Annotated in this window: 48 protein-coding genes (2 of these 48 running past the window's edge); 20 read left to right on the forward strand and 28 right to left on the reverse strand. The window is 58.3% G+C overall.

What is annotated here, in order from left to right:
- From secA to leuO, 22 genes are all read right to left on the reverse strand, one after another.
- Window positions 1–678: the beginning of a preprotein translocase subunit SecA gene (gene secA / locus LGM20_RS21335; protein ID WP_023291985.1), read on the reverse strand. 2,028 nt of this gene lie to the left of the window's left edge; 678 of the gene's 2,706 nt are visible here — the first part of the coding sequence; it begins with the start codon at window positions 676–678; its stop codon lies beyond the left edge, outside the window.
- Between the two features lie 62 nt (window positions 679–740).
- On the reverse strand, window positions 741–1,238 hold the full coding sequence (secM, locus tag LGM20_RS21340; RefSeq protein ID WP_197970852.1) for a secA translation cis-regulator SecM: 498 nt from the start codon (window positions 1,236–1,238) through the stop codon (window positions 741–743).
- A gap of 323 nt (window positions 1,239–1,561) precedes the next feature.
- On the reverse strand, window positions 1,562–2,479 hold the full coding sequence (gene lpxC, locus LGM20_RS21345; RefSeq protein WP_002888632.1) for a UDP-3-O-acyl-N-acetylglucosamine deacetylase: 918 nt from the start codon (window positions 2,477–2,479) through the stop codon (window positions 1,562–1,564).
- 100 nt (window positions 2,480–2,579) lie between these two features.
- Window positions 2,580–3,731: a cell division protein FtsZ gene (gene ftsZ / locus LGM20_RS21350; protein ID WP_002888628.1), complete on the reverse strand. Its 1,152-nt coding sequence runs from the start codon at window positions 3,729–3,731 to the stop codon at window positions 2,580–2,582.
- A gap of 62 nt (window positions 3,732–3,793) precedes the next feature.
- Window positions 3,794–5,056: a cell division protein FtsA gene (gene ftsA, locus LGM20_RS21355; RefSeq protein WP_004204343.1), complete on the reverse strand. Its 1,263-nt coding sequence runs from the start codon at window positions 5,054–5,056 to the stop codon at window positions 3,794–3,796.
- Window positions 5,053–5,883, reverse strand: coding sequence for a cell division protein FtsQ (gene ftsQ, locus LGM20_RS21360; protein ID WP_004204342.1), 831 nt, complete (start codon window positions 5,881–5,883; stop codon window positions 5,053–5,055). The genes ftsA and ftsQ overlap by 4 nt, the downstream gene beginning before the upstream one ends.
- 1 nt (window position 5,884) lies before the next feature.
- Window positions 5,885–6,805 carry a D-alanine--D-alanine ligase gene (locus tag LGM20_RS21365; RefSeq protein ID WP_023291983.1) on the reverse strand — a complete coding sequence of 307 codons (921 nt, stop codon included), beginning with the start codon at window positions 6,803–6,805 and terminating at the stop codon, window positions 5,885–5,887.
- The gene (murC, locus tag LGM20_RS21370; protein ID WP_023291982.1) at window positions 6,798–8,273 is read right to left on the reverse strand and encodes a UDP-N-acetylmuramate--L-alanine ligase; all 1,476 of its coding nucleotides are present in this window, start codon (window positions 8,271–8,273) and stop codon (window positions 6,798–6,800) included. The genes LGM20_RS21365 and murC overlap by 8 nt, the downstream gene beginning before the upstream one ends.
- Before the next feature lie 47 nt (window positions 8,274–8,320).
- A complete protein-coding gene (murG, locus tag LGM20_RS21375; RefSeq protein WP_032429099.1) occupies window positions 8,321–9,391 on the reverse strand; it encodes an undecaprenyldiphospho-muramoylpentapeptide beta-N-acetylglucosaminyltransferase in 1,071 nt (356 codons plus the stop codon).
- Window positions 9,388–10,662, reverse strand: a complete 1,275-nt coding sequence (ftsW, locus tag LGM20_RS21380; protein WP_004204337.1) for a cell division protein FtsW — start codon at window positions 10,660–10,662, stop codon at window positions 9,388–9,390. The genes murG and ftsW overlap by 4 nt, the downstream gene beginning before the upstream one ends.
- Entirely contained in the window at window positions 10,662–11,978 is a 1,317-nt protein-coding gene (murD, locus tag LGM20_RS21385) for a UDP-N-acetylmuramoyl-L-alanine--D-glutamate ligase (RefSeq protein WP_023291980.1), read from the reverse strand. Before murD ends, ftsW begins: the two co-directional genes overlap by 1 nt.
- A gap of 2 nt (window positions 11,979–11,980) precedes the next feature.
- Entirely contained in the window at window positions 11,981–13,063 is a 1,083-nt protein-coding gene (gene mraY, locus LGM20_RS21390; protein WP_004204335.1) for a phospho-N-acetylmuramoyl-pentapeptide-transferase, read from the reverse strand.
- Window positions 13,057–14,415: a UDP-N-acetylmuramoyl-tripeptide--D-alanyl-D-alanine ligase gene (gene murF, locus LGM20_RS21395; protein ID WP_044521021.1), complete on the reverse strand. Its 1,359-nt coding sequence runs from the start codon at window positions 14,413–14,415 to the stop codon at window positions 13,057–13,059. The genes mraY and murF overlap by 7 nt, the downstream gene beginning before the upstream one ends.
- The gene (gene murE, locus LGM20_RS21400) at window positions 14,412–15,899 is read right to left on the reverse strand and encodes a UDP-N-acetylmuramoyl-L-alanyl-D-glutamate--2,6-diaminopimelate ligase (RefSeq protein WP_044521020.1); all 1,488 of its coding nucleotides are present in this window, start codon (window positions 15,897–15,899) and stop codon (window positions 14,412–14,414) included. Before murE ends, murF begins: the two co-directional genes overlap by 4 nt.
- A complete protein-coding gene (locus LGM20_RS21405; RefSeq protein WP_023291977.1) occupies window positions 15,886–17,652 on the reverse strand; it encodes a peptidoglycan glycosyltransferase FtsI in 1,767 nt (588 codons plus the stop codon). The genes murE and LGM20_RS21405 overlap by 14 nt, the downstream gene beginning before the upstream one ends.
- A gap of 15 nt (window positions 17,653–17,667) precedes the next feature.
- Window positions 17,668–18,033: a cell division protein FtsL gene (gene ftsL, locus LGM20_RS21410; protein ID WP_002888550.1), complete on the reverse strand. Its 366-nt coding sequence runs from the start codon at window positions 18,031–18,033 to the stop codon at window positions 17,668–17,670.
- On the reverse strand, window positions 18,030–18,971 hold the full coding sequence (gene rsmH / locus LGM20_RS21415) for a 16S rRNA (cytosine(1402)-N(4))-methyltransferase RsmH (RefSeq protein WP_004204328.1): 942 nt from the start codon (window positions 18,969–18,971) through the stop codon (window positions 18,030–18,032). Before rsmH ends, ftsL begins: the two co-directional genes overlap by 4 nt.
- A 2-nt stretch (window positions 18,972–18,973) precedes the next feature.
- Window positions 18,974–19,432, reverse strand: coding sequence for a division/cell wall cluster transcriptional repressor MraZ (gene mraZ, locus LGM20_RS21420; RefSeq protein ID WP_004204327.1), 459 nt, complete (start codon window positions 19,430–19,432; stop codon window positions 18,974–18,976).
- A gap of 640 nt (window positions 19,433–20,072) precedes the next feature.
- Window positions 20,073–21,077 carry a catabolite repressor/activator gene (gene cra / locus LGM20_RS21425; RefSeq protein WP_004145952.1) on the reverse strand — a complete coding sequence of 335 codons (1,005 nt, stop codon included), beginning with the start codon at window positions 21,075–21,077 and terminating at the stop codon, window positions 20,073–20,075.
- Between the two features lie 180 nt (window positions 21,078–21,257).
- Window positions 21,258–21,749: an acetolactate synthase small subunit gene (gene ilvN, locus LGM20_RS21430; protein ID WP_002888536.1), complete on the reverse strand. Its 492-nt coding sequence runs from the start codon at window positions 21,747–21,749 to the stop codon at window positions 21,258–21,260.
- A 2-nt stretch (window positions 21,750–21,751) separates the two neighbouring features.
- Entirely contained in the window at window positions 21,752–23,476 is a 1,725-nt protein-coding gene (ilvI, locus tag LGM20_RS21435) for an acetolactate synthase 3 large subunit (RefSeq protein WP_002888534.1), read from the reverse strand.
- 394 nt (window positions 23,477–23,870) lie between these two features.
- Entirely contained in the window at window positions 23,871–24,839 is a 969-nt protein-coding gene (gene leuO / locus LGM20_RS21440) for a transcriptional regulator LeuO (RefSeq protein ID WP_072140386.1), read from the reverse strand.
- Between the two features lie 614 nt (window positions 24,840–25,453).
- Between leuO and leuL the strand changes: the two genes are divergently transcribed.
- The 9 genes from leuL (at window position 25,454) to aroD (ending at window position 35,634) form a co-directional block, all read left to right on the forward strand.
- A complete protein-coding gene (gene leuL / locus LGM20_RS21445; protein ID WP_072013397.1) occupies window positions 25,454–25,540 on the forward strand; it encodes a leu operon leader peptide in 87 nt (28 codons plus the stop codon).
- Between the two features lie 95 nt (window positions 25,541–25,635).
- A complete protein-coding gene (leuA, locus tag LGM20_RS21450) occupies window positions 25,636–27,207 on the forward strand; it encodes a 2-isopropylmalate synthase (RefSeq protein ID WP_023291975.1) in 1,572 nt (523 codons plus the stop codon).
- The gene (gene leuB, locus LGM20_RS21455) at window positions 27,207–28,298 is read left to right on the forward strand and encodes a 3-isopropylmalate dehydrogenase (protein ID WP_023291974.1); all 1,092 of its coding nucleotides are present in this window, start codon (window positions 27,207–27,209) and stop codon (window positions 28,296–28,298) included. The genes leuA and leuB overlap by 1 nt, the downstream gene beginning before the upstream one ends.
- Before the next feature lie 2 nt (window positions 28,299–28,300).
- Window positions 28,301–29,701: a 3-isopropylmalate dehydratase large subunit gene (leuC, locus tag LGM20_RS21460; protein WP_023291973.1), complete on the forward strand. Its 1,401-nt coding sequence runs from the start codon at window positions 28,301–28,303 to the stop codon at window positions 29,699–29,701.
- Between the two features lie 10 nt (window positions 29,702–29,711).
- A complete protein-coding gene (leuD, locus tag LGM20_RS21465) occupies window positions 29,712–30,317 on the forward strand; it encodes a 3-isopropylmalate dehydratase small subunit (protein WP_044521017.1) in 606 nt (201 codons plus the stop codon).
- A 397-nt stretch (window positions 30,318–30,714) separates the two neighbouring features.
- Complete coding sequence (locus tag LGM20_RS21470; protein ID WP_044521016.1) at window positions 30,715–32,748, forward strand: oxidoreductase; 2,034 nt, start codon at window positions 30,715–30,717, stop codon at window positions 32,746–32,748.
- A gap of 11 nt (window positions 32,749–32,759) precedes the next feature.
- Window positions 32,760–33,623: a shikimate dehydrogenase gene (locus tag LGM20_RS21475; RefSeq protein ID WP_017901194.1), complete on the forward strand. Its 864-nt coding sequence runs from the start codon at window positions 32,760–32,762 to the stop codon at window positions 33,621–33,623.
- A gap of 10 nt (window positions 33,624–33,633) precedes the next feature.
- Window positions 33,634–34,848, forward strand: coding sequence for an MFS transporter (locus tag LGM20_RS21480; RefSeq protein WP_044521015.1), 1,215 nt, complete (start codon window positions 33,634–33,636; stop codon window positions 34,846–34,848).
- 30 nt (window positions 34,849–34,878) lie between these two features.
- Window positions 34,879–35,634 carry a type I 3-dehydroquinate dehydratase gene (gene aroD / locus LGM20_RS21485; protein WP_023291968.1) on the forward strand — a complete coding sequence of 252 codons (756 nt, stop codon included), beginning with the start codon at window positions 34,879–34,881 and terminating at the stop codon, window positions 35,632–35,634.
- Window positions 35,635–35,671: 37 nt separating this feature from the next.
- On the opposite strand, the gene LGM20_RS21490 is transcribed toward aroD, so the two are convergent.
- On the reverse strand, window positions 35,672–36,568 hold the full coding sequence (locus LGM20_RS21490) for a LysR family transcriptional regulator (protein ID WP_004204315.1): 897 nt from the start codon (window positions 36,566–36,568) through the stop codon (window positions 35,672–35,674).
- 231 nt (window positions 36,569–36,799) lie between these two features.
- Here LGM20_RS21490 and LGM20_RS21495 point away from each other — a divergent pair, with 231 nt between their 5' ends.
- Window positions 36,800–38,110 carry an MFS transporter gene (locus LGM20_RS21495; RefSeq protein ID WP_023291967.1) on the forward strand — a complete coding sequence of 437 codons (1,311 nt, stop codon included), beginning with the start codon at window positions 36,800–36,802 and terminating at the stop codon, window positions 38,108–38,110.
- A 44-nt stretch (window positions 38,111–38,154) separates the two neighbouring features.
- Here the strand turns inward: LGM20_RS21495 and LGM20_RS21500 are convergent, their stop codons facing one another.
- Window positions 38,155–39,339: a sugar efflux transporter gene (locus tag LGM20_RS21500; RefSeq protein ID WP_023291966.1), complete on the reverse strand. Its 1,185-nt coding sequence runs from the start codon at window positions 39,337–39,339 to the stop codon at window positions 38,155–38,157.
- A gap of 277 nt (window positions 39,340–39,616) precedes the next feature.
- On the reverse strand, window positions 39,617–39,769 hold the full coding sequence (gene sgrT, locus LGM20_RS21505) for a glucose uptake inhibitor SgrT (protein WP_004204309.1): 153 nt from the start codon (window positions 39,767–39,769) through the stop codon (window positions 39,617–39,619).
- An 87-nt stretch (window positions 39,770–39,856) separates the two neighbouring features.
- Here sgrT and sgrR point away from each other — a divergent pair, with 87 nt between their 5' ends.
- From sgrR to thiQ, 4 genes are all read left to right on the forward strand, one after another.
- Complete coding sequence (sgrR, locus tag LGM20_RS21510; protein WP_044521013.1) at window positions 39,857–41,512, forward strand: HTH-type transcriptional regulator SgrR; 1,656 nt, start codon at window positions 39,857–39,859, stop codon at window positions 41,510–41,512.
- 289 nt (window positions 41,513–41,801) lie between these two features.
- On the forward strand, window positions 41,802–42,785 hold the full coding sequence (gene thiB / locus LGM20_RS21515) for a thiamine ABC transporter substrate binding subunit (protein ID WP_023291964.1): 984 nt from the start codon (window positions 41,802–41,804) through the stop codon (window positions 42,783–42,785).
- The gene (gene thiP / locus LGM20_RS21520) at window positions 42,761–44,371 is read left to right on the forward strand and encodes a thiamine/thiamine pyrophosphate ABC transporter permease ThiP (protein ID WP_044521011.1); all 1,611 of its coding nucleotides are present in this window, start codon (window positions 42,761–42,763) and stop codon (window positions 44,369–44,371) included. Before thiB ends, thiP begins: the two co-directional genes overlap by 25 nt.
- Window positions 44,355–45,056, forward strand: a complete 702-nt coding sequence (gene thiQ, locus LGM20_RS21525) for a thiamine ABC transporter ATP-binding protein ThiQ (protein WP_023291962.1) — start codon at window positions 44,355–44,357, stop codon at window positions 45,054–45,056. The genes thiP and thiQ overlap by 17 nt, the downstream gene beginning before the upstream one ends.
- Here thiQ and LGM20_RS21530 read toward each other — a convergent pair.
- Window positions 45,043–45,810 (reverse strand): DedA family protein, encoded by a 768-nt coding sequence (locus LGM20_RS21530; RefSeq protein WP_044521009.1) that lies wholly within the window; start codon window positions 45,808–45,810, stop codon window positions 45,043–45,045. The genes thiQ and LGM20_RS21530 overlap by 14 nt on opposite strands.
- 128 nt (window positions 45,811–45,938) lie before the next feature.
- Entirely contained in the window at window positions 45,939–46,784 is an 846-nt protein-coding gene (gene araC, locus LGM20_RS21535) for an arabinose operon transcriptional regulator AraC (RefSeq protein WP_004204301.1), read from the reverse strand.
- Window positions 46,785–47,120: 336 nt separating this feature from the next.
- Between araC and araB the strand changes: the two genes are divergently transcribed.
- From araB to rluA, 6 genes are all read left to right on the forward strand, one after another.
- Window positions 47,121–48,830: a ribulokinase gene (gene araB / locus LGM20_RS21540; RefSeq protein WP_023291960.1), complete on the forward strand. Its 1,710-nt coding sequence runs from the start codon at window positions 47,121–47,123 to the stop codon at window positions 48,828–48,830.
- Between the two features lie 10 nt (window positions 48,831–48,840).
- A complete protein-coding gene (gene araA, locus LGM20_RS21545; RefSeq protein ID WP_023291959.1) occupies window positions 48,841–50,343 on the forward strand; it encodes an L-arabinose isomerase in 1,503 nt (500 codons plus the stop codon).
- A 137-nt stretch (window positions 50,344–50,480) separates the two neighbouring features.
- Window positions 50,481–51,176: an L-ribulose-5-phosphate 4-epimerase gene (gene araD / locus LGM20_RS21550; RefSeq protein ID WP_017901201.1), complete on the forward strand. Its 696-nt coding sequence runs from the start codon at window positions 50,481–50,483 to the stop codon at window positions 51,174–51,176.
- Window positions 51,177–51,352: 176 nt separating this feature from the next.
- Complete coding sequence (gene polB, locus LGM20_RS21555) at window positions 51,353–53,710, forward strand: DNA polymerase II (protein WP_023291958.1); 2,358 nt, start codon at window positions 51,353–51,355, stop codon at window positions 53,708–53,710.
- 187 nt (window positions 53,711–53,897) lie between these two features.
- Window positions 53,898–56,804: an RNA polymerase-associated protein RapA gene (rapA, locus tag LGM20_RS21560; protein WP_032453828.1), complete on the forward strand. Its 2,907-nt coding sequence runs from the start codon at window positions 53,898–53,900 to the stop codon at window positions 56,802–56,804.
- Between the two features lie 11 nt (window positions 56,805–56,815).
- Window positions 56,816–57,475 carry a bifunctional tRNA pseudouridine(32) synthase/23S rRNA pseudouridine(746) synthase RluA gene (rluA, locus tag LGM20_RS21565; RefSeq protein WP_023291957.1) on the forward strand — a complete coding sequence of 220 codons (660 nt, stop codon included), beginning with the start codon at window positions 56,816–56,818 and terminating at the stop codon, window positions 57,473–57,475.
- A gap of 42 nt (window positions 57,476–57,517) precedes the next feature.
- Here the strand turns inward: rluA and citX are convergent, their stop codons facing one another.
- A protein-coding gene (gene citX, locus LGM20_RS21570; RefSeq protein WP_004204286.1) for a citrate lyase holo-[acyl-carrier protein] synthase crosses the window boundary here: on the reverse strand, window positions 57,518–57,671 show its 3' portion. It continues 386 nt past the right edge of the window; the window shows 154 of its 540 coding nt (coding positions 387–540); its start codon lies beyond the right edge, outside the window; it ends in the stop codon at window positions 57,518–57,520.

A 57,671-nucleotide genomic window follows, 5' to 3' on the forward strand; every position in this document is an offset into this window, starting at 1 on the left:
GGAAATGATCAGCGGGGTACGCGCCTCATCGATCAGGATGGAGTCCACCTCATCCACCAGCGCATAGTGCAGTTTACGCTGAACGCGCTCTTCCGGGCTGAAGGCCATGTTGTCGCGCAGGTAATCGAAGCCGTATTCGTTGTTGGTGCCATAGGTAATATCGGCAGCGTAGGCTTCACGCTTCGCCGGCGCCGGCAGGCCGGACATGTTGATGCCAACGGTCATGCCGAGGAATTCGAACAGCGGGCGGTTATTTTCGGCGTCACGCTGGGCCAGATAATCGTTGACGGTCACCACGTGAACGCCTTTGCCGGTCAGCGCGTTGAGGTAGGCCGGCAGGGTCGCGGTCAGGGTTTTACCTTCACCGGTACGCATCTCGGCGATGCAGCGATCGTTAAGCACCATACCGCCCAGCAGCTGGACGTCGAAGTGACGCATGCCGAACACGCGCTTACTGGCTTCGCGAACGACGGCGAAAGCTTCAGGGATCAGGTTTTCCAGCACTTCGCCTTTTTCCAGGCGCGCGCGGAATTCAGCGGTTTTCGCTTTCAGCTCGTCATCAGAGAGTTTTTCCATCGCCGGTTCCATACCGTTGATGATATTGACGACTTTGCGCATACGACGCAGCGTACGGTCGTTACGGCTGCCGAAAACCTTGGTTAACATTTTAATAAGCATAATAAAATCTCAAACGCCCCGCGGTGCGGAGTCACAAAAAATAGGATAGTCCGTGGTTATTTTCAGCTGAGACGTTGAGGCCCTGCGCGGATCCCCGCTACCTGGCTTATCCAGGCGCCGACGCGGAAGGCAGAATATGAGGAAGGGATATACGCCGCCTGGCGGAACACCACCGGCGGCGTGCTGTCCTGCGTCAGCAGCGCGCTGAGCGTGTCGAGCAGCGCCAGATGCTGCGCCTGCAGCGGGGACGCCTCTTCCGCCACCGGCAAGGCCTGCGGCGCCATGGCGAAAGAGAGATGACGAATAACGGTGCGAATGGCGTGCTGATGCCAGTAGTCGACGGTAAAGTTTGGCCGGCGATTCGTCTCCAGCAGCGCCAGCTGGGAGAAATTAACTTTGCTCGGATTATGGTTGCTGGCGGTCGCCTTCGCTGGCGTCGCGGTCTCATGGCCGTTGCTTAGCGCAGGCAGGCCGAGGCTGGCCGCGACCATCCCCAACAGGAGATGCGGCCAAAAATACCGTCTGCCAAACTGTCGCCAGCGCGTCAGCAATCCACTCACGTTCATTACCTTTCTTTGGTATACCCGTTGTCGTTCAGGCTGTCTCTTTATTAACGTTTTTCGCAGGACAACCTGATGTCCACGGGGTAAAGCAACCCGGAGAAATAATTTTGCGCTCAAATACTAACATTAATAGCGCGCTGAGGCAGCATGAATGAAGGCTGTTGCCCGGGGAAAACGCTTAATAAAGCAGCGAACGCGCGCTAATTATTACCCAGAAATCGCAGCGAAAAATAACGGGAAGAGGCTATAAAAGAAAAACGACTGGTTCCCTGGTCGGAGAGAGTACCAGGTTACCAGTCGAATTTACTGAATGGTCAGGCTTACGCCAAAACCATCGACGGTGCGCGGAACGCCATTGGCAGTTTTGCGTCGTCTTCGAAGGTCACATACTCCCAGGCTTCCTGTTTTGCCAGAACAGCCTGCAGCAGTTTGTTATTCAACGCGTGACCCGATTTGTACGCCGTGAATGCGCCGATAATGTTGTGACCACACATAAACAGGTCACCGATCGCATCCAGCATTTTGTGGCGAACAAATTCGTCTTCAAAGCGCAGACCGTCTTCGTTCAGTACGCGATAATCGTCAACAACGATGGCACAATCGAAGCTGCCGCCCAGGCACAGGCCGCGGGACTGCAGATATTCGATATCGCGCATGAAACCGAAGGTACGCGCACGACTAATCTGACGCATGAACGCATCGGCCGAGAAGTTCAGCGTATAGCGCTGGGTGCTGGCATCAATCGCCGGATGGTTAAAATCGATGGTGAAGTCCAGCGAAAAACCATTGTACGGTTTGAATTCAGCCCATTTGTCGCCATCTTCGACGCGAACCGTCTCTTTGATACGTACAAATTTCTTGGCGCAGTTCAGTTCATCGATGCCGGCGTCCAGCAACAAATAAACGAACGGAGCCGCACTGCCGTCCATAATCGGGATTTCCGGTGCATCGACTTCAACAATAATGTTGTCGATACCCAGGCCAGCCAATGCGGCGTTCAGGTGTTCAACCGTAGAAATCCGCACGTCATGCTCATTAACCAGGCAAGTACAGAGCATGGTATCACGCACAGATTTGGCATCAGCCGGAAAATCTACCGGTGGATTCAAGTCGGTGCGACGATAGATGACCCCGGTATTTGCCGGCGCAGGGCGTAACGTCAGTGTGACTTTCTTGCCGGTATGCAAACCGACACCAGTCGCCTGAACGATACGTTTAAGAGTCCTTTGTTTGATCATCGTATAATCTCGCCAATTTACCTATCCAACCGAAGTGTACACCACTATCGGGAGGCCAGTTTAGCACAAAGAGCGCAGATGCCCAACTTCCAGTCGATTCTTAATCGGCTTGCTTACGCAGGAAGGCTGGGATATCCAGATAATCCGGCTCTTTCGCGGTTTGCGGCGTATTGTCGTTCACCACTTTTGCCGCCGGCTTCTGCTCTTGCGTCAGCGGGGACATACCGTGCTGCTGGTAGCGATCCATCACCGGCTGCTGAACCTGTTTGTTGGTCACCAGGGTAATTTCCGGACGCTTATCCATGCCGATACCGGTCGCCACTACGGTGACGCGCAGTTCGTCGTTCATATCCGGGTCAAGAGAGGTACCGATAACCACGGTGGCGTTATCCGAAGCAAATGCGCGGATGGTGTTACCCACGGTTTCGAACTCATCCAGACGCAGGTCGAAGCCCGCGGTGATGTTAACCAGCACGCCGCGCGCGCCGGACAGGTCGATATCTTCCAGCAGCGGAGAAGAGATAGCCATTTCAGCCGCTTCTTCCGCACGGTCTTCACCGCTCGCCACGCCGGAGCCCATCATCGCGTAGCCCATTTCTGACATCACGGTACGGACGTCCGCGAAGTCGACGTTCATCAGGCCCGGACGGGTGATCAGTTCGGCGATACCCTGCACCGCGCCTTTGAGGACGTCGTTTGCCGCGCCGAACGCGTCAAGCAGAGAAATGCCGCGGCCAAGTACTTTCAGCAGCTTGTCGTTCGGGATGGTGATCAGTGAGTCAACGTGCTTGGACAGCTCGGTGATCCCCTGCTCAGCAAACGCCATGCGCTTCTTGCCTTCAAAATTAAACGGCTTAGTGACCACCGCCACGGTGAGGATCCCCAGATCCTTAGCCACTTCGGCAACAACAGGCGCCGCGCCGGTACCGGTACCGCCGCCCATGCCTGCCGCGATGAACACCATGTCTGCGCCATCAAGGGCCGCGCGCAGCGCTTCACGGTCTTCGTCCGCCGCATTACGGCCGACTTCCGGGTTCGCGCCAGCGCCCAGACCTTTGGTAATACCGCTACCGATCTGGATAGTCTGGCCAACAGCCGTTTTGCGCAGCGCCTGCGCATCGGTGTTCACCGCGAAGAATTCAACACCCTCAATGCGCTCGCGCACCATGTGTTCAACGGCATTACCGCCGCCGCCACCGACGCCGATGACTTTAATCACCGCGTCGTTGGTCAGTTCCATAGGTTCAAACATAGTTTCTCTCCGTTTTGTGCCTGTCGCCTGAGAACGCTAATTGTCTGCGTTCTCTTAAAAAATTAAAACTCTTTTCGCAGCCAGCTGTTGAGTCGCTTAATCCACGAGCCCACCGACGCCGTCACGCGTTTTTCGACTTCCGCTTCACCACTCAGATGTGACTCTTTTCCGTAGTGCAGCAGCCCCACCGCCGTCGAATAATACGGCTCCTGGGCATAGTCCGTTAAACCGGTGATGTTCAGCGGCGCGCCAATGCGCACCTGAGTATGGAACACGCGCTGCGCACAGGCCGCCAGACCTTCAATTTGCGCCGCGCCGCCGGTTAACACAATCCCCGCCGCCAGATGGTGTTTAACCCCCTGCTGGCGGAGCTGTTCCTGCAGCTGCAGGATCTCTTCATTGACCAGATTAAGCAGTTCGGTATAGCGCGGTTCAATCACCTCAGCCAGCGTCTGACGCTGCAGGCTACGCGGCGGCCGTCCGCCTACGCTCGGTACTTCGACGTTTTCGTCTTTACCGACGATGGAACCCAACGCGCAACCGTGACGAACCTTAATGGCTTCGGCGTCGCTCGGCGGCGTACCGAAGGCATAGGCGATATCGCTGGTCACCACGTTGCCCGCGTACGGGATCACTTTGGTGTGACGCAGCGCGCCGCCGGTATAGACGGCGATATCCATTGTACCACCGCCAATATCCACCACGCAGACGCCCAGCTCACGTTCGTCTTCTGTTAATACGGAATAACTGGCCGCTAAACCGGCGAAAATAAGTTGGTCAACTTTCAGACCACAACGTTCCACCGCTTTAACAATGTTTTTCGCCATATCGTTATGGCAGGTAATCAGATGTACCTTCGCCTGCATACGCACGCCGGACAGCCCTACCGGGTTTTTTATCCCTTCCTGGTAGTCAATGGCATATTCCTGCGGAATCACGTGCAGGACGCGGTGCTCATCGCGTACGCGAACCGACTTCGCGGTATGGACCACGTTCTCGACGTCGTCCAGCGTCACTTCTTCTTCCGAAATCGGTACCATCCCGATTTCATTCTGACAGCTTATATGTTTACCCGAAAGAGCCAAATAAACTGATGAAATCTGGCAATCCGCCATCAGTTCGGCCTGGTCGATGGCGCGCTGTACGCATTTCACCACCGACTCGAGGTCGTTCACACCGCCTTTATCCATACCACGCGATGGGCAACTGCCCACGCCGATGATATTAATCATGCCGTCGGGCAGAACTTCCCCTACTAAAGCGGCCACCTTGGCGGTGCCAATCTCCAGTCCAACTACCAGTTTTCTGTCCGTCGCCTTGATCATTGTTGTTCTGCCTGTGCCTGATTCTGTTGTTGATTAGTTTCCTCTGCGGGAGCAGGTACCCAGCCCACTGCCGCACCCGAGTCATAACGCAAATCAACGTAGCTAATCCGTTTGCCGTCGGTCTGCGCCTGCTGCTGAAGAACCGGGTAGAGTTCCATAAAGCGCTGAAGCCGTTTCATGGTGTCGCCACGGCCAAGGTTGAGCTTAATGTCATTATTAAGCGTCAACTGCCAGGAACGACGGGCGGTCATTGCCGCCACTTTCAACGTGAATTTATCCTTTGCCAGCACCTGCCCCATGTCACGGTACCCTTGCAGCACTTCGTTCTCGCTGCCTTCCGGGCCATATAACATCGGTAAATTCTGTTTGCTGGTGCGATCCGCCGGCACGCTGAAGGCATTTCCTTCTGCATCCACCATATGTTGATCATTCCAGCGTGCAATCGGCACATATTCAACCAGATGAATCTTCAATTCATCAGGCCACTGCTTTCGGACGCTCGCCTGCTTAATCCATGGCAGACGTTCAATCTGACTCTGAATGATGTTCACATCCTGAGTCATAAAGGTGCCCGGCGAACCCAGCGCCAGGATCGCCTGGCGGATGTCATCATTGCGCGTATAGTGACGCTCGCCGGTCACCACCATCTTCGACAGCGGTAAACGCTGCGCGTCTTCCATCCAGCCAAGAACCATCCACCCGCTGACCAGCACGGTAAACAGCACCGCCAGCAGGAAAACGATCCCTGCCAGCCGCGTTCCATTACTCCGACGCGAAGAAGAAACGTCCTCTTCATGGTTCCGCGTATTCAGCGCAGCCTGCGACATATCACCCCGCCAGGTCCAGAATTCGTACAACAAGCTGGGAGAAGCTCATTCCTGCCTGACGCGCCGCCATCGGTACAAGGCTATGGCTGGTCATGCCCGGGGAAGTATTCGCTTCCAGCAGATAAAACTGGCCATCGCTGTCCAGCATCACGTCAATACGGCCCCAGCCTTTGCAACCCAGAACATTCCAGGCTTTAAGCACCAGGCTCTGAATGACTGACTCACGCGCTGGATCTTCCAATCCTGGGCAGAAATATTGCGTCTCATCAGAGAGATACTTCGCCTCATAATCATAGAAGGTTCCAGCCGCCTGGATACGTATTGACGGTAAAATTTCTTCACCGACGATGGCGACGGTAAATTCCGGCCCACTGAGCCATTTTTCGACCAAAACTTCATCATCATGCTGAAAAGCCAGCGCGAGTGCACTCGCTAAATCACAGCTTTCGCTGACTTTCGACATCCCAACGCTGGAGCCTTCGCGGCTGGGCTTGATGATGAGCGGCAGACCCAGCGCCGCAATCTGCTGTTCGACATCAGCAGATAATCCGGCGCTAAACTGGGCGCGGGTCAGCGCCACCCACGGCGCGACCGGTAATCCGGCCCCCTGCCACAGCCATTTGCTGCGCAGTTTATCCATTGAAATCGCCGAAGCCATCACGCCGCTGCCGGTATAAGGCAGCTGGATCAGATCCAACAGCCCCTGCAGCGTGCCATCTTCCCCGCCGCGGCCGTGGAGTGCAATAAACGCTTTCTTAAAGCCCAGCTTTTTCAACTGGGTAATATCGACATCGCGCGGGTCAACCGGATGGGCATCCACCCCGGCTTCACGCAGCCCGGCCAGCACCGCGGCGCCTGAATTCAGCGACACTTCACGTTCAGCGGAGGTTCCACCGAAAAGCACCGCGATTTTATCAGCCATGGCGCTCCTCCTCCGTTTTTTGCGGGATCAGTTTGATTTCAGCCAGGTGACGGGCGATTTTTCCAATGTTTCCGGCACCTTGCACCAGCACTAAATCGTTGCCGGTCAGCACCGACGCCAGCATCGCCGCGGCCTGCGCCGGGTCGGATACCAGAATCGGGTCGACTTTACCGCGACCACGGATCGTACGGCACAGCGAGCGGCTGTCGGCGCCCGGGATCGGCGCTTCGCCTGCCGGGTAGACATCGAGCATCAGCAGCGCATCGACCTGGGTCAGCACGTTGGCGAAATCATCGTACAGATCGCGAGTACGGGTATAACGGTGCGGCTGGAATACCATCACCAGATTTTTATCCGGCCAGCCGGCACGCGCCGCTTTGATAGTGGCGTCGACTTCCGTCGGGTGGTGACCGTAGTCATCGATCAGCATCGCGCTGCCCGCTTTGCCGTTGACTTCCGTCAGCGGATATTCGCCAAGGAAGTCGAAGCGACGGCCGGTACCCTGGAAGCTTTCCAGCGCGCGCAGGATCGCCTGATCGTCAATCCCCTCTTCCGTCGCCACAGCGACCGCCGCCGCCGCGTTCAGCGCGTTATGGCGTCCCGGGGCATTGAGCGTCACCTGCAGCAGTTCTTTATCCTGACGCACCAGGCGGAAATGCCCCTGCGCCCCAACCTGACGGTAGTCTTCTACGCGAACGTCGGCGTCGTCGCTGAAACCGTAGGTGGTGATCTGCCGGCCAACGCGCGGCAGCAGTTCACGAATAACCGGATCGTCCACGCACATTACGGCGCGTCCGTAGAACGGCAGGTTGTGCAGGAAATTAATAAAGGTCTGCTTCAGATTTTCGAAGTCGCCATGGTAGGTATCCATATGGTCGGCTTCGATGTTGGTCACAATCGCGACCATCGGCTGCAGATGCAGGAACGACGCATCGCTCTCATCCGCTTCCGCAATCAGGTAACGGCTATGGCCGAGACGCGCATGAACGCCCGCCGCTTTCACCAGCCCGCCGTTGACGAAGGTCGGGTCCAGCCCGGCTTCGGCGTAAATACTGGACACCATCGCGGTGGTGGTGGTTTTGCCGTGAGTTCCGGCAATCGCGATCCCGTGACGGAAGCGCATCAGCTCCGCCAGCATTTCCGCACGGCGGATCACCGGGATACGCGCTTCGTGCGCGGCGACGATTTCCGGGTTATCGGCGGAAATCGCGCTGGAAACTACGACCACGCTGGCATCGCGCACGTTTTCCGGGCGATGGTTGAAATAAATGGTGGCGCCAAGCTGCGACAGCTGCTGGGTCACCGGATTCGGCGCGAGATCGGAGCCGCTGATCTGGTAACCTTCATTAGCCAACACTTCGGCAATACCGCCCATACCGGCACCGCCGATGCCGACAAAGTGAATGTGCCGGACGCGACGCATCTCGGGCACTATGGAACGCAGTTTTGCCAAATCTTGTGTATTCATTCTTTACGCCATCAACATCTGTATTCGGGCGGTGAAAATCACCGCAATTAGCGCGCCAAAGCTACGGCGCTGACCTCTTCTGCTACCCGCTCGGTAGCGTCCGGAATCGAAGCGCCACGCGCTCGTTCCGCCATATCCAGCAAGGTTTCCCGATCCCAGCTCGCCAGAGTAGAGGCTACCGCCTCTACCGTGAACGCCGGCTGTTCGAGAATTTTCGCCGCGCCGGCTTTCTCCAGCGGCAGCGCATTCCAGTACTGCTGACGATCTTTGTGCTGGAACGGTACAAACAGCGCCGGTAAGCCCGCGGCCGCGATTTCGCTAACCGTCAGCGCGCCGGAACGGCAAACCACAACATCTGCCCAGGCATACGCCGCGGCCATATCATCAATAAATTCCGTCACTTTATGCTGCGGCTGCCCCGCGGCGGCATAGGCCTGCTGCACGGTTTGCTGGCCGCCTTTACCGCTCTGATGCCAGATGGTCACCGTATCGCCGAGCTTCGCCGCCACCTGCGGCATGGTCTGGTTCAGGACGCGCGCGCCCTGAGAGCCACCGACCACCAGCACGCGAATCGGCCCCTGACGGCCCACCAGACGCTGCCCCGGCAGCGGCAGCGCCAGCACATCGGTGCGCACCGGATTGCCGACCACGTCCGCATGCGGAAAGGCGCCGGGAAACGCCTGCATCACTTTCTTCGCAATCTTCGCCAGCCACTTGTTGGTCAGGCCGGCAATGCCGTTTTGCTCGTGGAGGACCACTGGGATCCCCAGCGACCACGCCGCCAGACCGCCAGGCCCGGACACATAGCCGCCCATGCCCAGCACCACGTCCGGCTGGAAACGCTTCATGATCGCCCGCGCCTGACGCCAGGCGTTGAAGATCCGCACCGGCGCCAGCAGCTGTGCTTTAATCCCTTTGCCACGCAGGCCGGAGATACGGATAAAATCAATCTCGATGCCGTTTTTCGGCACTAAATCCGCTTCCATACGATCGGCGGTACCCAGCCAGCGAACCTGCCAGCCCTGGTCCATTAGATGGTGCGCGACCGCCAGTCCCGGGAACACATGCCCGCCGGTACCGCCCGCCATCACCATCAACCGCTTTTCCTGACCGCTCATCGAACACCCCGTGTAAACGCCTGGGCTTTTTCCAGACGCGTTTCATAATCAATTCGCAACAACAACATGATGGCCGTCGACATAATCAGCAGACTGGAACCACCATAACTGATCAGCGGCAGCGTCAGACCTTTCGTCGGCAGCATCCCCGCCGCCGCCCCGACGTTAACTAACGCCTGGAAGCTAAACCAGATACCAATCGCACAGGCGAGGAAGCCGGAGAAGCGATGATCGATCTCCAGCGCTTTTCGGCCAATCGACATGGCGCGGAAAGCGACGAAGAATACCATTAAAAGCGCCAGTACCACACCGATATAACCGAGTTCTTCGCCGATGATGGCGAAGATAAAGTCAGTGTGCGCTTCCGGCAAATACTCCAGTTTTTGCACCGAGTTACCGAGTCCCTGCCCCCACATCTCGCCGCGGCCAAAGGCCATCAGCGACTGGGTCAGCTGGTAGCCGCTGCCGAACGGGTCTTCCCACGGGTTCCAGAAGGAGGTCACGCGGCGAATACGGTACGGTTCGGCGAGGATCAACAGGACCACCGCCGAGATGCCCATGCCGATAATGGCGATGAACTGCCACAGCTTGGCGCCGGCGAGGAACAGCATCGCCAGCGTGGTGACGAACAGCACCACCACCGTACCGAGGTCAGGCTGCGCCAGCAGCAGGATCGCCAGCACGAAAATCACGCCCATCGGTTTTAAGAAGCCGCGCAGGTTGTTGCGCACTTCGTCAGCTTTACGCACCAGATAGTTGGCGATGTAGCAGAACAGCGACAGCTTGGTGAACTCCGCCGGCTGAATGCGCAGCGGACCGAGGGCGATCCAGCGCGATGCACCGTTTACCGAGCTACCCACCACCAGCACGATCAGCAGCATGACGATCGAGGCGATCAGCATCGCGGTACTGTGGCGCTGCCAGAAATCCATCGGCAGTCGCAGCGTCACCAGCGCGAGGACAAAGGCCAGCACAATGTACAGGCCGTCACGCTTGGCGAAGAGGAAAGGATCGTTCGCCAGACGCTGCCCCACCGGCATTGACGCCGAGGTCACCATAATAAAGCCGATCGCCGCCAGGCCGAAGGTCAGCCACAGCAGCATCCGGTCATACATCACCAGACTGTCGTTATCTTTTGGGCGCGAGCCCATCACCCAGCCTTTCAGCGCGGCGAACAGCCAGGCGAAGATAAACATCCCCGGCAGTCGCGGCAGTCTCAACCGAGGCAAGCTCAGTTGCGGCATTCTCAGGCGTGGGAGAGAGAAACGCATCAACCTAACTCCTTCGCCAGGCGGGCAAACATCTCGCCCCGTTGTTCAAAGTTCTTAAACTGATCCAGGCTGGCGCAGGCCGGCGACAGGAGAACCATGTCACCCGCTTTCACCAGGGGCGCAATCTGACGCATCGCCTGTTCCATGGTTTCAGTTTGTACCGCCACCTCAGGACGCAGCTCGGCGAGCTCGGCGCCGTCGCGACCAAAGCAGTACAGGCGGATACGATCGCCGCCAAGGTAGCGCTTCAGCGGGGTGAAATCAGCGGACTTGCCGTCGCCGCCCAGCAGCAGATACAGCGTGCCATCAAGCTGCAGGCCGTTCAGCGCCGCCTCGGTACTGCCGACGTTGGTTGCCTTCGAGTCGTTAATCCAGCGCACGCCGTTGTGATCCAGCACCAGCTGGAAGCGATGCGCCAGGCCGGTAAAGGTGGTCAGCGCCTTCAGGCTGCTGGCACGCGGCAGGCCCGCGGCATCGGCCAGCGCCAGCGCCGCCAGGGCGTTGCTGTAGTTATGCTGACCCGTGATAGACATCTCTTTTACATTGAGGACTTTCTCACCTTTAACGCGCAGCCAGGTCTCGCCCTGCTGACGGTTAAGGTGGTAGTCACCGACATCGACGCCAAAGCTGATGCAGCGATCGTCCGCGCCGCGTACCGGCATGGTGAGCGCATCGTCCGCGTTGACCACGCAGGTCTTCGCATTCTCGTAAATCCGCAGCTTCGCCGCGCGATACTGCTGCAGCCCCAGCGGGTAGCGGTCCATATGGTCCTCAGTCACGTTGAGGATGGTTGCCGCCACCGCCTGCAGGCTGGAGGTGGTTTCCAGCTGGAAGCTGGAGAGCTCCAGGACATACAGCTCACGATCGGTATCCAGCAGCATCAGCGCCGGCAGGCCGATATTGCCGCCCACGCCGACGTTAACCCCGGCCGCTTTCGCCATCTCGCCCACCAGGGTGGTGACGGTGCTTTTGCCGTTCGAGCCGGTAATGGCGATGATCGGCGCCTGCGCTTCGCGGCAGAACAGTTCGATATCGCCAACGATCTCTACGCCAGCGTCCGCCGCCGCGCTCAACGAAGGATGAGCCAGCGCGATGCCGGGACTGGCGACAATCAGATCCGCCGCCAGCAGCCAGGTATCATTGAGGCCGCCAACATGGCATTCGACCGATTCAGGCAATTTATCCAGCCCGGGAGGCGCGACGCGGGTGTCCATCACGCGCGGGGTTACGCCGCGCGCCATGAAAAAGTCCACGCATGACAGGCCGGTCATGCCCAGCCCAATAATGACGACTTTTTTACCCTGATAATCTGCCATGATTAACGTACCTTCAGCGTCGCCAGGCCAATCAGCACCAGCATCAGCGAAATAATCCAGAAGCGCACGATAACGCGCGGCTCCGGCCAGCCTTTCAGTTCATAGTGGTGGTGGATCGGCGCCATGCGGAAAATACGCTGACCGCGCAGCTTAAAGGAGCCGACCTGCAGGATCACCGACAGGGTCTCCACCACGAAAACACCGCCCATAATCACCAGCAGGAATTCCTGACGCAGCAGCACGGCGATAATGCCCAGCGCGCCGCCGAGCGCCAGCGAACCGACGTCGCCCATAAAGACCTGCGCCGGATAGGTGTTAAACCACAGAAAGCCCAGCCCCGCGCCGACGATCGCCGTACAGACGATCACCAGTTCGCCGGCGTGGCGCAGATAGGGGATGTGCAGGTAGTTGGCGAAATTCATGTTACCGGTCGCCCACGCCACCAGCGCAAAACCCGCCGCGACGAAGACGGTGGGCATGATCGCCAGGCCGTCGAGACCGTCGGTCAGGTTAACCGCATTGCCGGTGCCGACAATCACGAAGTAGGCCAGCAGGATATAGAACAGCCCCAGCTGCGGCATGACGTCTTTAAAGAACGGCACCACCAGCTCGGTCGCCGGGGTGTCTTTCCCGGCCAGATAGAGCGCGAACGCCACGCCCAGCGCGATCACCGACATCCAGAAATACTTCCAGCGGGCGATCAGGCCTTTGGTGTCTTTGCGCACCACTTTACGGTAGTCATCAACGAAGCCGATGATCCCGTAGCCGATTAATACCGTCAGCACGCACCAGACGTACGGGTTGGAGGGGTAAGCCCACAGCAGCACTGACACGGTGATCGCGGTGAGGATCATGATCCCCCCCATGGTCGGCGTGCCGCGTTTGCTGAAGTGGGACTCCGGACCGTCGTTACGAACCACCTGGCCGAAGGAGAGTTTTTGCAGACGGGCGATCATGCGCGGGCCCATCCACAGAGAGATGAACAGCGCGGTCAGCAGGCTGACGATGGCGCGAAACGTCAAATACGAAAAGACGTTAAAGCCGGAATAATATTTGACCAAATGTTCGGCCAGCCATACTAACATGTCCCAGTCTCCTGTAATGCGCGTACTACCTCTTCCATGGCGGCACTACGTGAACCCTTCACTAAAATGGTCATTATCTTATGCTCCGCCAGCAGCTCGCGCAGGCGAGCCACCACGGCGGCTTTATCGTTAAAATGTTCGCCCACGCCGCTGGCGCGGCTGATATCCGCGCTCAAGGCGCCGACGCTGAGAACGCAATCCAGCCCTGCCGCTTTCGCCGCTTCGCCGACTTCACGATGGCAAGCCGCGCTTTCCGCGCCAAGCTCCGCCATATCGCCGACCACCATCGTCCGGAAGCCGGGCATCTCTGACAGCACCTGCACCGCCGCGGTCATCGAACCGACGTTAGCGTTATAGGAGTCATCCAGCAGCAGCTGACTCTCGGTCAGGCGGATCGGGAACAGACGTCCCGGAACGGCCTGCAGCTGCGCCAGACCGGCTTTCACCGCCGCCAGATCGGCGCCTACCGCCATCGCCAGCGAGGTCGCCGCCAGCGCGTTAGCGATGTTGTGGCGTCCCGGCAGCGGCAGCAGTACGTCAACGTTGCCGGTTGGGGTCTGCAGCGTAAATTCGGTGCCGTGGCTGGTGATCTGCACGTTAGTCGCGGTGAAATCGCTGTTGGCCGCGTTCGGCGAGAAGCGCCACACTTTGCGATCGCCAATCACCGCCTGCCAGTTCAGCCAGTCGTTGTTGTCGGCATTGAGAATGGCGATGCCGTTTTCCGGCAGACCGGTATAGATTTCGCCCTTCGCCTTCGCCACGCCCGCCAGCGAGCCGAAACCTTCAAGGTGCGCGGCGGCAAGGTTGTTGACCAGCGCCGCTTCCGGACGCGTCAGGCTGACGGTCCACGCGATTTCGCCCTGGTGGTTGGCGCCAAGCTCAATCACCGCGTACTGATGTTCTTTGGTCAGACGCAGCAGGGTCATCGGTACGCCGATATCGTTGTTCAGGTTGCCGGCGGTATACAGCGTGTTGCCGCACTGGCTGAGGATCGCCGCGGTCATCTCTTTGACCGAGGTTTTACCGGACGAGCCGGTCAGGGCGACGACGCGGGTCGGCACCTGCTGACGTACCCAGGCGGCCAACTCGCCGAAAGCCTGCCGGGTATCTTTCACGATCACCTGCGGGAGATCGCAGGGTAGCGGACGGCTCACCAGCAGCGCGCCGGCGCCTGCCGCTTTCGCCTGTTCGGCAAAATCATGGGCGTCGAAACGCTCGCCTTTCAGCGCCACAAACAGGCAGCCCGCCGTGATTTTACGGGTGTCGGTGGTCACCTCGTCGATAGCGATATCGCTACCCTGCCGTTCGCCATGAGCGATCGCGGCGAGCTGGCTTAACGTAAAGCGAATCATGCTACCGCTCCCAGCAGACGCGCGACGGTGACGCGGTCGGAATAATCCAGACGACGGTTGCCGACGATCTGGTAATCTTCATGGCCTTTACCCGCCACCAGCACCACGTCGTTCTCCTGCGCCTGCATCACGGCGTTGGTCACCGCTTCCGCACGGCCTTCCATCACTTTTGCATGACCTGCATCGAGCATGCCGGCCAGAATATCGTTGATAATCGCCCGCGGCTCTTCGGTACGCGGGTTGTCGTCAGTGACGACCACGATATCGGCGAACTCTTCAGCAATCGCGCCCATCAGCGGACGCTTGCCTTTGTCGCGGTCTCCGCCACAGCCGAAGACGCACCACAGCTTGCCGCTGCAGTGCAGGCGCGCGGCCTGCAGCGCTTTTTCCAGCGCGTCAGGCGTATGGGCATAATCCACCACCACGGCCGGTTTACCGGGCGCGCTGAACACTTCCATACGGCCGCATACCGGCTGTAAACGAGCCGCCGTTTTCAGCAGATCGGCCAGCGGATAGCCCAGAGCCAGCAGCGTGGCCAGCGCCAGCAGCAGGTTGCTGACGTTAAAGGCGCCCATCAGGCGACTTTCGATTTCACCGTTGCCCCAGCTGGAGTCAAACTGGATGGTGGCGCCGCTGTCGTGATAGTTGACCGCGGTGGCCTTCAGCCAGCGGCCGTGGCAGTTCGGATTGATATGATCTTCCATCGACACCGCCACCGCGTCCGGTAGCTTCGCCAGCCAGCGACGACCGACTTCATCGTCAGCGTTGACGATGGCCTGGCCGCAATGGTGGGTGGAGTACAGCAGCCATTTCGCCGCTTCGTAGTGCGCCATATCGCCATGGTAGTCGAGGTGGTCGCGGCTCAGGTTGGTAAATACCGAGGCGGCAAACTGCACGGCCGCCACGCGGTGCTGCACCAGCCCGTGGGAAGAGACTTCCATCGCGCCGAAGGTTGCCCCCTGCTCGACCAGGCCGGAAAGCACGTGCTGAACATCGACCGCAGAGCCGGTGGTGTTTTCGCTCGGCACCACTTTATCCAGCAGCCCGTTGCCGACGGTCCCCATCACCGCGCTGGTTTCGCCGAGCAGTTTCGCCCATTGCGCCAGAAGCTGGGTGGTGGTGGTTTTGCCGTTGGTACCAGTCACGCCCACCAGACGCAGCTGCTGCGACGGCTGATGATAAAAACGCCCGGCCAGCGCCGATAAACGTTCGTTAAGCTGGCTCAGGAAGATAACCGGCACGCCGTGCATTTCACGGATCTCACCGTCTTTCGCTTCGCCCTGCGCTTCAGCAATAATGGCAGCCACACCTTGCGCTATCGCCTGCGGGATATAACGACGCCCGTCCGCCTGATGACCCTGTACCGCGATAAAGAGATCGCCGGAAGCCGCCACCCGGCTGTCCAGCGTCATCTCTCGCAGAATGCGCTCCGGTGCGTTTGGCACCCATGGAGCGAGAAGGTCGCGCAAATTACGATCTGCCACCTGTTCCCTCGCCTTGATTAATTACAAATTCACTTTTTTCGCCCGTTGCCAGCGCATCCGGTTCGATGTTCATGGTGCGCAATACGCCGCCCATGATGGCACCGAACACCGGCGCGGAAACGGCGCCACCGTAGTATTTACCTGCCTGCGGGTCGTTGATCACCACCACCAGCGCAAAGCGCGGATGGCTGGCGGGCGCAACGCCTGCGGTGTAAGCAATATATTTGTTGATATAGCGGCCATCCGGCCCCACTTTTTTCGCCGTACCGGTTTTAATCGCGATGCGATAGCCTTTGATCGCCGCTTTCACGCCGCCGCCGCCGGGCAGCGCCACGCTTTCCATCATATGAACGACGGTACGAACGAGTGATTCCGGGAAGACACGCTCGCCCGGAACCGGTGGATCAACTTTGGTAATCGACAGCGGGCGATAGATGCCGTAGCTGCCAATCGTTGCGTAGACTCGCGCTAACTGTAACGGGGTTACCATTAGCCCGTAGCCGAAAGAAAAGGTGGCCCTCTCTATGTCAGACCACCGTTGTTTTTGAGGATATAAGCCACTGCGTTCTCCGACCAACCCCAAATTGGTCGCCTTTCCAAGCCCAAAACGTGAGTAAGTATCTACTAACGCTGAGGACGGCATCGCTAACGCCAGCTTAGAAACACCGACGTTACTCGACTTCTGTAGCACCCCGGTCAGGGTCAATTCGCTGTAGCGCGCCACGTCTTTAATTTCGTGGCCGTTAATTCGATAAGGCACGGTATTGAGCACGGTATTTTCGTTGACGATACCGCGCTGCAGCGCCGTCATCACCACCATCGGCTTCACCGTCGAACCCGGTTCGAAGACGTCGGTGATGGCGCGGTTACGCATGGTGTCTTTCGCCGTGCCGGCGAAGTTGTTTGGGTTGTAGGACGGGCTGTTGGCCATCGCCAGCACTTCGCCGGTGTTCACGTCCACTAACACCGCGCTTCCGGACTCGGCTTTGTTAAAGGCCACGGCGTTGTTCAGCTCACGATAGACCAGCGCCTGCAGACGCTCATCGATGCTCAGCGCCAGGTTGTGCGCCGCCTGGCTGTCGGTGGAAGAGATGTCTTCAATTACCCGACCATAGCGGTCTTTACGCACGATACGCTCGCCCGGCTGGCCGGTGAGCCATTTATCAAAGCTTTTTTCGACCCCTTCAATCCCCTGGCTGTCGACGTTGGTAAAACCGATGAGGTGAGCGGTCACTTCCCCGGAAGGGTAGTAACGACGGGATTCTTCACGCAGATGAATGCCCGGCAGCTTCAGTTTTTTGATGTAGTCGGCCATGTCAGGGTTAACCTGACGCGCCAGATAGATGAAACGCATCCGCGGATTGGTATTGATGCGCGTCGCCAGCTGATCCAGCGGCATATTGAGGGCATCCGCCAGCGCCTTCCAGCGCGTATCCAGGGTTACCCCGCCGGCATCATGGAGTTCTTTCGGATCGGCCCAGATAGCTTTCACCGGCACGCTGACCGCCAGTGGACGTCCGGAGCGGTCGGTAATCATCCCGCGCGCGGTGGACACTTCCTGTACGCGCAGGGAACGCATATCGCCCTGACGCACCAGCATATCCGGGCTGACCACCTGTAGCCAGGCAACGCGCCCCAGCAGGAAAGTCAGCGCCAGCAGAATGCAGCCGCACAGCAACGCAAAACGCCAACTGATAAAGTTGGCCTGTTCTTCCTGACGTTTTGCTTTTGGCGTTTTTGGCGCTGCTTTCATCCGTCGCAATAATCCTTATTTCTGTACAACGATATTTTCTTGTGATGGATCGACGTGTTGCATCTGCAACTTCTCGGTCGCGATCCGTTCAACCCGACTGTGATCGCCGAGCGCGTTCTCTTCGAGGATCAGGTTGCGCCACTCAATGTCCAGGGCGTCGCGTTCCAGAACCAGTTGTTCACGCTGCGCGGTCAACAGGCGCGTGTGGTGCGCGGTGGTGACCACGGTAATCGCCGTAATAATGATGCAAATGAACAGGCAGAGTGGCAGTTTCCCAAACCGCAGAAGGTCGTCCCCGATCACGCCAGGCAAAGCATGGCGCTCGTTGCTTCCAATCGACCCTTTAACTTTGCTTAAGGCCTCTGTCACTCTGCCGATCATGCGTTCGTCCTCTCTGCGATACGCAGCACTGAACTACGGGCACGTGGATTCTCTGCCACCTCTTCTTCGCCCGGCATCAACTTGCCTAGTGCTCGTAACTCACGGCCGCCCAGTTTTTTGAGCTGCGATTCGGTCATCGGTATTCCCGCCGGAACCTGCGGACCGCGGCTTTGCTCACGCATAAAGCGCTTTACAATGCGATCTTCCAGCGAATGAAAACTAATGATCGACAGCCGCCCGCCCGGGGCCAGCACGCTGAGCGAGCTTTTTAGCGCCTGCTCTATCTCCTCCAGTTCACTGTTTACCCAAATGCGCACCGCCTGGAAGGTACGGGTCGCGGGATGTTTGTGCTTATCTTTTACCGGCATCGCCGCGGCGATGACCTCCGCCAGCTCTTTAGTGCGGGTCATCGGTGCAATGCGATTACGTTCGACGATCGCGCGGGCGATCCGTTTACCGAAACGCTCTTCGCCGAAGGTTTTAATCACCCAGGCGATATCCGCTTCTTCAGCGGTCTGCAGCCATTCGGCCGCGGACTGACCGCGGGTCGGATCCATGCGCATATCCAGCGGCCCGTCGCGCATAAAGGAAAAGCCGCGTTCCGCATCGTCAAGCTGCGGGGAAGAGACGCCAAGATCGAGCAGAATGCCGTCGATCTTACCGGTAAGATTGCGCTCGCCGACGTACTCAGCAAGCTGTGAAAATGGACCATGTACGATGGAAAAGCGGGGATCATCGATGGTTTGCGCGACGGCAATCGCCTGAGGATCGCGATCGATTGCCAGCAAGCGTCCTTCCGCTCCCAGTTGGGAGAGGATCAGGCGCGAGTGACCGCCGCGACCAAAGGTACCATCAATATAGATACCGTCTGGACGAATATTGAGGCCGTTGACGGCTTCATCCAGAAGTACCGTAGTGTGTTTAAAGTTTTCCATCATTTTTATAAAGACAAATCCTGCAGGCGCTCCGACAGTTCACCGGTCGCGGACTGCTCAGCGTCGATATCTTCCTTGACCCGTTGATACCAGGTCGTTTCGTCCCACAGTTCAAATTTATTAAACTGCCCGACCAGCATCACTTCTTTTGTCAGCCCGGCATGCTGCCGTAACACCGGCGCTATCAGCAAGCGACCGGCATTATCCATCTGACATTCGCTGGCATGACCCAGAAGCAAACGCTGTACGCGCCGCTCAACGGGATTCATGCTCGATAAACGCGACAATTTCTGCTCGATGACTTCCCATTCAGGCAATGGATAAAGCAGCAGGCACGGGTGATGAATGTCAATGGTGCATACCAATTGACCGGCAGCGTCCTCGATCAGCCCATCGCGATAGCGCGTTGGCACGGCCAGGCGGCCTTTGCTGTCGAGATTGACTAACGTTGCTCCACGGAACATGCCAGCCTCACCCCTTTTCGCCACTTTATCCCACAAATTCCCACCACAAGGAGTTTACGGAGCGGAGGAAAAGCTTGTCAAGCCAGCACGAATGCCAACGGAGCTCAAAAACCCATTATTTACAGCCGACATTAGCCCTGATGAAAAAATCATCAACAGGCGAGGCAAATTAACGTTATGAATACGTGTAAGAAAATAACCAACAAACTCGTAACAGTTATAAACATCAAAATATCTTCGGCGGGAAAATATAAAGTGTCAGTTTGCGACGCGAGCGGCATTTTAGGCCATTATGCCGGCCGTTAACAGTACCTGTTGCTGGCTGAAGGGCTGACCAGGCGCGGGATAAGGCAGGAGAGAAAGGTTGGGGCTAACAAAATGGGTGTTAATTCAGCAATTAACCTGGTGAATGTAACAAAATAATACAATTAAAGCCGGCACAATCATTTTTTGTGTCCCGTTTTGAGTCGCAAAACGATTGCCAGCGAATAAAACAAAATAACGCGTAAAGAAGTTTAGGGATTTGTCTGAAATATATTCAGTTTTGCATTCTGGACGTCAGTTGCCTGATTTATCGCCAGCGGCCTGCTCTCTGGCAGGCCTGCCAGGATTAATCCTGGGTGCTGACGATATTGCGCGCTTAACGGCGATTCAGGCTGCCGCGGCGATAAAGATTACGACGAATACGGCTGAGGCCCGGCTTCGGCTTGCGCGGTTCATCGAGGCTGGCGAGGACGATCTCGAGCACCCGCTCAGCGACATCGCGATGGCGCTGGGCCACGGCCAGTACCGGACACTGCAGGAAATCGAGCAGCTCATTATCGCCGAAGGTGGCGATCGCCAGCTCGGAGGGCAGTTTACCCTCACGGCGCAGCGTCACATCCATGACGCCCTGCAGCAACGGGAAAGAGGTGGTGAACAGCGCCTGCGGCATCGGATGGGTTTCAAGCCATTTCTCAAACAGCTGGGCCGCCGCTTCTCGCTCGTAGCTGTTGGCATAGAGATAATGCACCTCACGCGGATCGTCCTGCCAGGCTTTACGGAAGCCTTGCTCGCGCAGGAAGCTCACCGACAGTTCCGGCAGCGCGCCCAGATAAAGCACCGTTTCGCCGGGAAAAGTCCGCAACTCGGCGGCGAGCATCTCGGCATCATCCTGGTCAGCGCCGACGACGCTGGTGAAGTGCTCGCGGTCAAGGGCGCGGTCGAGGGCGACAATCGGAAACGGATCGTTAGCCCAGCGCTGATAAAAAGGGTGCTCCGGCGGCAGCGAGGTGGAAACAATGATGGCGTCCACCTGGCGCTGTAGCAGATGCTCGATACAGCGCATTTCGTTATCGGGCTGATCCTCCGAGCAGGCAATCAGCAACTGATAGCCGCGCTGGCGCGCCTGCCGCTCCAGATAATTTGCAATACGGGTATAGCTGGTGTTCTCCAGATCCGGGATCACCAGACCGATAGAGCGTGTGCGTCCTGCACGCAGGCCAGCAGCGACCGCATTCGGGTGATAGTTGTGCTCTCGCACGACAGCCATCACTTTTTCGACCGTTTTGTCGCTTACGCGGTACTGCTTCGCTTTGCCATTAATCACATAGCTCGCGGTGGTTCTTGAAACACCGGCCAGCCGGGCGATTTCATCCAGTTTCACAATTGCCCCTTGGGTAAGAAGTGCCAAACATAACCATTATTCAGGTATGGAACCCTTTTTATAACATCTAAGCGCAGAATAGTTAGCGCAGCAACCGCTTTCGCTTACAGTTCCTACTGATTTCGCAAAAAAAAAGCCCGACAGTCGCTGCCGGGCTATTTTTGCATCAGTTCCCGATCCTCAGCGCATGATTTTATCACCGCGAGACAGGCCGACCACGCCGGAGCGAGCCACTTCCACGATCCGAGCGACATCGCGCAGGGAGGCCAGGAAAGCGTCGAGCTTATCGCTGGTGCCGGCGAGTTGAACGGTATAGATAGAAGGCGTCACGTCGATAATCTGTCCACGAAAGATTTCGGTGTTGCGCTTCACTTCTTCACGGCCGTAACCGCTGGCCTGGACCTTCACCAGCATGATTTCGCGTTCGACATGAGCCCCCTGCCCCAGCTCGCTGACCCGCAGGACATCCACCAGCTTGTGCAGCTGCTTTTCAATCTGCTCGATCGCTTTTTCATCGCCCACGGTCTGGATGGTCATCCTGGAGAGGGTCGGATCGTCCGTCGGGGCGACAGTCAGGCTTTCTATATTATAGCCGCGCTGGGAAAAGAGGCCGATAACGCGGGACAATGCGCCCGATTCGTTTTCCAGTAATACCGATAATATCCGGCGCATAATCAGGTCCTCTCCGTTTTGCTCAACCACATTTCATCCATGCCGCCGCCGCGGATCTGCATGGGGTACACATGCTCACTGCCGTCGACGGTGACATCGACAAACACCAGCCGGCGCTGTCGCACCTGCTCCAGGGCTTCTGCAAGCTTCGTCTCCAGCTCCTGCGGCTCGCTGATGCGGATCCCAACGTGGCCGTAGGCTTCCGCCAGACGAACGAAGTCCGGTAGCGACTCCATATAGGACTGCGAGTGGCGCCCGGAATAAAGCATATCCTGCCACTGCTTCACCATCCCCAGATAGCGGTTGTTAAGGTTAAGCACCAGGACCGGCAGCTCATACTGCAGCGCAGTAGAGAGTTCCTGAATGTTCATCTGGATACTGCCGTCACCGGTCACGCAGACGACCATTTCGTCCGGCAGAGCCATTTTGACCCCCAGCGCAGCCGGTAGGCCAAAGCCCATGGTGCCGAGGCCACCGGAGTTAATCCAGCGCCGCGGCTTGTCGAAGGGGTAATAGAGGGCGGCGAACATCTGGTGCTGACCCACATCGGAAGTGACATAGGCATCGCCCTGGGTCAGGCGCCAGATCGTTTCTATCACCGCCTGCGGTTTGATCTTGTCGCTCTGGTCGTCGTAGCGCAGGCAATGGCGGGCGCGCCACTGCTCAATCTGCTGCCACCAGTCGCGAATGTCGTCCAGCGGCTGCTGCGCCTCTTCCTGCTCCAGCAGCTCCAGCATCTGCTCCAGCACCAGCCGGGCATCGCCGACGATCGGCACATCTGCTGGCACGGTTTTCGAGATTGAGGTCGGATCGATATCGATATGCAGCACAGTCGCGTTCGGACAGTATTTGGCCAGGTTATTGGTGGTCCGATCGTCAAAGCGAACGCCGACGGCAAAAATCACGTCTGAATGGTGCATGGTCATGTTGGCTTCATAGGTGCCGTGCATGCCCAGCATCCCCAGCGCCTGCGAGTGCGTCGCCGGGAAAGCGCCCAACCCCATCAGGGAGGAGGCCACCGGCAGCTTCAGCTTTTCCACCAGCTCGCGCAGCTGAGGTTCGCAATGCGCATTGATCGCCCCGCCGCCGACGTAGACGACCGGCTTGCTCGCCGCCACCAGGGTCTGCAGGGCGCGTTTGATCTGGCCTTTATGACCGCTGGTCGTCGGGTTATACGAGCGCATGCTGACCGCGTCTGGCCAGACGTACGGCAGTTTCTTCGCCGGATTGAGTATATCCTTCGGCAGATCGACCACCACCGGCCCGGGGCGACCGCTGGCCGCCAGCCAGAAGGCTTTCTTCAGCACGCCGGGAATATCTTCGGTCTGCTTCACCAGGAAACTGTGCTTCACCACCGGGCGGGAAATCCCCACCATGTCGCACTCCTGGAAGGCATCGTAGCCGATAAGCGATGTCGCCACTTGCCCGGAGAGGATCACCAGCGGGATAGAGTCCATATAGGCCGTCGCGATACCGGTGATGGCGTTCGTCGCCCCAGGCCCTGAGGTCACCAGCACCACACCGACCTCCCCGGTCGCTCGCGCCAGGCCATCCGCCATATGCACCGCCGCCTGCTCGTGGCGAACCAGCACATGATCGATACCGCCAAGGGTATGTAACGCATCATAGATATCGAGGACTGCGCCTCCGGGATAGCCGAATACTTGCTTGACGCCCTGATCGACAAGCGATTGGACGACCATCTCGGCTCCTGACAACATCTCCATGGTTTGCCTCCAGGCTTATTGTTTTACGACAGCGGAACTCAATTTCCGCGCGCTCGCACGATGCGAAGGAGTACCCCTCCGCACTGAGGTGAATGGACTGCATGCCACTACCATAACTGCTCGCCAGCAGGCAGGCAATTCGCCACCGGAGATGCTTTCTAAGTAGAATAAGAAGAAAAACAAGCGGAGAGAGGAAAATATGGTGGAATGCTTCAGATATAAGAAAAGAGAATAGTAAATACTCGGAGAAAAGGCGCGATAGCAGGAATTGATCCATTTTTTGTTAACGGGCGGAGAGCAACCGAAAGGGTAAACAGCATAAAATTCTGCATTATTGTAATTAAATCATATAAAAAAAGGAGCCGAAGCCCCTTTCATGCTTATTGCCATCGGCTCAGCGCTGACAAATATCCACCAGCAGCTCTTCCATCCACTGATGACCTTTATCGCGACCCGCCGCTTCGTGCCAGGAGAGATAGCAGGTCCGGCTATTCACCTTCAGCGGCAGAGGTAATATTTGCAGCGCTAACTTATCGGCAAACTCATTTGCCAGCCAGCGCGGCGCAATGGCCACCATCTGCGTTTGCGACACCACGTTTAATACGCTGACCATCGCATTACCTTGATATGCGATGCGCGCTTGTTTATCGGCCGTGTCATACCACGGCAGACTGAATGAGGCATACCGATCGAGAGCCACCGCGGCATGCTCCTCGCGATAAATATCAGCCTCCATCACCGGTCCGGAGATACGCGGATGGTTGCGGCTAGCCACCAGAACCATTTCATCTTTGAATAGCGGTACACAGGCAAACTCAGGACGACGAAATTCTTCATAACCGATCACAAATTCCGTTTCCTGATAACGTAACTGATGTTCCGTATTTTGATTAAGCGCTGATTTAAAGACTAAATGAATATTGGGCGCGATTTCGGCGACTTTATTAAAAATCACCGACGTCAGGATGTTATCCAGCGGGCTACAGACGCACAGATTGAAAACACGCTCACTGCTCAAGGGTTCAAAACCGGAGCCTGGCAATTCGTTTTGTACCAGCTGCAGCGCCTGACGCACCGAGCCAAACAGCTGATAGGCCCGCGCCGTCGGCTGAATACCGCGGCCATAGCGCACAAACAGCTCATCATTAAACATCACTTTCAGACGTGAAACCGCGTTGCTCACCGCCGGTTGAGACATGCCGAGCGTATGGGCGGCACGGGTAATATTCTGTTCCTGCATAACCGCATCAAAAACGGTAAGCAGATTGAGATCAACCATCCGTAGTTGAGGTTTTACGACTTCCTGTCCGGGGGCTGATTTATATTCTGGACTTTCAATTAACATATCTAGTTCCGCCGTCACGATGAATTCCCTTTACTAAACCGCTATAATTAGCGCCGAAAATATCATTTATCATGCCAATGACATTTGCAAAATAGCAAAGGTGTATTTTAGGAATATATCAAGGCTATGAGTGGCAGTGTCAAACCGGTACCACCGGAATAAATAAACTGCTCAAACAATATGAGTTACTTAATGAAGATGAGTCTAACCATAATCCAGGAAAATAAAAACAACACCAATGGTTAACTGTAACTTAAGCAATAATAAAGTATTTTATTTTCCACCCCATAAAATTAACAACTATTTATCATTGAAAAAAGATCCGCTAAGGGGTAGACATATTCACACGAAAAATAAATATAATTATTTCATTCAGATAGCGATTTTTGACCGCTTCGCTCGCGGCGCATCGTGAGCGAGGCCTTTAATGCAAAGTACATTTTCAAATGAAACATATCCCTGTGCGCCCCCGCAGGTCCAAAATAGGATCTTCGGCAAAAAAGGGCTAACATCAGCACAATTAGCTAATTCACGCTGCGGACCAAAAACGCTTTTTCCATGCCAGGGGTTGACTTTGAAACGGCTATCCAGTAACTCTAAAAGCATAACGATTTCATCTGGAGTTTGACGCAATGATTCGCACCACTCGCATCACCAGCCTACTACTACTAAACGCATGCTATTTGCGCGGTAGGCTGTTGGGCGACGTTCAGCGTTAAGTCATCTTCCAGCAAGACTATAAAACCCGCGCCTTGGCGCGGGTTTTTTTATGCTCGTCAACAAGGCGCCAGGACAAAGACTAAGGATCCAAACCATGAGCCAGCAAGTCATTATTTTCGATACGACCTTACGTGATGGCGAACAAGCGTTACAGGCAAGCCTGAGTGTCAAAGAGAAGCTGCAGATCGCTCTGGCCCTCGAGCGCATGGGTGTTGACGTGATGGAAGTCGGTTTCCCGGTTTCTTCTCCGGGCGATTTTGAATCCGTGCAGACCATCGCGCGCACCATCAAAAACAGCCGCGTATGCGCCCTGGCGCGCTGCGTCGAGAAAGATATCGACGTAGCGGCGGAATCCTTAAAGGTGGCCGAAGCGTTCCGTATCCACACCTTCATCGCCACCTCGCCGATGCATATCGCCACCAAACTGCGCAGCACCCTGGATGAGGTCATTGAGCGTGCGGTTTATATGGTGAAGCGGGCGCGCAACTACACTAACGATGTCGAGTTCTCCTGTGAAGACGCCGGCCGTACGCCGATTGCTGACCTGGCTCGCGTCGTGGAAGCCGCGATTAACGCTGGCGCCACCACCATTAATATTCCGGATACCGTCGGCTACACCATGCCATTCGAGTACGCCAACATTATCAGCGGCCTGTATGAGCGCGTACCGAATATCGACAAAGCCATTATCTCCGTCCATACCCATGATGACCTGGGTATTGCCGTCGGCAACGCCCTCGCCGCGGTCCACGCCGGAGCCCGCCAGGTAGAAGGCGCGATGAACGGTATCGGCGAGCGTGCCGGCAACTGCGCGCTGGAAGAGGTCATCATGGCGATTAAAGTGCGCAAAGACATCATGAACGTGCACACCAATATCAACCACCATGAAATCTGGCGCACCAGCCAGACCGTCAGCCAGATCTGCAACATGCCGATCCCGGCGAACAAAGCCATCGTCGGCACCGGCGCCTTCGCCCACTCCTCCGGTATCCACCAGGACGGCGTGTTGAAGAACCGCGAAAACTACGAAATCATGACCCCGGAATCCATCGGCCTGAACCAGGTACAGCTGAACCTGACTTCCCGCTCCGGCCGCGCGGCGGTGAAACACCGGATGGAAGAGATGGGTTACCAGGAGAGCGATTACAACCTGGATCACCTGTACGACGCGTTCCTGAAGCTGGCGGACAAAAAAGGCCAGGTCTTCGATTACGATCTGGAAGCGCTGGCCTTCATCAACAAGCAGCAGGAAGAGCCGGAGCATTTCCGCCTGGATTACTTCAACGTTCAGTCCGGCTCCAGCGATATCGCGACCGCCTCGATCAAACTGGTCTGCGGGGATGAGATCAAAACGGAAGCCGCCAACGGCAACGGTCCGGTTGATGCTATCTACCAGGCGATTAACCGCGTCACCGATTACAACATTGAATTAGTGAAATATGGCTTAAGCGCGAAAGGCCACGGCAAAGACGCCCTGGGCCAGGTGGATATCGTCGTTGACTACAACGGCCGCCGTTTCCACGGCGTTGGTCTGGCAACAGATATCGTAGAGTCGTCAGCCAAAGCGATGGTTCACGTGCTGAACAACATCTGGCGCGCCGCCGAAGTCGAAAAAGAATTGCAACGCAAAGCTCAGAATAAAGAGAACAATAAGGAAACCGTGTAATGTCGAAGAATTACCATATTGCCGTTTTGCCGGGTGATGGCATTGGCCCGGAAGTGATGAACCAGGCGATGAAAGTACTGGAAGCCGTGCGCCAACGTTTTGCCATGCACATTACCACCAGCCAGTACGACGTCGGCGGCGCGGCCATCGACCGTCAGGGAACTCCCCTGCCGCAGGCGACCGTCGCCGGATGCGAGCAGGCGGACGCGATCCTGTTCGGCTCCGTCGGCGGCCCGAAGTGGGAACACCTGCCGCCCGCAGAACAGCCAGAGCGCGGCGCTCTGCTGCCGCTGCGTAAACACTTTAAACTGTTCAGCAACCTGCGCCCGGCCAAACTGTATCAGGGGCTGGAAGAGTTCTGCCCGCTGCGCGCCGACATCGCCGCCAACGGCTTCGACATTCTCTGCGTTCGCGAACTGACCGGCGGCATCTACTTCGGTCAGCCGAAAGGTCGCGAAGGCAGCGGTCAGCATGAGAAAGCTTTTGATACCGAGGTGTATCACCGCTTTGAAATCGAACGTATCGCGCGCATCGCGTTTGAATCCGCCCGTAAACGTCGTCACAAAGTGACCTCCATCGATAAAGCCAACGTCCTGCAGTCGTCCATTCTGTGGCGCGAAATCGTCACCGAGATCGGCAAGGAGTATCCGGACGTTGAGCTGGCGCACATGTATATCGATAACGCCACCATGCAGCTGATTAAAGATCCGTCCCAGTTCGACGTGCTGCTGTGCTCCAACCTGTTCGGCGACATCCTCTCCGACGAGTGCGCAATGATCACCGGCTCGATGGGTATGCTGCCGTCCGCCAGCCTCAACGAACAAGGTTTCGGCCTGTACGAGCCAGCAGGCGGCTCGGCGCCGGATATCGCCGGCAAAAATATCGCTAACCCGATCGCGCAGATCCTCTCCCTGGCGCTGCTGCTGCGCTATAGCCTCGACGCTGACGAGGCGGCGAGCGCGATTGAAAGCGCGATTAACCGCGCTCTGGAGGAAGGCGTTCGTACCGGCGATTTAGCGCGCGGCACGGCAGCGGTCAGCACTGATGAAATGGGCGATATCATTGCCCGCTATGTCGCAGAAGGGGTGTAATCATGGCGAAGACGTTATACGAAAAATTGTTTGATGCGCACGTGGTGTATGAGGCGCAAAACGAAACTCCGCTGTTGTATATCGACCGCCATCTGGTGCATGAAGTCACCTCCCCGCAGGCCTTTGACGGCCTGCGCGCCCACGGCCGCCAGGTGCGCCAGCCGGGTAAAACCTTCGCCACCATGGATCATAACGTCTCGACGCAGACCAAAGATATTAACGCGTCCGGCGAGATGGCCCGCATTCAGATGCAGGAGCTGATTAAGAACTGTAAAGAGTTCGGCGTTGAGCTGTACGATCTGAACCACCCGTACCAGGGCATCGTTCACGTGATGGGCCCGGAACAAGGGGTTACCCTGCCGGGGATGACCATTGTGTGCGGCGACTCCCATACCGCCACCCACGGCGCCTTTGGCGCGCTGGCCTTCGGCATCGGCACCTCCGAAGTGGAGCATGTGCTGGCGACCCAGACCCTGAAACAGGGTCGTGCGAAAACCATGAAAATCGAAGTGCAAGGCAAAGCGGCGCCGGGCATCACCGCCAAAGATATCGTGTTGGCGATCATTGGTAAAACCGGCAGCGCCGGCGGCACCGGCCACGTGGTGGAGTTCTGCGGCGAAGCGATCCGCGATCTGAGCATGGAAGGCCGCATGACCCTGTGCAACATGGCGATCGAGATGGGCGCGAAAGCGGGCCTAGTCGCGCCGGATGAAACCACCTTCAATTACGTACGCGGCCGTCTGCACGCGCCGAAAGGCAAAGATTTTGACGATGCGGTGGCGTACTGGAAAACCCTGAAAACCGACGACGGCGCCACATTTGACACCGTAGTGACGCTGCAGGCGGCTGAGATTGCCCCGCAGGTGACCTGGGGCACCAACCCGGGCCAGGTGATTTCGGTCAGCGATAATATCCCCGATCCTGCGTCGTTCAGCGACCCGGTGGAACGCGCCAGCGCCGAGAAAGCGCTGGCCTATATGGGGCTGAAATCCGGCATTCCGCTGACGGAAGTGGCTATCGATAAAGTATTCATCGGCTCCTGTACCAACTCGCGTATCGAAGATTTGCGCGCAGCGGCGGAAATCGCCAAAGGGCGTAAAGTGGCGCCGGGCGTCCAGGCGCTGGTGGTGCCGGGTTCCGGTCCGGTGAAAGCGCAAGCGGAAGCGGAAGGCCTGGATAAGATCTTTATCGAAGCCGGCTTTGAGTGGCGCTTACCGGGCTGCTCTATGTGTCTGGCGATGAACAACGACCGCCTGAACCCGGGCGAGCGCTGCGCCTCCACCAGCAACCGTAATTTTGAAGGCCGCCAGGGCCGCGGCGGACGCACGCACCTGGTGAGCCCGGCAATGGCCGCAGCGGCAGCTGTGACCGGCCATTTCGCCGATATCCGTAATCTGAAGTAAGGAGACCATCATGGCAGAGAAATTTACCCAACATACCGGCCTGGTGGTTCCGCTGGATGCTGCAAACGTCGATACCGACGCGATCATTCCCAAGCAGTTTCTGCAGAAAGTGACCCGCACCGGCTTTGGCGCGCACCTGTTCAACGACTGGCGCTTCCTCGACGATAAAGGTCAACAGCCGAACCCGGAGTTCGTGCTGAACTTTCCTGAGTACAAAGGCGCATCTATCCTGCTGGCGCGGGAAAACTTCGGCTGTGGCTCCTCGCGCGAGCATGCGCCGTGGGCGCTGACCGATTACGGTTTTAAAGTCGTTATCGCCCCAAGCTTTGCCGATATTTTCTATGGCAACAGCTTCAACAACCAGCTGCTGCCGGTGACGTTGAGCGATGAGCAGGTCGACGAGCTGTTCAAACTGGTGCAGGCCAAACCGGGCATTACGTTTGAAGTGGACCTGGAAGCGCAGGTGGTTAAAGCGGGGGATAAAACCTACAGGTTTAAGATTGACGATTTCCGTCGCCACTGCATGCTCAATGGCCTGGATAGCATCGGCCTGACGCTGCAACATGAAGCGGCTATTTCCGACTATGAGCACAAGCTGCCAGCGTTTATGAATTAATCTTCGCGCCCGGTCATTTGACCGGGCTTTTTAGTTTATTGCGGCAGAAAATTGCGATCTCAAGCACAAAAAACAATATTGCTTCGCCGATTTTCAGCCCATGACGTTGGCCTGCCCCACGCGATAAAGACGAATGATTCCGCTTTCCTCCCCCTGACCTGCGTGGTTTATGTATTATCCCTTCACTGCAAGTAAAAATAAGGTACGAGTGTTTAATATAAAAATATAAAAATGTGAAAAAAGCGTTAATCTCATAGAGAACCCCTATAGCTCACAGCAAAAAAAAGCATTATTTTTCGATTTTTCGCCTCGCTATCTTTTCCCACAGAGAAATATTAACTAAGGACACGCCCGGGCCCCCGCATAGCGGCTTCCCGGCCTCCTGTGGAGAGAAGAGATGAGCCACTATCCGCACCTTTTCAGTCCGTTGACCATCAACGGCATGACGCTAAAAAACCGCATTATTATGCCCCCGATGGGCACCAATATGGCCACGCTCAATGGCGAGGTCTCGCAGGAACAGCTGGAATACTACGAACTGCGGGCCAAAGGCGGCACCGGGCTTATCACCATCGAAAACATCTGTATTGATTTCCCTTTCGCCTCCAACGGCACCACCCAGCTGCGGATCGATAACGATCAATATATCCCACGGCTGTTTAAATTAACCGAGACCCTGCATAAACATGGCGCTTGCGTATCCATTCAGTTAAATCACGCAGGCGCTTCGGCTTATGCCTACCGCCTCGAAGGTCAGACACCGCTCTCCTCCTCGACGACGCCCTCGAAAAAGCACGGTAATATTCCGCGGCCAATGACCCATGAGGAAATTTATCACGCGGTGGAAAAATTCGGTGACGCCGCAGAGCGCGTTCGTCGCGCGGGTTTTGACTGCGTCGAAATTCATGCCGGCCACTCCTATTTAATTAGCCAGTTTTTATCGCCGTTATTTAACAAGCGCACCGATGAATTTGGCGGCAGCGTCGAAAACCGCACCCGGATATTAAGTCTGATTGTCGATAAAGTTCGCGCCTGCGTCGGGCCGCGTTTTCCGGTCAGCCTGCGCATTAGCGCCGACGACTTCCTCAAGGGCGGCAATACCCTCGAAGATTCTCTGCGCATCCTTGAGCTTTGCCAGGAGAAGGTCGATATCATCAACGTCTCGGCGGCGCAGAACGACAACCTGAATCTGCAAATCGACCAGATGTCGCTGGAGGATGGCTGGAAGCGTTATCTCTCCCGCGCGGTGCGCGATAAATTCCATAAGCCCACGGTCATCGCCGGCAATATCCGTACCCCGCAGGTGGCCGAGGATATCCTCGCCAGCGGCGATGCCGATCTCATTGCCATTGGTCGCGGTCTGATTGCCGAGCCGGAGTGGGTGCAGAAGGTGCAAAGCGGTAAAGAACGCCTGATGCGCAAATGCATCTCCTGCAACATCGGCTGCGCCGACCATCGCATCGCCCGCTCGCGCCCGCTGCGCTGTTCAATTAACCCGGACATCATTCACGGCGATACCTACAAAACGCGGCGCGTTAATCGCGAAACGAACGTGGTCGTCATCGGCGCCGGCACTGCCGGGATGGAGGCCGCCTGCACCGCGGCGGAAGTCGGCTGCCACACCTGGCTGCTGGAGGCGAAAAATCACGTCGGCGGTCTCGCCAGCGATATCGCCCGTCTGCCGGAGAAAAAACGCATCGCGGATTTCCCGCAGTTTATGAAAAACCGCATCGCCGCGCTGGATAACCTGATGCTGCAGGTCGGCAAACGGGCAGACGTGGCCTCGGTTTCCGCCCTGCGTCCGCATCTGATCGTCAATGCCACCGGCTCAACCCCCCTGCTGCCGCCTATTGCAGGACTGCGGGAGAATATTGACGCCGAGGAAGGCAAGGTCTTTTCCATTACCGGCATGATCGGCAATCTGGCGAAATTTACCCATGTCGAGGGCAAACGCATCGCCGTTGTCGGCGCGGGCGCCGTTGGCCTTGACGTCATCGAATACTTTACCGCTCGCGGCGCGCAAGCGGTATTAATCGAAATGCAGGACGCCGCCGGTCGCGATCTCGACATCATTACCAGGAATGCCATGTTGACCATGCTCGACGAGCACCAGGTCGAACAGCACATGAATACGCAACTGATGGCGGTGGCTGCCGACCATTTCCAGGTGAAAAATACACAGCATACCTTCGATATCCCCTTCGACTACGGCTTTGTCTGCCTGGGGATGCGCGCCAACCGGACGGGTCTCGACGAGATCGAGCGCTGGGCCAATGCCAATAACGTCAAAATCATGAATATCGGCGACAGCGTGATGGCGCGACGCATTATCGACGGCATCCGCGAAGGCCGCAACGTGCTGGACACCCTCGAAGACATGGGTGCGCTGGGCAGCCGCGAAGCACAACGAATTCCCTTTCTAACTTATTGAGGATTTTTGTCATGGCAGAACGTATTACTGGACACACTGAGCTGATTGGTCTGATCGCCACCCCGATTCGCCACAGCATGTCGCCCACCATGCACAACGAGGCTTTCGCCCATCTCGGGCTGGACTACGTCTACCTGGCTTTTGAAGTCGGTAATCAGGAGCTGAAAGACGTTGTGCAGGGCTTCCGGGCTTTGAAGCTGCGCGGCTTTAACGTCTCTATGCCGAACAAAACCGAGATTTGCCAGTATCTTGATAAGCTCTCGCCGGCGGCGCAGCTGGTCGGGGCGGTGAATACCGTGGTCAATGACGACGGCGTACTGACCGGGCATATTACCGACGGCACCGGCTATATGCGCGCCCTTAGCGAAGCGGGTATCGATATTATTGGCAAGAAGATGACCGTGCTCGGCGCCGGCGGCGCGGCGACCGCGCTCTGCGTCCAGGCCGCACTGGATGGCGTGAAGGCGATCTCGATCTTCAACCGTCGCGATAAATTCTTCGCCAACGCTGAAGAAACGGTAGCCAAGATCCGCAACAACACGCGCTGCGAGATCCATCTGTTCGATCTCGACGATCATGACAAACTGCGTGCCGAAATCGACAGCAGCGTGATCCTGACCAATGCCACCGGGGTCGGCATGAAGCCGTTCGAAGGCCAGATGCTGCTCCCGGACGACAGCTTCCTGCGTCCGGACCTGATCGTCTCCGACGTCGTGTACAACCCGCGCAAAACCCACCTGCTGGAAGTGGCTGAGAAAAAAGGCTGCCGTACGCTAAACGGCCTCGGGATGATGCTGTGGCAAGGCGCGCGCGCGTTCGAAATCTGGACGGGTAAACAGATGCCGGTTGATTACATCAAAAGCATCCTGTTCTAAGGGGCAAGCGATGAAAAATAAATACGTCCCTACCGCGGCAGGGCTGTACCTCAACTACCTGATTCATGGCATGGGGGTGCTGCTGATCACCCTCAACATGGCCCATCTCCAGGAGCAGTGGGGAACAGACGCTGCCGGCGTATCAGTGGTGATCTCCTCGTTAGGGATCGGCAAACTGGCGACCATCGTGACCGGCTTTCTGTCGGATCGCTTTGGTCGTAAGCCCTTTATCTATCTGGGGATCCTCAGCTATCTGATCTTTTTTATCGGCATTCTGCTGACCAAAAATATCTATCTGGCCTATGTCTTCGGCATTATGGCGGGCCTGGCGAACAGCTTCCTCGACTCCGGCACCTATCCCGCGCTGATGGAATCTTTCCCGCACTCCGCCAGCCGGGCCAACGTGCTGATCAAAGCCTTCGTCTCCGCCGGACAGTTCCTGCTGCCGTTCATTATCAGTTTCCTGATCTGGGCGAATCTGTGGTTCGGCTGGTCGTTCGTGATTGCGGCGGCGCTGTTTGTTGTGAGCGGCCTCTATTTGCTCAAAATGCCGTTCCCGGATAGCCAGGCGGCGAAAAAAGAGACCACCCCAGGGCCACAGGCGGAAACCTCAGCCCGTCCGCAGGCCAACAAACTGGATATGGTGATCTTCACCCTGTACGGCTATATCGGCATGGCGACCTTCTATCTGGTCAGCCAGTGGCTGGCGCAGTACGGTCAGTTCGTGGTCGGTCTGCCCTATGCCTCGGCGATTAAGCTGCTCAGCATCTATACCGTCGGGTCGCTGGTCTGCGTTTTCGTGACCGCCGCCTTCGTCAAAGAGGTGTTCAGCTCCGCCGTCGCCATGATCATCTATACTGGCCTGTCGATGGTCTCGCTGCTGCTGGTGTGCCTGTTCCCGACGCCGATGATGGTTACCGGCTTCGCCTTTGTCATCGGCTTTGCCGCCGCGGGCGGAGTGCTACAGCTGGGAGCGACGATCATGGCGATGAGCTTCCCGAACGGGAAAGGCAAGGCAACCGGCATCTTCTACACCGCCGGCAGTATCGCCAGCTTCACGATCCCGCTGATCACCGCCAAACTTTCGCAGATCAGTATTGCCAGCATTATGTGGTTTGATTTTGCGATCGCCGTGATCGGCTTTGTGATCGCCCTGTACATCGGCTATCGTCAACTGCAGGCTCGGGCGGCGCAAAAAGTATCACCCACCGCAGTCACCGCCTGAGGTTCAACGCGAATAATAATGGATGCCTACATGACAAATGCAGTTACCGTAAAGAACATCACCTTCCAGGAAGGGGAAACCTTAATTTGTGTACCGCTGATCGGCAAAACGTTGGATGAAATACTGGGTAACGCCCACGGCCTGGTCGACGCCGGCGCCGATATCATCGAATGGCGCGTTGACCACTTTACTCAGGTGAGAGAGATGGCTCAGGTGATGGCCGCGCTGGCGGAAATCCGTGGCGCGCTGAAAGCGCTGCCGCTGCTGTTCACCTTCCGCAGCAAGAAAGAAGGCGGCGAGACCGAGCTCAGCGACGAGGCCTACTTCGCGCTCAACCGCGAAGCGGCGCGCAGTGGCCTGGTTGATGTCATCGATATCGAGCTGTTCAATGATGAAGCGCAGATCCGCGCGCTGGTTGACGATGCGCATGCCGCGGGCGTCAAAGTGATCATGAGTAACCATGATTTTCATAAGACCCCCGCCCAGGAAGATATCATCTATCGCCTGCGCCGCATGCAGGATCTGGGCGCCGATCTGCCGAAGATCGCGGTGATGCCGCAATCGCCGCAGGACGTTCTGACCCTGCTCGCCGCCACGCTGACCATGAAAGAGAAGTATGCCACCCGCCCGCTGATCACCATGTCGATGGGAAAATCGGGCGGCGTCAGCCGGGTGACCGGGCGTCTTTTTGGCTCAGCCATGACCTTCGGTACCGTGGGTCAGGCTTCCGCGCCGGGACAGATCGCCATCGACAAGCTGCGTGAAGTGATGGATATTCTCTCCTGATAACCCCTCAGCCCGGAGGACCTCTCCGGGCTATTCGCTAACAGATCTTCTGGCTGTCGTGGATGACCACATTTTTAAACGACTGCAGCGCAGGGGAAAGTCCGCGGTCTTTCATGGTCGCCAGATAGATATAGCGCGGAGGGAGGGTGTTTTTAATCTTCAGGATATGGACGTTGTAATGGGAGAGCGCCGAGATCCGCGGCATGATAGCGATTCCGTAGTCAATGCTGACCAGCCCGGCCATCGCGGTATCCTCTTCCACGTAGCAGGCAATCTCCGGCACCAGCTTTTGCTGCATAAATACATTATCGATAAACGGACGTAAGCCGCTATTTTCTGAAAAATAGATATAGGGATAATGAATCGTCTCCACGAGGTCGACTTCATGTTCATACAGCCGGGCCAGCGGATGATCCCTGGCGGTCACCACCACCAGCTCCTGCTGAATAACCGGAATAAAATCGATATCGGGTTCATCGGCAATATAAGAGCAGATCGCCAGATCGACTTTTCCCGCTTTCAGCTCCTGCAACAGCGTCAGCGAGGTCCCTTGAGTAAAAGAAAAAGTCACGTTGTGAAATTCAGGTGAAAGAGAATATTTATTAATTAACTGCGGAACAACATATTCGCCCATCGTGTAAATAAAGGCGATACGAATGTTTTCTTTATTTTCAGCGCCGTTTTTTTGCAAAACTGTGCGGCCATTTTCCAGTGAGGCCAGCGCATCTTCGACATACGGCAGAAAACGCTTGCCGTTTTGCGTAATTTTAACGTTCCGTCCCTGTCTGGCGAACAGCGCGACCCCTAACTCCTTCTCCAGCTCTGATATCGCATGGCTTAGCGAAGGCTGGGTGATGCACAGACTGGAGGCCGCTTCGGTATAATGTTCAGTTTCAGACAGACGTTTAAAATAATAAAGTTGCTTTAGGTTCATTATTTTTGCCCGTATAATATAAGAATAAATCCACTGATGCTAATATACCATGCAAGCCACCAATAATGCGCACGCGCGGGAAAATATTGGCGGTGCATCAAATATTATTTTCTGAAGCGGATGAATGTGCCACAAAGCGTTGCCATTCATAGATACTACCTATAGTTCCCGGAGATATTTTTGCATATACAAATATATGCAAAAATATTTTAAACTTTAAAGGAACTCGCTATGAGTATGTCAAACTCTCAGGAAGTCCTCACATCCTCATCGGGGACGAAAAAAAGAAGCCGCGTTCGGATAGTTATTTTACTGCTGTTGTCCGTCGGAACGATGATCAATTATCTCGACCGCACCATCCTCGGTATCGTTGCCCCACAGTTAACCCAGGAAATTCATATCGATCCGGCGATGATGGGCATCATTTTCTCCGCCTTTGCCTGGACCTATGCCCTGGCGCAGATCCCCGGCGGCATGTTTTTAGACCGCTTCGGCAACAAACTGACCTATGCCCTGTCAATTTTCTTCTGGTCGCTGTTTACCCTGCTGCAAAGTTTCACCCTCGGGCTTAAATCTCTGCTGCTTCTGCGCCTGGGACTCGGCGTCAGTGAAGCGCCCTGCTTCCCGGCCAACAGCCGCATCGTCAGCACCTGGTTCCCGCAGCATGAGCGCGCGCGGGCGACGGCAACATATACGGTTGGTGAATATATAGGACTGGCGGCCTTCTCGCCGCTGTTATTTTTAATCCTCGAACATCATGGCTGGAGAACGCTTTTTTTCCTCACCGGCGGATTAGGTATTTTATTTACTTTGGTGTGGTGGCGTTTTTATCACGAACCCCATGAATCGCGCACGGCTAATCAAGCGGAGCTGGATTATATCGGCGCAAACGGCATTGACAATAAAATCCAGAACGTTCCATTTAACTGGCGTGACGCCAGGCGCCTGCTGGGCTGTCGCCAGATCCTCGGCGCCAGTCTGGGTCAGTTTGCCGGTAACACCACGCTGGTGTTTTTCCTGACGTGGTTTCCCAGCTATCTGGCCAACGAGCGCCATCTTCCCTGGCTGCACGTTGGCTTCTTCGCCACCTGGCCGTTCCTCGCCGCCGCCATCGGCATCCTCTTCGGCGGCTGGATCTCGGACCGACTGCTGAAGCGAACCGGCTCCGTCAACATCAGTCGGAAGTTACCAATAATTTCCGGATTATTACTCTCCAGCTGTATTATTGCGGCGAACTGGGTGAGCGCCAACAGCACCGTTATTATTATCATGTCGGTGGCGTTTTTTGGCCAGGGAATGGTTGGCCTGGGCTGGACGTTAATTTCTGATATTGCCCCGGAAAATATGGCAGGCCTGACCGGCGGTATATTTAATTTCTGCGCTAATATGGCATCGATTATAGCCCCACTGATAATTGGCGTGATTATCTCCGCAACGGGTAACTTCTTTTACGCACTGATCTACGTCGGCCTGACGGCGCTGATCGGCGTGATTGCCTACATCTTTATCATCGGCGACATCAAGCGAATCGAACTGAAGTAAACCCGGCGGCCCCGGCGAATTGTACGCCGGGGCGAAGAGGACGGTCAGATATCCTTTACCTTGCTGGTTAAAAACAGCGTCACCAGCGAAATCGCGGCGATCGTCCAGTAGACGCTGGCGTGGCCATAGCTCTGCGATAGCGCCCCCTGCATCACGCCGGCCAGGATCACGCCAGTGGAAATACTGTTGGTAAACAGGGTGGTCGCCGCCCCCGCGCGCCCCGGCATTAAATCCTGGAACCACAGCATGCCGATCCCGGCGATAATGCCGATAAAGATGGCGTTGAACAGCTGCAGGGCCAGCAGCGCCGTACGGCCATGAAACAGGATCAGCCCCAGATAAAACAGCACACCGGCCGCCACCGCCGCCACCATCATTTTACGTTTACCAAAGCGCTTCACGTAGTAGCCGGCGAGGATCATCGCCGGAATCTCCAGCCCGGCGGCAGTGCCCATCAGGATCCCGGCCAGGCTGTCGGGAAGCCCGAGATCGCTGCTGATCCACAGCGGCATATCAATGATATACATGGTGTTGCAGGTCCACATCAGGGTGGAGGCGATAAACAACATGCGTACGTTCTTGTCCTGCCAGCCGCCGGCCTGCGCCAGCGCCTCCGCCTCTTCAGAGGGTTGCTCCACGCGCGGAACCGAGGGCAGTTTGACGGCAATCAGCGCCAGGCTGATCACAAAGATGCCCGCCGCAATGGAGAACATGGTGGTAAAGCCATAGTTGAGCGCCAGCATAAAGGCCAGCGGCGGGCCAATCACCCACGCCAGGGACAGCTGGGCACGCATGACCGAGCTGAACATCACCACTTCCCGCGCCGAGCTGTCGGCATACTCCCGCGCCAGGGCAAAGAGCTGCGGCATGGCGGCGTTAGCGATGGATGCCAGCATCACCCCGCAGGTGATCAGCGTCAGATAGTGGCGGTTGAAGGCAAACAGCAGCGCATTGCCTACCGCCATCAGGCAGCAGAACATAATTAACCGCCGCCGGTCGCCGCGGCTATCGGAGCGCTTGGCCAGCGCCAGACTCACCAGGATCCCGGCTATCGCATTCACGGTGTAGAACAGGCCCACCCAGAACGGCTGCGCCCCCACTTCGCGGCTGAGAAACAAACTCAACGTCGGCGCCTGCAATGCGCCCGCCACGCCCATCATAAAAGCAACCAGCATAAAGGCGGCATAGACGCCGTTTAGCCGTCGTCCCATCGTCATCAACCACAGCATGAAATGTCCTTAACACACGCGAAGTAAACGAAAAAAGCCAGCAGAGGCTTTCTGCTGGCGGGTGATTCTATACTCTGTGGAATTCACGTTGCAGGACAAACGGTTAACCGTTTTTGCGCTGGCTCCGAAAGGGTGAGTCCCGTAGGGGCGATTCACGCGGCCAGAACATAGGGCTCTGGGAGTATCGACAGCGATAGACCCGGGCGAGCGCGCGCACCTGCAGCTTGAAAAACGACGAGTATAACACCAATACTCAGTCACACATGATGTCTGCAAGTCAATGATCAGAGGTCTTTGACGTCACTCCCCACTGCATCAGTTCACCCAGAATTTCCTGCTGTCGTCCTGCCATCAGGCGGGCCAGCCAGGACGCTTCCTGCGTCGCAGAAAAGTAGCGCTGGTAGAACGATTTTGCGGTAGACCTCATCATATTCACCTCCTCGCTTCATCGGGATTCATTATTGGCTTAATATGGGGAGTAATAAATTGCTGAGTTTTGCGCAGGAGTTCCCCTTTTATGTCTTCCGGCCGTCTGCAACAACAGTTCATCCGTCTATGGCAGTGCTGCGACGGCAAGTCGCAGGAGACCACCCTCAACGAGCTGGCGGAAATGCTGAGCTGCTCGCGCCGCCACATGCGCACCTTGCTCAATATGATGGAGTCCCGCGGCTGGCTGACCTGGGAGGCGGAGGCTGGCCGCGGAAAACGCTCGCGGCTGACCTTTCTCTATACCGGCCTCGCCCTGCAGCAGCAGCGTGCCGAAGATCTGCTTGAGCAGGATCGCATCGATCAGCTGGTGCAACTGGTCGGCGATAAAGCCGCCGTCCGTCAGATGCTGGTCTCGCATCTCGGGCGCAGCTTCCGCCAGGGGCGGCACATCCTGCGCGTGCTCTACTACCGGCCAATGAAGAATTTACTGCCCGGCAGCGCGCTGCGGCGTTCGGAAACCCATATCGCCCGGCAAATATTCAGCGCTCTGACGCGGGTAAATGAGGAAAATGGGGAACTGGAAGCCGATATTGCTCACCACTGGCAGCAGTTGACGCCCACCCACTGGCGCTTTTTCCTCCGGCCAGGCATCCATTTTCACCATGGCCGTGAGCTGGAGATGACCGATGTGATCGCTTCTCTGCAGCGCAGCAATGCCCTACCGCTCTATTCGCATATCGAACGCATTGAGTCGCCCACCGCCTGGACCCTGGATATTCATCTGCGCCAGCCCGACCGCTGGCTACCCTGGCTGCTGGGCCAGGTACCGGCGATGGTGCTGCCGCAGGAGTGGCGGACCATGAACCACTTTTCTTCGATGCCCGTCGGCACCGGCCCGTATGCCGTGGTGCGCAACAATCAGAACCAGCTCAAGATCCACGCCTTTGAGGACTATTTTGGCTACCGGGCGCTGATCGATGAGGTGAACGTCTGGGTGCTACCGGAAATTAGCGAAGAGCCCAACGGCGGCCTGACGCTGCAGGGCAATACCGAAAGCGAAAAGGCGGTGGAGAGTCGTCTGGAAGAGGGGTGCTACTACCTGCTGTTCGACTCGCGAAGCCCGCTGGGCGCCAACGAGGCGGTGCGCCGCTGGTTAAGCTATCTGTTCCAGCCCGCGAACCTGCTCTACCACGCGGGCGAGCTTTACCAGGGCAACTGGTTTCCCGCTTACGGCCTGCTGCCGCGCTGGCATCACGCCAGCAACCACGCCTGCGACAAGCCGGCGGGCCTGGAGACGGTCACCCTCACCTACTACCGCGATCACGTCGAACATCGGGTGATCGGCGGGATCATGCGCGACCTGCTGGCGGCGCATCAGGTAAAGCTGGAGATCCAGGAGCTGGAGTACGATGCCTGGCATCGCGGCGAGGTAGTCAGCGATATCTGGCTCAACAGCGTTAACTTCACCTTGCCGATCGAATTCTCGCTATTCGCCTATCTGTACGAAGTCCCGCTGATTCAGCGCTGCATCCCCATCGACTGGCAGGAAGACGCCAGCCGCTGGCGCGCGGGAGAGTTTAATCCGGCTACCTGGAGTCAGCGCCTGCTGGCCAGCCAGCATATCGTGCCGCTGATCCATCACTGGCTGATGATTCAGGGGCAGCGCAGTATGCGCGGCGTGCGGATGAACACCCTCGGCTGGTTCGATTTTAAATCCGCATGGTTTGCGCCGCCGGAGCCGTAAGCGCTTTCCGTCATCTGACAAAATCATTACACTAAGGCCGTTCTCAACGGGGTGCTAATAAACATACGCAATATCATTCAAGTTGCATCAAGGCAGCAAGCGGGTGAATCCCCTGGAGCATAGGTAACTATGTGACTGGGGTGAACGCGCGAAGCTAACGCAGATGCGGCTTGAAGGATGAAGCGTATGGGCTGAGAAAATACCCGTCGAACCTGATCCGGATAACGCCGGCGAAGGGATTTGAGGCTCACTCAAAATCCTTTGCCACCCCTTTTTTCTGAGGTGCAAAGTGTTGAAAAAATTACTCCCGCTGCTGGCGCTGGTCGCCATGCCCGCTCTGGCTAAGCCTGTCCTCACCGTCTATACCTATGACTCCTTCTCTGCCGACTGGGGCCCCGGCCCGGCGGTCAAAAAAGCGTTTGAAGCGGACTGCGGCTGCGAGCTGAAGTTCGTCGCGCTGGAAGATGGCGTTTCGCTGCTGAATCGTCTGCGCATGGAAGGCAAGAACAGCAAGGCTGACGTCGTGCTGGGCCTGGATAACAACCTGCTGGAAGCCGCGGCGCAGAGTCAGCTGTTCGCTAAAAGCCACGTTCCCGCCAGCGCGGTTAGCGTGCCGGGCGGCTGGGATAACGACACCTTTGTCCCCTACGATTACGGCTATTTCGCCTTCGTCTATGATAAAAACAAACTGGCCAATCCGCCGAAAAGCCTGAAAGAGTTGGTCGAGAGCCCGCAGAAGTGGCGCGTCATCTATGAAGATCCGCGCACCAGCACCCCGGGGCTGGGGCTGCTGCTATGGATGCAAAAAGTCTATGGCGATAAAGCGCCCGAGGCCTGGCAGAAGCTGGCGGCGAAGACCGTTACCGTCACCAAGGGCTGGAGCGAAGCCTACGGTCTGTTCCTGAAAGGCGAAAGCGACCTGGTGTTGAGCTACACCACCTCGCCGGCCTACCACATTATTGAAGAGAAAAAAGACCACTATGCGGCGGCGAACTTCGCCGAAGGCCACTATCTGCAGGTCGAAGTTGCCGCCCGCACCGCCGCCAGCAAGCAGCCGGAACTGGCGGAGAAATTCCTCAAATTCATGGTATCTCCTGGCTTCCAGAACGCCATCCCCACCGGCAACTGGATGTATCCGGTGACCCAGGTCGCGCTGCCGGCCGGTTTTGCAACCCTGGTGAAGCCGCAGACCACGCTGACGTTTACCCCGCAGCAGGTCGCCAGCGAGCGTCAGACCTGGATTAGCGCATGGCAACGCGCCGTCAGCCGCTAAACCTTAGCGGGCTGCTGCCGGGCCTGTTCGCCGCCACGCTGCTCTGCGCCGTCGCGCTGGCGGCGTTTCTGGCGCTGTGGTTCAGCGCGCCCGGCGCGGGCTGGCAGACGATCTTCAGCGATAGCTACCTCTGGCACGTGGTGCGCTTCTCCTTCTGGCAGGCGTCGCTCTCAGCGCTGCTTTCGGTGGGCCCGGCCGTCTTTCTCGCCCGCGCGCTTTATCGGCGTCGCTTTCCCGGCCGCACCCTGCTGCTGCGCCTGTGCGCGATGACCCTGATCCTGCCGGTGCTGGTGGCGGTGTTCGGCATCCTCAGCGTCTATGGCCGCCAGGGCTGGCTGGCCTCGCTGTTTCACGCTTTCGGCTGGCAGTGGGATTTCTCGCCTTACGGCCTGCAGGGCATCCTGCTGGCGCACGTCTTTTTCAATATGCCGATGGCCACCCGCCTGCTGCTGCAGGCGCTGGAGAACATTCCCGGCGAGCAGCGGCAAATTGCCGCCCAGCTTGGCATGCGCGGCTATGCCTTCTTCCGCCTCGTCGAATGGCCATGGATGCGCCGGCATATTCCCGCCGTCGCCGCGCTGATTTTTATGCTCTGCTTTGCCAGCTTCGCCACCGTGCTGTCGCTGGGCGGCGGCCCGAAGGCCACCACCATTGAGCTGGCTATCTACCAGGCGCTGAGCTTTGACTACGATCCGGCGCGAGCGGCGATGCTGGCGTTGATCCAGATGCTCTGCTGCCTCGGGCTGGTGCTGCTCAGCCAGCGTCTCAGTAAAGCGGTGGCTATCGGCGTCAGCCATGTCCGCGGCTGGCGCGACCCTGACGATCGCCTGCATAGCCGGCTGAGCGATGGGTTGCTGATCGGCGCCGCCCTGCTGCTTCTGCTGCCGCCATTGCTGGCGGTCATCGTCGACGGGATCAACCGCAACATGCTGGACGTGCTGGCGCAGCCCGCCCTCTGGCAGGCATTGACGACTTCCCTGCGCATCGCCATTGCCGCCGGGCTGTTGAGCGTCACCCTGACGATGATGCTGCTATGGAGCAGTCGCGAGCTGCGCGCCCGTCAGCGGCCGCTGGCCGGGCAGGCGATGGAGCTGAGCGGCATGCTGATCCTTGCCATGCCGGGCATCGTGCTGGCTACCGGCTTCTTCCTGCTGCTCAATAACAGCATCGGCCTTCCGGAGTCCGCCGACGGCATCGTCATCTTTACCAATGCTCTGATGGCGATCCCCTACGCGCTTAAAGTGCTGGAAAACCCGATGCGCGACATTGCCGTCCGCTACAGCATGCTCTGCCAGTCGCTGGGGATCGAAGGCCTGGCGCGGCTGCGGGTCATCGAACTTCGCGCGCTCCGGCGCCCGCTGGCCCAGGCGTTAGCCTTCGCCTGCGTGCTGTCGATTGGCGACTTCGGCGTGGTGGCGCTGTTCGGCAACGAGGCGTTCCGCACCCTGCCTTTCTATCTGTACCAGCAGATAGGCGCCTACCGCAGCCAGGACGGCGCCGTCACCGCCCTGCTTCTGCTGCTGCTCTGTTTCTTATTATTTACGCTGATTGAAAAACTTCCGGGGCGTGATGCTAAAACTCAATGATGTGACCTGGCTGTACCAGCATCTGCCGATGCGCTTTACTCTCGATGTCGCGCGCGGCGAGCGCATCGCGGTGCTCGGCCCCAGCGGCGCCGGAAAGAGCACCCTGCTGAATCTGATCGCCGGTTTTCTGCCGCCCGCCAGCGGCAGCCTGCAGATTAACGGCGAGACGCATCACGCGACGCCGCCGGCGCAGCGTCCGGTTTCGATGCTGTTCCAGGAGAATAACCTGTTTAACCATCTGACCATTCGGCAGAATATCAGTCTCGGGATCCACCCTGGCCTGAAACTGAGCCGCGAACAGCAGCAGAAAGTCACGGCGATTGCCGCCCAGATGGGAATTGATGACCTGCTTGAACGCCTGCCGGGAGAGCTCTCCGGCGGTCAACGGCAGCGCGCGGCGCTGGCCCGCTGTCTGGTGCGCCAGCAGCCAGTGCTGCTGCTGGATGAACCCTTCTCAGCGCTCGACCCGGCGCTGCGCCAGGAGATGCTGGCGCTGGTGGCTGATGTCTGCGAGCAGCAGCAGCTCACCCTGCTGATGGTCTCGCACAGCGTGGAAGATGCCGCACGCATTGCGCCGCGCTCGATTGTGGTCGCCGAAGGGCGCATTGTCTGGGATGGCGCTACCGCCGAGCTGTTAAGCGGCCACAGCAGCGCCTCGCATCTGATGGGGATCAGCGCGCAATAACCTTGTGCAGGATCGCCAGATAGACCGGCATCAGCGGATGGCGGAAGACAAACGTTAACGCCGTTGCCGCCAGCGCGACCATAAGCGGCGCCAGCCACAGCAGACGCCCGCGCGGCAGCCAGCGGGTCAGCCGATCGCCAGACGTTTTCGCGCTCCGCCACAGCCGCCAGCACAGCCACCCCGCCAGCCAGGCGAGCAGCGCCGCCCCCAGCAGCAGCCATTTAAAGCTGGCGCTGTTTTCATCGGCCGGAATATCAATCGCCGCCCCGGCGAGAATGCCAGGCAGGAAATAGAGCGGCGGCCAGAGCAGGCAGCCGATAATATTCGGTAGCACGAATTTGGCCACCGGCAGGTCGAGCATCCCGGCGACCATCGGCACCAGCGGACGCGTCGGCCCGACAAAGCGGCCAATCAGGATGGTGATCATGCTGTGCTGGTGCAGCGCATGCTCGGTTTTCTCCAGCAGGGCGCGGTTTTTCTTCATGAACGACCAGCGGTGCAGCGGCTTTTTAAAGCGCCATCCGAGCCAGAATGAGATCCAGTCGCCCAGCAGACAGCCCACGATCCCCGCCAGCCACGCCTGCCAGAAGTTAACCTCACCGCCGCCAATCAGCGCCCCAAGGCCGGCCATCATCACCGTTCCGGGTAAGATAAGCCCCACCAGCGCCAGCGACTCGAGAAAGGCCACCAGCATCACGGCTAACAGCGAGTAGACCGTGGATTGGGTAATAAAGTGTTCGAGCAATGCTTGCATAATGTACCCGGTTAAAAAACGAAGCCCGGATTCTCCGAAGCCATCGCGCCGTCGTCAAGCCACCAATTGTCTTAATAGTTTACTGGCTGTGACATTTAAGCGGGTCATCATTTCACTTTCTTTACTTTTTATTCACATCCCGCGCGGAATTCGCTCGGGCTGGCGCCGGTGCATTTTTTGAACACGCGGGAAAAATAGAGCTGATCTTCAAAGCCGACGTTGCGCCCGACGGTGGCGATCGGCATCCGCGTGGTGCTCAGCAACAGTTTGGCCTGGCTGATACGCTGGTCCTCCCGCCAGCCGAGGACGCTGATCCCCAGCTGCTGGCGAAACAGGTGCGACAGGCGCGAGGGCGACAGGCAGACGTGCTGGGCGACGCTGGCGATATCAAAATGGCTGTCCGCCAGATGGTCGCTGATGTACTGGCAGGCGTCGCGCACCCGGTTATCCAGCGGCGGATGCAGCGATTCGTTGATCGCCTCCATCCGCCGCAGCAGGAGCTGTTCCAGCAGATTAATCGCCAGCAGTTCGGAATAGCGCCCCGCCCCTTGCCCGGCATCGACGATCTGGCCGAACAGCTCGCCAAAGCGCGCCTGCCACTGCTCGTCCGGACGGAAAAAGCCGGTCTGGGCGAAGATCGTCGGCCAGTTGAGCCACTCGTGCCAGTAGGCGCGCGGGCGGAAGTAGACCCACTGGTGATACCACTCGCTGGCGTCGGGATGGCGGCCATAGTGATGGATCTCCCCCGGCGGGAACAGCAGCATATCGCCCGGCCGGCAGACAAACTGCTCGCCGTGGTTGTTGATTACGCCCTCGCCGCGGATCGTCAGGTTGAGGATATAGCCTTTCATACCCAGCGGGCGGTCGATAAAGAAATCCAGGTATCCCTGCGCCTCAATCGGCGTCAGGCCGGTGACCAGATGAGCGTTAAAAGAGTAGCCCGGCAGCAGCGGATCGTTTTGCGTTTCGGCCATACGCGTGGTTCTCCCGAAGGTATTAGTGACACCAATTGTCCATATTCATCATTTTATCGCTCTCGGCCCTGTCACGACTGCGACGGCGGTGGAAATTTCGCTAAAAAGCCGCACAGCAAGCGAAAAAAGCGCCAGCAGCGTGCATTCCACCGGGATATGCCGGGTAACAAAAGTGTCTATAAATACGGCAGGAAAGTCCACATCGAATATTTGCACGGCGTCACACTTTGCGAGGTGACAGCAAAATAATCCATAAGATTAGCGAATCCGGCCTGACGGATTTTGCCGGGGATATCTACTGTTGCTGCATGAATGATTTCTGCATGGAGTAACAAGATGGCAATTGCGATTGGCCTCGACTTTGGTAGTGACTCAGTCCGCGCCCTGGCGGTGGAATGCGCGTCCGGCGCAGAACTGGCGGCAAGCGTGGAGTGGTATCCGCGCTGGCGGGAAGGACAGTATTGCGATGGCGCGAACAACCGCTTCCGCCACCACCCGCGAGATTACATCGAGTCCATGGAAGCGGCGCTGAAAAGCGTACTTGCCTCCCTGAGCGCCGAACAGCGCGCCGACGTCGTGGGCATTGGCGTCGACAGCACCGGCTCAACCCCGGCTCCCGTTGATGCCGAGGGTAACGTGCTGGCGCTGCGCGAAGAATTCGCTGACAACCCTAACGCCATGTTTGTCCTGTGGAAGGATCATACCGCGGTCGAGGAAGCCGAGGCGATCACCCGCCTGTGCCACCAGCCGGGCAAAGAGGATTACTCGCGCTATATCGGCGGGATCTACTCCAGCGAATGGTTCTGGGCAAAAATCCTCCACGTCACCCGGGAAGATAGCGCCGTCGCCCAGGCAGCCGCCTCGTGGGTGGAGCTTTGCGACTGGGTGCCCGCCCTGCTCTCCGGCACTACGCGTCCGCAGGATCTGCGCCGCGGCCGCTGCAGCGCCGGGCATAAATCGCTGTGGCATGAGAGCTGGGGCGGGCTGCCGCCGGCCAGCTTCTTCGATGAGCTTGATCCCATCATTAACCAGCATCTGGCCTGGCCGCTGTTCACCGATACCTGGACGGCCGATGTGCCGGTCGGCACGCTAAGCGCAGAGTGGGCCCAGCGCCTGGGTCTGTCGCAGACCGTGGCCATCTCCGGCGGCGCCTTCGACTGTCATATGGGCGCCGTTGGCGCTGGCGCGCAGCCTAACGCGCTGGTGAAAGTCATCGGCACCTCCACCTGCGACATTCTGATTGCCGATAAAGAGAGCGTCGGCGACCGCACGGTCAAAGGCATCTGCGGCCAGGTCGACGGCAGCGTGGTCCCGCACTTTATCGGTATGGAGGCAGGCCAGTCCGCCTTCGGCGATATTTACGCCTGGTTTGGGCGCATCCTCGGCTGGCCGCTGGAACAGCTGGCCCAGCAGCATCCGGAATTACGCGAACAAATCAAAGCCAGCCAAAAACAGTTACTGCCGGCGCTCACCGAAGCCTGGGCCAGTAACCCATCGCTCGATCATCTGCCGGTAGTGCTGGACTGGTTCAACGGCCGCCGCACGCCGAATGCCAACCAGCGCCTGAAAGGGGTGATCACCGACCTTAACCTGGCCACCGACGCGCCGGCGCTATTCGGCGGACTGATCGCCGCCACCGCCTTCGGTGCCCGCGCCATTATGGAGTGCTTCACCGAGCAGGGGATCCCGGTTAACAACGTCATGGCCCTCGGCGGTATCGCACGGAAAAACCAGGTCATCATGCAGGCCTGCTGCGACGTGCTGAACCGCCCGCTGCAGATTGTCGCCTCCGATCAGTGCTGTGCGCTGGGGGCGGCTATCTTCGCCGCCGTCGCCGCCGGCGTCTATGAGGATATTCCAGCCGCCCAGCAGCGGATGGCAAGCCAGGTGGAAACCACCCTGCAGCCGCGCCCGGCGCAGGCGCAACGTTTCGAACAACTCTATCAGCGCTACCAGCAGTGGTCGGTCAGCGCCGAACAACACTATCTCCCTTCGGCTGCAAAGGCGGAAAAAGCCCCGCAATCTCAGGCAGCGCTCACCCATTAAGGATACGAAAATGACGATTTTTGATAACTATGAAGTATGGTTCGTTATTGGCAGCCAACATCTCTACGGCCCGGAAGCCCTGCGCCAGGTGACGAAGCATGCCGAACATGTGGTGAACAGCCTGAATGCGGAAGCCAAACTGCCGTGCAAACTGGTCCTCAAGCCGCTGGGCACTACCCCGGACGAGATCACCCATATCTGCCGCGACGCCAACTACGATGACAAATGCGCCGGGTTAGTGGTCTGGCTGCATACCTTCTCGCCGGCAAAAATGTGGATCAACGGCCTGACCATCCTCAACAAGCCGCTGCTGCAGTTCCATACGCAGTACAATGCCGCGCTGCCGTGGGACAGCATCGATATGGACTTTATGAACCTGAACCAGACCGCGCACGGCGGCCGCGAGTTCGGCTTCATCGGCGCCCGTATGCGCCAGCAGCACAGCGTGGTGACCGGCCACTGGCAGGATAAAGAGGCCCACCAGCGCATCGGCGGCTGGATGCGCCAGGCGGTCTCCAGACAGGATACCCGTCATCTGAAAGTGTGCCGTTTCGGCGATAACATGCGTGAAGTGGCGGTGACCGACGGCGATAAAGTCGCGGCGCAGATCAAGTTTGGCTTCTCAGTGAACACCTGGGCGGTCGGCGATCTGGTGCAGGTGGTCAACAGCGTCAGCGACGGCGATATCAGCGCGCTGGTCGATGAATACGAGAGCAGCTACCGTCTGACCCCGGCGGCGCAGGTTCACGGCGACAAGCGCCAGAACGTGCTGGACGCCGCGCGCATTGAGCTGGGGATGAAACGCTTCCTCGAACAGGGCGGTTTCCACGCCTTTACCACCACCTTTGAAGATCTCCACGGCCTGAAACAGCTCCCGGGTCTCGCCGTACAGCGCCTGATGCAGCAGGGCTACGGCTTTGCCGGCGAGGGCGACTGGAAAACCGCCGCTCTGCTTCGCATCATGAAGGTGATGTCAACTGGTCTGCAGGGCGGCACCTCCTTTATGGAGGATTACACCTACCACTTCGACAATGGCAACGATCTGGTGCTCGGCTCGCACATGCTGGAAGTGTGCCCGACGATCGCCACCGCCGAGAAACCGATCCTCGACGTCCAGCCGCTGGGCATCGGCGGCAAAGCGGATCCGGCGCGCCTGATCTTCAATACCCAGACCGGCCCGGCGATTGTCGCCAGCCTGATCGACCTGGGAGACCGCTTCCGTCTGCTGGTCAACACCATTGAAACCGTCCCGACGCCGCACGATCTGCCGAAGCTGCCGGTGGCCAACGCCCTGTGGAAAGCGCAGCCGGATCTGCGTACCGCTTCGGAAGCCTGGATCATCGCCGGCGGCGCGCACCATACCGTCTTCAGCCATGCGCTGAACCTCGACGATATGCGCCAGTTCGCCGAGCTGAATGATATCGAGCTGACCGTCATCGACAACGATACCCGTCTGCCGGCCTTCAAAGACGCGCTGCGCTGGAATGAAGTCTATTACGGTTCAAAACGCTAAAAGGTCGTCCCCTCACCCTCCCCCTTTCCCCGCCGGGGAGAGGGTACCGGCCGGGCGCGATGCCGCCTTTCTCTCTCTCCCGCCGGGAGAGGGCCGGGGTGAGGGATACCCGACTCGCCTGCTATTCGGAGCACACTATGTTAGAAGATCTTAAACGCCAGGTTCTGGAAGCCAACTTAGCGCTGCCGCAGCATAATCTGGTGACCTTAACCTGGGGCAACGTCAGCGCCGTCGACCGCGACCAGGGCGTTCTGGTTATCAAACCCTCCGGCGTGGATTATCGCGTAATGACCGCCGACGATATGGTGGTGGTCAGTCTGGAGAGCGGCGAAGTGGTGGAGGGTAAGAAGAAGCCCTCGTCGGATACCCCGACCCATCGCCTGCTGTATCAGGCTTTCCCGACGCTGGGCGGCATTGTGCATACCCATTCGCGCCACGCCACCATCTGGGCGCAGGCCGGGCAAGCTATTCCGGCGACCGGCACCACCCACGCCGACTATTTCTATGGTCCGGTGCCCTGCACCCGGCTGATGACCGATGCGGAGATCAATGGCGAGTACGAATGGGAAACCGGCAAGGTGATTGTTGAAACCTTCCGCCAGCGCGAGATCGACCCGGCGCAGATGCCTGGCGTGCTGGTTCATTCCCACGGCCCGTTCGCGTGGGGTAAAAATGCCGAAGACGCGGTGCATAACGCCATCGTGCTGGAAGAGATCGCGTATATGGGCATCTTCTGCCGCCAGCTGGCGCCGCAGCTGCCGGATATGCAGCAGACCCTGCTGGATAAGCACTATCTGCGTAAGCACGGGGCTAAAGCCTACTACGGCCAATAATCACCCTGCTCGCGCTGCGCCTGGCAGGGCTACGGCTCTGCCGCGTCGGGTAGCCCGGATAAGCGCGCAAGCCGAAATCCGGCGCCACCTTAGCGCCGAGTACCTGTATAAAACCCCAGCACCCACTGAGAAACCAGGCTATAATCAGGCCTGGTTTTTTATCGTTGAGAGCACCCGTGACCCAGCCACGAGCAGGTTTTTTACTCACCCGTCACTGGCGGGACACTCCGCAAGGCACCGAGCTGTCCTTCTGGCTGGCCACCGACGACGGTCCGCTGCAGGTCACGCTGCCGCCGCAGGAGTCCGTCGCCTTTATCCCCGCCGCGCAGCGGGCGCAGGCTGAGCGACTGCTGCAGGGTGAGAAAGGCTTCCGCTTCGCCCCGCTGGCCCTGAAAGATTTCCACCGCCAGCCGGTGGTCGGCCTCTACTGCCGCGCCCATCGTCAATTGATGCGTCTGGAGAAGATGCTCCGCGACAGCGGCGTCACCCTCTATGAGGGCGATATCCGTCCGCCGGAGCGCTACCTGATGGAGCGCTTTATTACCGCCCCGGTGTGGGTGGAAGGCGAAACGCGTGGCCCGCATCTGGTCAACGCGCGCATGAAACCCCATCCTGACTATCGCCCGCCGCTGAAATGGGTGTCGCTGGATATCGAAACCAGCCGTCACGGCGAGCTGTACTGCATCGGCCTGGAAGGCTGCGGTCAGCGGGTGGTCTACATGCTGGGCCCCGAACCGGAAACGCCGCCAGACGTCGATTTCGATCTGGTCTACGTCGCCAGTCGCCCCCTGCTGCTGGAAAAGCTCAACGCCTGGTTTGCCGATCACGACCCCGACGTGCTGATCGGCTGGAACGTGGTGCAGTTCGATCTGCGCGTCCTGCAAAAGCATGCCGAACGCTATCGTATCCCGCTGCGGCTCGGCCGCGGCAACAGCGAGCTGGAGTGGCGCGAGCACGGCTTTAAGAACGGCGTCTTCTTCGCCCAGGCCAACGGCCGGCTGATTATCGACGGTATCGAGGCGCTGAAATCGGCGTTCTGGAATTTCTCCTCCTTTTCGCTGGAGGCGGTGGCGCGCGAGCTGTTGGGCGAAGGCAAAGCCATCGACAACCCGTGGGATCGGATGGACGAGATCGATCGCCGCTTCCATGACGATAAACCGGCGCTGGCCATCTATAACCTACAGGACTGCGAGCTGGTGACGCGGATCTTCCACAAAACGGAGATCATGCCGTTTCTGCTCGAACGAGCGACGGTCAACGGCCTGCCCGCCGATCGCCACGGCGGCTCGGTCGCCGCCTTCAGCCACCTCTATTTTCCGCGCATGCACCGCCTGGGCTACGTGGCGCCGAACCTCGGCGACGTGCCGCCGCAGGCGAGCCCCGGCGGCTATGTGATGGACTCCCGCCCCGGCCTGTATGACTCGGTGCTGGTCCTGGACTACAAGAGCCTGTATCCGTCGATCATTCGCACCTTTTTAATCGATCCGGTCGGCCTGGTGGAGGGTCTGGCGCAGCCCGATGACCAGCACAGCATTGAGGGCTTCCTCGGCGCCCGCTTCTCGCGAGACAAGCACTGCCTGCCGGGGATTGTCAGCCAGATCTGGCATGGCCGCGATGAAGCCAAGCGCCGGCACAATAAGCCGCTCTCCCAGGCGCTGAAGATCATCATGAACGCCTTTTACGGCGTACTGGGCACCAGCGCCTGCCGCTTCTTCGACCCGCGTCTCGCCTCGTCGATCACCATGCGCGGCCACGCGATCATGCGTCAGACCAAAGCGTTAATTGAAGCCAAAGGCTATGACGTTATCTACGGCGACACCGACTCCACCTTCGTCTGGCTTAAGCGCCCGCACAGCGAAGCGCAGGCGGCGGAGATTGGCCGGACGCTGGTGAACGATGTCAACGCCTGGTGGGCGCAAGAGCTTGGCAAAAGCCAGCTTACCAGCGCCCTGGAGCTGGAATACGAAACCCACTTCTGCCGTTTTCTGATGCCGACGATCCGCGGCGCCGATACCGGCAGCAAGAAGCGTTACGCCGGCATGATTCAGGAGGGCGACGGCCAGCGCATGGTTTTCAAAGGGCTGGAAACGGTGCGCACCGACTGGACGCCGCTGGCCCAGCAGTTTCAGCAGGAGCTGTACCTGCGCATCTTCCGCAACCAGCCGTATCAGGATTATGTGCGGGAGACTATCGCCAGGCTGATGAACGGCGAGCTCGATGAGCAGCTGGTTTATCGCAAACGCCTGCGCCGGCCGCTGGCGGAGTATCAGCGCAACGTGCCGCCTCATGTGCGCGCCGCGAGGCTTGCCGATGAGCACAACCTGAAGCGGGGTCGGGCGCAGCAGTATCAGCAGCGCGGCACCATCAAATACGTCTGGACCACCGGCGGCCCGGAACCGGTGGATTATCAGCAATCGCCGCTCGATTACGACCACTATTTGTCAAAGCAGCTGCAGCCGGTGGCGGAAGGGATCCTGCCCTTCGTCAACGACGACTTTGCTACAATAGTGACAGGACAGCTGGGGCTATTTTGATTTTTTCACACCCATTCTGCGGGCGCAGAAGCCTGAAAATGAACCGTGAGGAGGACGTGACGAACGTTCTGCCATCCAGTAATATAGCGCCCTTTCCATTCCTGGCCCCAATTTTGACGCATCTCCGGTTGTACATGGGGATGATCAACTATTGCCTGCAATTAAAGAACTAAAGAGCCGAACATATATGCCTTTTACACTTGGTCAACGCTGGATTAGCGACACAGAGAGCGAACTAGGATTAGGGACGGTGGTAGCGCTGGATGCGCGCATGGTCACTCTCCTCTTCCCCGCCATCGGCGAAAACCGTCTGTACTCACGCAACGATTCCCCGATCACTCGCGTGATGTTTAACCCGGGCGACACCATTACCAGCCACGAAGGCTGGCAGCTCCACGTTGACAAAGTGCATGAAGAGAACGGGCTGCTGTCCTACACCGGCACCCGCCTCGATACCCAGGAAGCGAACGTCACCCTGCGTGAAGTGCTGCTCGACAGCAAACTGGTGTTCAGCAAGCCGCAGGACCGCCTGTTCGCCGGCCAAATCGACCGCATGGACCGCTTTGCCCTGCGCTACCGCGCGCGCAAGTTCCAGAGCGAGCAGTACCGCATGCCGTGGAGCGGCCTGCGCGGCCAGCGCACCAGCCTGATCCCGCATCAGCTGAACATCGCCCACGACGTGGGTCGTCGTCACGCTCCGCGCGTCCTGCTGGCCGATGAAGTGGGCTTAGGTAAAACCATCGAAGCCGGGATGATCCTGCACCAGCAGCTGCTCTCCGGCGCCGCCGAGCGCGTACTGATTGTGGTCCCGGAAACCCTTCAGCACCAGTGGCTGGTGGAGATGCTGCGCCGCTTCAACCTGCGCTTCTCGCTGTTTGACGACGAGCGCTACGCCGAAGCGCAGCATGACGCCTATAACCCGTTTGAAACCGAACAGCTGGTGATCTGCTCTTTAGACTTCGTGCGCCGCAGCAAGCAGCGTCTGGAGCATCTGTGCGACGCCGAGTGGGACCTGATGGTGGTCGATGAAGCGCACCACCTGGTGTGGAGCGAAGAGGCGCCGAGCCGCGAATATCAAGCCATTGAACAGCTGGCCGAGCGCGTGCCGGGCATTCTGCTGCTGACCGCGACGCCGGAACAGCTGGGGATGGAGAGCCACTTTGCGCGCCTGCGCCTGCTGGATCCGAACCGCTTCCACGATTTCGCGCAGTTTGTCGAAGAACAGCAGAACTACCGTCCGGTGGCCGACGCCGTCGCCCTGCTGCTGGCGGGCAACAAGCTGAGCGATAACGAACTCAATACCCTCGGCGATCTGATCGGCGAGCAGGATATCGAGCCGCTGCTGCAGGCCGCCAACAGCGATCGCGAAGACGCCCAGGCCGCGCGCCAGGAGCTGGTCTCGATGCTGATGGACCGCCACGGCACCAGCCGCGTGCTGTTCCGTAACACCCGTAACGGCGTCAAAGGTTTCCCGAAACGCGAGCTGCACACCATTCGCCTGCCGCTGCCGACCCAGTACCAGACGGCCATCAAAGTGTCCGGCATCATGGGCGCCCGCAAAACCGCGGAAGAGCGCGCGCGCGACATGCTCTATCCGGAGCAGATCTATCAGGAATTTGAAGGCGATACCGGCACCTGGTGGAACTTCGATCCGCGCGTCGAGTGGCTGATGGGCTACCTGACCAGCCACCGTTCGCAGAAGGTGCTGGTGATCTGCGCCAAGGCCGCCACCGCGCTGCAGCTGGAGCAGGTGCTGCGCGAGCGCGAAGGTATCCGCGCCGCCGTGTTCCATGAAGGAATGTCGATTATAGAACGCGACCGCGCCGCGGCGTGGTTTGCCGAAGAAGACACCGGCGCCCAGGTGCTGCTGTGCTCTGAGATCGGTTCCGAAGGACGCAACTTCCAGTTCGCCAGCAATCTGGTGATGTTCGATCTGCCGTTTAACCCGGATCTGCTGGAGCAGCGTATCGGCCGCCTCGACCGTATCGGCCAGGCGCACGATATCCAGATCCACGTCCCGTACCTGGAAAAGACCGCGCAGTCGGTGCTGGTGCGCTGGTACCACGAAGGTCTCGACGCCTTCGAGCATACCTGCCCGACCGGACGGACCGTTTACGACAGCGTCCATGACGAGCTGATCAACTACCTTGCGGCGCCGGAATCCACCGACGGCTTTGACGATCTGATCAAGTCCTGCCGCCAGCAGCATGACGCCCTGAAAGCGCAGCTGGAGCAGGGCCGCGACCGTCTGCTGGAGATCCACTCCAACGGCGGCGAGAAAGCTCAGGCCCTGGCGGAGAGCATCGAAGAGCAGGATGACGACACCAGCCTGATCGCCTTCTCGATGAACCTGTTCGATATCGTCGGCATCAACCAGGACGACCGCGGCGAAAACCTGATCGTCCTCACCCCTTCCGACCATATGCTGGTCCCGGACTTCCCGGGTCTGCCGGAGGACGGCTGCACCATCACCTTCGAGCGTGACGTGGCGCTGTCCCGTGAAGACGCGCAGTTCATCACCTGGGAGCACCCGCTGATCCGCAATGGCCTCGACCTGATCCTCTCCGGCGATACCGGCAGCAGCACCATTTCCCTGCTGAAGAACAAGGCGCTGCCGGTCGGCACTCTGCTGCTGGAGCTGATCTACGTGGTCGAAGCGCAGGCGCCGAAGCAGCTGCAGCTCAACCGCTTCCTGCCGGCGACCCCGGTTCGCATGCTGCTGGATAAAAACGGCAACAACCTCGCCGGCCAGGTGGAGTTTGAAAGCTTCAACCGCCAGCTGAGCGCGGTCAATCGCCACACCGGCAGCAAGCTGGTCAACGCGGTTCAACAGGACGTTCACGCCATTCTGCAGCAGGGCGAAGCGCAGATCGCCAAGGCGGCGCAGGGGCTGATCGACGCGGCGCGTAGCGAAGCCGACGATAAGCTGACGGCGGAGCTCTCCCGTCTGGAAGCGCTGAAGGCGGTCAACCCGAACATCCGTGACGACGAACTGGCGGCGATTGAAAGTAACCGCCAGCAGGTGCTGGAGGCGCTGGGACAGGCCGGATGGCGTCTGGACGCGCTGCGTCTGATCGTCGTCACTCACCAGTAACGGAACGCAAAATGGCGATGGAAAACTACAATCCGCCGCAGGATCCCTGGCTGGTGATCCTGTATCAGGATGAGCACATCATGGTGGTCAACAAGCCGAGCGGCTTGTTGTCCGTGCCGGGTCGTCTTGATGAACATAAAGACAGCGTGATGACGCGCATTCAGCGCGACTTCCCGCAGGCCGAATCGGTGCATCGCCTTGATATGGCCACCAGCGGCGTGATTGTGGTGGCGCTGAATAAGGCGGCGGAACGCGAACTGAAGCGTCAGTTCCGCGAGCGCGAGCCGAAGAAGCAGTACATCGCCCGCGTCTGGGGCCATCCGCAGCCGGCGGAGGGCCTAGTGGATTTACCGCTGATTTGCGACTGGCCGAACCGGCCAAAGCAGAAGGTGTGTTATGAAACCGGCAAAGCGGCGCAGACCGAGTATGAGGTGCTGGAGTACGCGGAAGATAACACCGCCCGCGTGCGCCTGAAGCCGATTACCGGACGGTCGCACCAGCTGCGCGTGCATATGCTAGCGCTGGGGCATCCGATCCTTGGCGACCGCTTTTACGCCACGCCTGAGGCGCTGGCGATGGCCCCGCGCCTGCTGCTGCACGCCGAGACGCTCACCATTACCCACCCCGCCTACGGCAACGCGATGACCTTCCGCGCGCCGATCGACTTTTAGGACCTACCCGGCGGCGCTTTGCCGCCGGGGAATACTGACCCGTTAATCGCGGGCAAACCACGCGTCAATCATCTGCTCAACGCGGGCAACGACGAGATCGGTGTCGTGACGACGGCTGCGCGCGCAGGCGTGCGCCGGCTCATCGCACAGCAGGCAGCGGCGCTGCGACTCGCCCAGCGACTGGCGTCCCACCTGC

The sequence above is a fragment of the Klebsiella quasipneumoniae subsp. quasipneumoniae genome (assembly GCF_020525925.1).
Classification (GTDB): domain Bacteria; phylum Pseudomonadota; class Gammaproteobacteria; order Enterobacterales; family Enterobacteriaceae; genus Klebsiella; species Klebsiella quasipneumoniae.

Excerpts from the sequence above, each read along its gene's own strand:
- lpxC (WP_002888632.1), bottom strand. The coding sequence starts at position 2,479 with ATGATCAAACAAAGGACTCTTAAACGTATCGTTCAGGCGACTGGTGTC.
- ftsZ (WP_002888628.1), bottom strand. The coding sequence starts at position 3,731 with ATGTTTGAACCTATGGAACTGACCAACGACGCGGTGATTAAAGTCATC.
- ftsA (WP_004204343.1), bottom strand. The coding sequence starts at position 5,056 with ATGATCAAGGCGACGGACAGAAAACTGGTAGTTGGACTGGAGATTGGC.
- ftsQ (WP_004204342.1), bottom strand. The coding sequence starts at position 5,883 with ATGTCGCAGGCTGCGCTGAATACGCGGAACCATGAAGAGGACGTTTCT.
- LGM20_RS21365 (WP_023291983.1), bottom strand. The coding sequence starts at position 6,805 with ATGGCTGATAAAATCGCGGTGCTTTTCGGTGGAACCTCCGCTGAACGT.
- murC (WP_023291982.1), bottom strand. The coding sequence starts at position 8,273 with ATGAATACACAAGATTTGGCAAAACTGCGTTCCATAGTGCCCGAGATG.
- murG (WP_032429099.1), bottom strand. The coding sequence starts at position 9,391 with ATGAGCGGTCAGGAAAAGCGGTTGATGGTGATGGCGGGCGGTACCGGC.
- ftsW (WP_004204337.1), bottom strand. The coding sequence starts at position 10,662 with ATGCGTTTCTCTCTCCCACGCCTGAGAATGCCGCAACTGAGCTTGCCT.
- murD (WP_023291980.1), bottom strand. The coding sequence starts at position 11,978 with ATGGCAGATTATCAGGGTAAAAAAGTCGTCATTATTGGGCTGGGCATG.
- mraY (WP_004204335.1), bottom strand. The coding sequence starts at position 13,063 with ATGTTAGTATGGCTGGCCGAACATTTGGTCAAATATTATTCCGGCTTT.
- murF (WP_044521021.1), bottom strand. The coding sequence starts at position 14,415 with ATGATTCGCTTTACGTTAAGCCAGCTCGCCGCGATCGCTCATGGCGAA.
- LGM20_RS21405 (WP_023291977.1), bottom strand. The coding sequence starts at position 17,652 with ATGAAAGCAGCGCCAAAAACGCCAAAAGCAAAACGTCAGGAAGAACAG.
- ftsL (WP_002888550.1), bottom strand. The coding sequence starts at position 18,033 with ATGATCGGCAGAGTGACAGAGGCCTTAAGCAAAGTTAAAGGGTCGATT.
- rsmH (WP_004204328.1), bottom strand. The coding sequence starts at position 18,971 with ATGATGGAAAACTTTAAACACACTACGGTACTTCTGGATGAAGCCGTC.
- mraZ (WP_004204327.1), bottom strand. The coding sequence starts at position 19,432 with ATGTTCCGTGGAGCAACGTTAGTCAATCTCGACAGCAAAGGCCGCCTG.
- ilvN (WP_002888536.1), bottom strand. The coding sequence starts at position 21,749 with ATGCGCCGGATATTATCGGTATTACTGGAAAACGAATCGGGCGCATTG.
- ilvI (WP_002888534.1), bottom strand. The coding sequence starts at position 23,476 with ATGGAGATGTTGTCAGGAGCCGAGATGGTCGTCCAATCGCTTGTCGAT.
- leuL (WP_072013397.1), top strand. The coding sequence starts at position 25,454 with ATGATTCGCACCACTCGCATCACCAGCCTACTACTACTAAACGCATGC.
- leuA (WP_023291975.1), top strand. The coding sequence starts at position 25,636 with ATGAGCCAGCAAGTCATTATTTTCGATACGACCTTACGTGATGGCGAA.
- leuB (WP_023291974.1), top strand. The coding sequence starts at position 27,207 with ATGTCGAAGAATTACCATATTGCCGTTTTGCCGGGTGATGGCATTGGC.
- leuC (WP_023291973.1), top strand. The coding sequence starts at position 28,301 with ATGGCGAAGACGTTATACGAAAAATTGTTTGATGCGCACGTGGTGTAT.
- leuD (WP_044521017.1), top strand. The coding sequence starts at position 29,712 with ATGGCAGAGAAATTTACCCAACATACCGGCCTGGTGGTTCCGCTGGAT.
- LGM20_RS21470 (WP_044521016.1), top strand. The coding sequence starts at position 30,715 with ATGAGCCACTATCCGCACCTTTTCAGTCCGTTGACCATCAACGGCATG.
- LGM20_RS21475 (WP_017901194.1), top strand. The coding sequence starts at position 32,760 with ATGGCAGAACGTATTACTGGACACACTGAGCTGATTGGTCTGATCGCC.
- LGM20_RS21480 (WP_044521015.1), top strand. The coding sequence starts at position 33,634 with ATGAAAAATAAATACGTCCCTACCGCGGCAGGGCTGTACCTCAACTAC.
- aroD (WP_023291968.1), top strand. The coding sequence starts at position 34,879 with ATGACAAATGCAGTTACCGTAAAGAACATCACCTTCCAGGAAGGGGAA.
- LGM20_RS21490 (WP_004204315.1), bottom strand. The coding sequence starts at position 36,568 with ATGAACCTAAAGCAACTTTATTATTTTAAACGTCTGTCTGAAACTGAA.
- LGM20_RS21495 (WP_023291967.1), top strand. The coding sequence starts at position 36,800 with ATGAGTATGTCAAACTCTCAGGAAGTCCTCACATCCTCATCGGGGACG.
- LGM20_RS21500 (WP_023291966.1), bottom strand. The coding sequence starts at position 39,339 with ATGCTGTGGTTGATGACGATGGGACGACGGCTAAACGGCGTCTATGCC.
- sgrT (WP_004204309.1), bottom strand. The coding sequence starts at position 39,769 with ATGATGAGGTCTACCGCAAAATCGTTCTACCAGCGCTACTTTTCTGCG.
- sgrR (WP_044521013.1), top strand. The coding sequence starts at position 39,857 with ATGTCTTCCGGCCGTCTGCAACAACAGTTCATCCGTCTATGGCAGTGC.
- thiP (WP_044521011.1), top strand. The coding sequence starts at position 42,761 with ATGGCAACGCGCCGTCAGCCGCTAAACCTTAGCGGGCTGCTGCCGGGC.
- thiQ (WP_023291962.1), top strand. The coding sequence starts at position 44,355 with ATGCTAAAACTCAATGATGTGACCTGGCTGTACCAGCATCTGCCGATG.
- LGM20_RS21530 (WP_044521009.1), bottom strand. The coding sequence starts at position 45,810 with ATGCAAGCATTGCTCGAACACTTTATTACCCAATCCACGGTCTACTCG.
- araC (WP_004204301.1), bottom strand. The coding sequence starts at position 46,784 with ATGGCCGAAACGCAAAACGATCCGCTGCTGCCGGGCTACTCTTTTAAC.
- araB (WP_023291960.1), top strand. The coding sequence starts at position 47,121 with ATGGCAATTGCGATTGGCCTCGACTTTGGTAGTGACTCAGTCCGCGCC.
- araA (WP_023291959.1), top strand. The coding sequence starts at position 48,841 with ATGACGATTTTTGATAACTATGAAGTATGGTTCGTTATTGGCAGCCAA.
- araD (WP_017901201.1), top strand. The coding sequence starts at position 50,481 with ATGTTAGAAGATCTTAAACGCCAGGTTCTGGAAGCCAACTTAGCGCTG.
- rapA (WP_032453828.1), top strand. The coding sequence starts at position 53,898 with ATGCCTTTTACACTTGGTCAACGCTGGATTAGCGACACAGAGAGCGAA.
- rluA (WP_023291957.1), top strand. The coding sequence starts at position 56,816 with ATGGCGATGGAAAACTACAATCCGCCGCAGGATCCCTGGCTGGTGATC.